This is a genomic window from Amycolatopsis acididurans (genome assembly GCF_012328925.1).
Lineage (GTDB): Bacteria > Actinomycetota > Actinomycetes > Mycobacteriales > Pseudonocardiaceae > Amycolatopsis_E > Amycolatopsis_E acididurans.
In genome coordinates this window covers 1-56,325 of record NZ_JAAXLS010000035.1, presented here as the reverse complement: position 1 = coordinate 56,325, position 56,325 = coordinate 1, and the positions used below count along the sequence as shown (strand labels likewise).

At 71.0% G+C, this 56,325-nt stretch carries 56 protein-coding genes and 1 other RNA gene (1 of these 57 only partly in view); 19 read left to right on the top strand and 38 right to left on the bottom strand.

All coding sequences use genetic code 11. From position 1 onward, the window contains the following. From HFP15_RS31475 to HFP15_RS31455, 5 genes are all read left to right on the top strand, one after another. A protein-coding gene (locus tag HFP15_RS31475; RefSeq protein ID WP_168520415.1) for a methylated-DNA--[protein]-cysteine S-methyltransferase crosses the window boundary here: on the top strand, positions 1–245 show its 3' portion. It extends 292 nt beyond the left edge of the window; only the last 245 of its 537 coding nucleotides appear in the window; its start codon lies beyond the left edge, outside the window; the stop codon is at positions 243–245. Between the two features lie 121 nt (positions 246–366). Continuing rightward, positions 367–1,632, top strand: a complete 1,266-nt coding sequence (locus HFP15_RS31470; protein WP_210718117.1) for a MurT ligase domain-containing protein — start codon at positions 367–369, stop codon at positions 1,630–1,632. Further along, a complete protein-coding gene (locus HFP15_RS31465; RefSeq protein ID WP_168520414.1) occupies positions 1,625–2,335 on the top strand; it encodes a type 1 glutamine amidotransferase in 711 nt (236 codons plus the stop codon). The genes HFP15_RS31470 and HFP15_RS31465 overlap by 8 nt, the downstream gene beginning before the upstream one ends. Next, complete coding sequence (locus tag HFP15_RS31460) at positions 2,332–3,690, top strand: sensor histidine kinase (protein WP_168520413.1); 1,359 nt, start codon at positions 2,332–2,334, stop codon at positions 3,688–3,690. Before HFP15_RS31465 ends, HFP15_RS31460 begins: the two co-directional genes overlap by 4 nt. 3 nt (positions 3,691–3,693) lie before the next feature. Then, positions 3,694–4,353 (top strand): response regulator transcription factor, encoded by a 660-nt coding sequence (locus HFP15_RS31455; protein WP_168520412.1) that lies wholly within the window; start codon positions 3,694–3,696, stop codon positions 4,351–4,353. Here HFP15_RS31455 and HFP15_RS44010 read toward each other — a convergent pair. The 6 genes from HFP15_RS44010 to lysX are packed head-to-tail and all read right to left on the bottom strand — an operon-like array spanning position 4,332 to position 11,922. After that, positions 4,332–5,531 (bottom strand): sensor histidine kinase, encoded by a 1,200-nt coding sequence (locus HFP15_RS44010; RefSeq protein ID WP_168520411.1) that lies wholly within the window; start codon positions 5,529–5,531, stop codon positions 4,332–4,334. The genes HFP15_RS31455 and HFP15_RS44010 overlap by 22 nt on opposite strands. Further along, entirely contained in the window at positions 5,528–6,202 is a 675-nt protein-coding gene (locus HFP15_RS31445) for a response regulator transcription factor (protein ID WP_312871844.1), read from the bottom strand. The genes HFP15_RS44010 and HFP15_RS31445 overlap by 4 nt, the downstream gene beginning before the upstream one ends. Continuing rightward, positions 6,199–6,888, bottom strand: coding sequence for an FAD:protein FMN transferase (locus HFP15_RS31440; protein WP_168520410.1), 690 nt, complete (start codon positions 6,886–6,888; stop codon positions 6,199–6,201). Before HFP15_RS31440 ends, HFP15_RS31445 begins: the two co-directional genes overlap by 4 nt. 3 nt (positions 6,889–6,891) lie before the next feature. Next, positions 6,892–7,317 (bottom strand): FMN-binding protein, encoded by a 426-nt coding sequence (locus HFP15_RS31435; protein WP_168520409.1) that lies wholly within the window; start codon positions 7,315–7,317, stop codon positions 6,892–6,894. An 11-nt stretch (positions 7,318–7,328) separates the two neighbouring features. Beyond that, the gene (locus tag HFP15_RS31430; RefSeq protein WP_312871843.1) at positions 7,329–8,600 is read right to left on the bottom strand and encodes a ferredoxin reductase family protein; all 1,272 of its coding nucleotides are present in this window, start codon (positions 8,598–8,600) and stop codon (positions 7,329–7,331) included. 46 nt (positions 8,601–8,646) lie between these two features. Next, positions 8,647–11,922, bottom strand: coding sequence for a bifunctional lysylphosphatidylglycerol synthetase/lysine--tRNA ligase LysX (gene lysX, locus HFP15_RS31425; RefSeq protein WP_168520408.1), 3,276 nt, complete (start codon positions 11,920–11,922; stop codon positions 8,647–8,649). A 124-nt stretch (positions 11,923–12,046) separates the two neighbouring features. On the opposite strand from lysX, the gene panB reads away from it, so the two are divergent. Continuing rightward, on the top strand, positions 12,047–12,907 hold the full coding sequence (gene panB / locus HFP15_RS31420) for a 3-methyl-2-oxobutanoate hydroxymethyltransferase (protein ID WP_168520407.1): 861 nt from the start codon (positions 12,047–12,049) through the stop codon (positions 12,905–12,907). Positions 12,908–12,918: 11 nt separating this feature from the next. Here panB and HFP15_RS31415 read toward each other — a convergent pair whose 3' ends face one another. Continuing rightward, positions 12,919–13,809, bottom strand: a complete 891-nt coding sequence (locus HFP15_RS31415) for a cytochrome c oxidase assembly protein (protein ID WP_168520406.1) — start codon at positions 13,807–13,809, stop codon at positions 12,919–12,921. Continuing rightward, on the bottom strand, positions 13,806–14,741 hold the full coding sequence (locus HFP15_RS31410; protein WP_168520405.1) for an undecaprenyl-diphosphate phosphatase: 936 nt from the start codon (positions 14,739–14,741) through the stop codon (positions 13,806–13,808). Before HFP15_RS31410 ends, HFP15_RS31415 begins: the two co-directional genes overlap by 4 nt. A gap of 97 nt (positions 14,742–14,838) precedes the next feature. Between HFP15_RS31410 and pip the strand changes: the two genes are divergently transcribed. Beyond that, on the top strand, positions 14,839–15,792 hold the full coding sequence (gene pip, locus HFP15_RS31405; RefSeq protein WP_168520404.1) for a prolyl aminopeptidase: 954 nt from the start codon (positions 14,839–14,841) through the stop codon (positions 15,790–15,792). Here the strand turns inward: pip and HFP15_RS31400 are convergent. The 3 genes from HFP15_RS31400 to HFP15_RS31390 are packed head-to-tail and all read right to left on the bottom strand — an operon-like array spanning position 15,763 to position 18,331. Further along, complete coding sequence (locus tag HFP15_RS31400) at positions 15,763–16,539, bottom strand: helical backbone metal receptor (protein WP_168520403.1); 777 nt, start codon at positions 16,537–16,539, stop codon at positions 15,763–15,765. The genes pip and HFP15_RS31400 overlap by 30 nt on opposite strands. Continuing rightward, a complete protein-coding gene (locus tag HFP15_RS31395) occupies positions 16,536–16,916 on the bottom strand; it encodes a DUF4326 domain-containing protein (protein ID WP_168520402.1) in 381 nt (126 codons plus the stop codon). Before HFP15_RS31395 ends, HFP15_RS31400 begins: the two co-directional genes overlap by 4 nt. After that, positions 16,913–18,331: an RNB domain-containing ribonuclease gene (locus HFP15_RS31390; RefSeq protein WP_376768910.1), complete on the bottom strand. Its 1,419-nt coding sequence runs from the start codon at positions 18,329–18,331 to the stop codon at positions 16,913–16,915. Before HFP15_RS31390 ends, HFP15_RS31395 begins: the two co-directional genes overlap by 4 nt. Positions 18,332–18,524: 193 nt before the next feature. Here HFP15_RS31390 and HFP15_RS31385 point away from each other — a divergent pair, with 193 nt between their 5' ends. Beyond that, complete coding sequence (locus tag HFP15_RS31385) at positions 18,525–19,487, top strand: ATP-binding protein (protein WP_168520401.1); 963 nt, start codon at positions 18,525–18,527, stop codon at positions 19,485–19,487. A 16-nt stretch (positions 19,488–19,503) separates the two neighbouring features. Beyond that, positions 19,504–19,896, top strand: coding sequence for an SCO5389 family protein (locus tag HFP15_RS31380; RefSeq protein WP_168520400.1), 393 nt, complete (start codon positions 19,504–19,506; stop codon positions 19,894–19,896). 91 nt (positions 19,897–19,987) lie between these two features. Here HFP15_RS31380 and HFP15_RS31375 read toward each other — a convergent pair whose 3' ends face one another. The 9 genes from HFP15_RS31375 to rnpB all read right to left on the bottom strand — a co-directional run bounded on the left by HFP15_RS31375 (position 19,988) and on the right by rnpB (position 30,243). Further along, entirely contained in the window at positions 19,988–21,145 is a 1,158-nt protein-coding gene (locus HFP15_RS31375; protein WP_168520399.1) for a hypothetical protein, read from the bottom strand. Between the two features lie 16 nt (positions 21,146–21,161). Beyond that, the gene (locus tag HFP15_RS31370) at positions 21,162–22,163 is read right to left on the bottom strand and encodes a C40 family peptidase (RefSeq protein WP_168520398.1); all 1,002 of its coding nucleotides are present in this window, start codon (positions 22,161–22,163) and stop codon (positions 21,162–21,164) included. A gap of 3 nt (positions 22,164–22,166) precedes the next feature. Further along, a complete protein-coding gene (locus HFP15_RS31365) occupies positions 22,167–22,763 on the bottom strand; it encodes a hypothetical protein (protein WP_168520397.1) in 597 nt (198 codons plus the stop codon). A gap of 8 nt (positions 22,764–22,771) precedes the next feature. Beyond that, positions 22,772–24,853, bottom strand: coding sequence for a magnesium transporter (locus HFP15_RS31360; RefSeq protein ID WP_168520396.1), 2,082 nt, complete (start codon positions 24,851–24,853; stop codon positions 22,772–22,774). 43 nt (positions 24,854–24,896) lie between these two features. Then, on the bottom strand, positions 24,897–27,683 hold the full coding sequence (locus HFP15_RS31355; protein ID WP_246272207.1) for an ATP-binding protein: 2,787 nt from the start codon (positions 27,681–27,683) through the stop codon (positions 24,897–24,899). A 108-nt stretch (positions 27,684–27,791) separates the two neighbouring features. Further along, on the bottom strand, positions 27,792–28,208 hold the full coding sequence (locus tag HFP15_RS31350) for a hypothetical protein (RefSeq protein ID WP_168520394.1): 417 nt from the start codon (positions 28,206–28,208) through the stop codon (positions 27,792–27,794). A gap of 10 nt (positions 28,209–28,218) precedes the next feature. Beyond that, positions 28,219–28,485 (bottom strand): hypothetical protein, encoded by a 267-nt coding sequence (locus tag HFP15_RS31345; RefSeq protein WP_168520393.1) that lies wholly within the window; start codon positions 28,483–28,485, stop codon positions 28,219–28,221. Between the two features lie 456 nt (positions 28,486–28,941). Continuing rightward, positions 28,942–29,811, bottom strand: coding sequence for an SCO6745 family protein (locus tag HFP15_RS31340; RefSeq protein ID WP_312871842.1), 870 nt, complete (start codon positions 29,809–29,811; stop codon positions 28,942–28,944). Between the two features lie 41 nt (positions 29,812–29,852). Continuing rightward, positions 29,853–30,243, bottom strand: an RNA gene (gene rnpB / locus HFP15_RS31335) — RNase P RNA component class A. A 116-nt stretch (positions 30,244–30,359) separates the two neighbouring features. Here rnpB and HFP15_RS31330 point away from each other — a divergent pair. After that, positions 30,360–31,412, top strand: coding sequence for an SLC13 family permease (locus HFP15_RS31330; RefSeq protein WP_168520392.1), 1,053 nt, complete (start codon positions 30,360–30,362; stop codon positions 31,410–31,412). Between the two features lie 4 nt (positions 31,413–31,416). Here HFP15_RS31330 and HFP15_RS31325 read toward each other — a convergent pair whose 3' ends face one another. Genes HFP15_RS31325 through HFP15_RS31315 form a run of 3 tightly spaced genes read right to left on the bottom strand, consistent with a single transcriptional unit; the run spans position 31,417 to position 34,051 of the window. Then, a complete protein-coding gene (locus tag HFP15_RS31325) occupies positions 31,417–32,496 on the bottom strand; it encodes a bifunctional RNase H/acid phosphatase (protein WP_168520428.1) in 1,080 nt (359 codons plus the stop codon). Positions 32,497–32,498: 2 nt separating this feature from the next. Continuing rightward, positions 32,499–33,236: a zinc ribbon domain-containing protein gene (locus HFP15_RS31320; RefSeq protein WP_168520391.1), complete on the bottom strand. Its 738-nt coding sequence runs from the start codon at positions 33,234–33,236 to the stop codon at positions 32,499–32,501. Continuing rightward, complete coding sequence (locus HFP15_RS31315; protein ID WP_168520390.1) at positions 33,233–34,051, bottom strand: Nif3-like dinuclear metal center hexameric protein; 819 nt, start codon at positions 34,049–34,051, stop codon at positions 33,233–33,235. Before HFP15_RS31315 ends, HFP15_RS31320 begins: the two co-directional genes overlap by 4 nt. A 91-nt stretch (positions 34,052–34,142) precedes the next feature. On the opposite strand from HFP15_RS31315, the gene HFP15_RS31310 reads away from it, so the two are divergent. From HFP15_RS31310 to HFP15_RS31300, 3 genes are read left to right on the top strand one after another with little or no spacing between them, the layout of a single operon-like run. Beyond that, positions 34,143–34,625 (top strand): low molecular weight protein-tyrosine-phosphatase, encoded by a 483-nt coding sequence (locus HFP15_RS31310; protein ID WP_168520389.1) that lies wholly within the window; start codon positions 34,143–34,145, stop codon positions 34,623–34,625. Beyond that, on the top strand, positions 34,622–35,482 hold the full coding sequence (locus HFP15_RS31305) for a fructosamine kinase family protein (RefSeq protein ID WP_168520388.1): 861 nt from the start codon (positions 34,622–34,624) through the stop codon (positions 35,480–35,482). The genes HFP15_RS31310 and HFP15_RS31305 overlap by 4 nt, the downstream gene beginning before the upstream one ends. A gap of 23 nt (positions 35,483–35,505) precedes the next feature. Further along, complete coding sequence (locus HFP15_RS31300; protein ID WP_168520387.1) at positions 35,506–36,387, top strand: SURF1 family cytochrome oxidase biogenesis protein; 882 nt, start codon at positions 35,506–35,508, stop codon at positions 36,385–36,387. Here HFP15_RS31300 and HFP15_RS31295 read toward each other — a convergent pair. Then, on the bottom strand, positions 36,338–37,189 hold the full coding sequence (locus tag HFP15_RS31295) for a cobalamin biosynthesis protein CobD/CbiB (protein ID WP_168520386.1): 852 nt from the start codon (positions 37,187–37,189) through the stop codon (positions 36,338–36,340). The two genes, HFP15_RS31300 and HFP15_RS31295, sit on opposite strands and share 50 nt — an antisense overlap. A 98-nt stretch (positions 37,190–37,287) precedes the next feature. Beyond that, positions 37,288–37,980 (bottom strand): FadR/GntR family transcriptional regulator, encoded by a 693-nt coding sequence (locus tag HFP15_RS31290; RefSeq protein ID WP_168520385.1) that lies wholly within the window; start codon positions 37,978–37,980, stop codon positions 37,288–37,290. Between the two features lie 106 nt (positions 37,981–38,086). Between HFP15_RS31290 and HFP15_RS31285 the strand changes: the two genes are divergently transcribed. Further along, on the top strand, positions 38,087–38,584 hold the full coding sequence (locus tag HFP15_RS31285; RefSeq protein ID WP_168520384.1) for a gluconokinase: 498 nt from the start codon (positions 38,087–38,089) through the stop codon (positions 38,582–38,584). Next, entirely contained in the window at positions 38,581–39,951 is a 1,371-nt protein-coding gene (locus tag HFP15_RS31280; protein WP_312871841.1) for a GntT/GntP/DsdX family permease, read from the top strand. The genes HFP15_RS31285 and HFP15_RS31280 overlap by 4 nt, the downstream gene beginning before the upstream one ends. Positions 39,952–39,999: 48 nt before the next feature. On the opposite strand, the gene HFP15_RS31275 is transcribed toward HFP15_RS31280, so the two are convergent. From HFP15_RS31275 to HFP15_RS31255, 5 genes are all read right to left on the bottom strand, one after another. Further along, entirely contained in the window at positions 40,000–40,170 is a 171-nt protein-coding gene (locus HFP15_RS31275) for a hypothetical protein (protein ID WP_168520382.1), read from the bottom strand. A 39-nt stretch (positions 40,171–40,209) separates the two neighbouring features. Continuing rightward, the gene (locus HFP15_RS31270; protein WP_168520381.1) at positions 40,210–40,575 is read right to left on the bottom strand and encodes a YrdB family protein; all 366 of its coding nucleotides are present in this window, start codon (positions 40,573–40,575) and stop codon (positions 40,210–40,212) included. 1 nt (position 40,576) lies between these two features. Further along, positions 40,577–41,638, bottom strand: coding sequence for an NAD(+) diphosphatase (nudC, locus tag HFP15_RS31265; RefSeq protein ID WP_168520380.1), 1,062 nt, complete (start codon positions 41,636–41,638; stop codon positions 40,577–40,579). Beyond that, positions 41,635–43,020 carry a M16 family metallopeptidase gene (locus tag HFP15_RS31260; protein ID WP_168520379.1) on the bottom strand — a complete coding sequence of 462 codons (1,386 nt, stop codon included), beginning with the start codon at positions 43,018–43,020 and terminating at the stop codon, positions 41,635–41,637. The genes nudC and HFP15_RS31260 overlap by 4 nt, the downstream gene beginning before the upstream one ends. 88 nt (positions 43,021–43,108) lie before the next feature. Further along, positions 43,109–44,383: a M16 family metallopeptidase gene (locus HFP15_RS31255; protein WP_168520378.1), complete on the bottom strand. Its 1,275-nt coding sequence runs from the start codon at positions 44,381–44,383 to the stop codon at positions 43,109–43,111. A 103-nt stretch (positions 44,384–44,486) separates the two neighbouring features. Between HFP15_RS31255 and HFP15_RS31250 the strand changes: the two genes are divergently transcribed. After that, positions 44,487–45,269, top strand: coding sequence for an SDR family NAD(P)-dependent oxidoreductase (locus HFP15_RS31250; protein ID WP_168520377.1), 783 nt, complete (start codon positions 44,487–44,489; stop codon positions 45,267–45,269). Between the two features lie 142 nt (positions 45,270–45,411). Further along, the gene (locus HFP15_RS31245) at positions 45,412–46,470 is read left to right on the top strand and encodes a neutral zinc metallopeptidase (protein WP_168520376.1); all 1,059 of its coding nucleotides are present in this window, start codon (positions 45,412–45,414) and stop codon (positions 46,468–46,470) included. On the opposite strand, the gene HFP15_RS31240 is transcribed toward HFP15_RS31245, so the two are convergent. Beyond that, a complete protein-coding gene (locus HFP15_RS31240; protein WP_312871840.1) occupies positions 46,467–47,270 on the bottom strand; it encodes an RDD family protein in 804 nt (267 codons plus the stop codon). The genes HFP15_RS31245 and HFP15_RS31240 overlap by 4 nt on opposite strands. A 112-nt stretch (positions 47,271–47,382) precedes the next feature. Between HFP15_RS31240 and HFP15_RS31235 the strand changes: the two genes are divergently transcribed. Further along, positions 47,383–48,387, top strand: coding sequence for a stage II sporulation protein M (locus tag HFP15_RS31235; RefSeq protein WP_168520375.1), 1,005 nt, complete (start codon positions 47,383–47,385; stop codon positions 48,385–48,387). Here the strand turns inward: HFP15_RS31235 and HFP15_RS31230 are convergent. Genes HFP15_RS31230 through HFP15_RS31210 form a run of 5 tightly spaced genes read right to left on the bottom strand, consistent with a single transcriptional unit; the run spans position 48,384 to position 53,305 of the window. Next, positions 48,384–49,667 carry a DUF58 domain-containing protein gene (locus HFP15_RS31230; RefSeq protein WP_168520374.1) on the bottom strand — a complete coding sequence of 428 codons (1,284 nt, stop codon included), beginning with the start codon at positions 49,665–49,667 and terminating at the stop codon, positions 48,384–48,386. The two genes, HFP15_RS31235 and HFP15_RS31230, sit on opposite strands and share 4 nt — an antisense overlap. Continuing rightward, positions 49,667–50,620, bottom strand: coding sequence for an AAA family ATPase (locus HFP15_RS31225; protein ID WP_312871839.1), 954 nt, complete (start codon positions 50,618–50,620; stop codon positions 49,667–49,669). Before HFP15_RS31225 ends, HFP15_RS31230 begins: the two co-directional genes overlap by 1 nt. Further along, on the bottom strand, positions 50,617–51,726 hold the full coding sequence (locus HFP15_RS31220; RefSeq protein ID WP_168520373.1) for a DUF4350 domain-containing protein: 1,110 nt from the start codon (positions 51,724–51,726) through the stop codon (positions 50,617–50,619). The genes HFP15_RS31225 and HFP15_RS31220 overlap by 4 nt, the downstream gene beginning before the upstream one ends. Further along, on the bottom strand, positions 51,723–52,355 hold the full coding sequence (locus HFP15_RS31215; RefSeq protein WP_168520372.1) for a DUF4129 domain-containing protein: 633 nt from the start codon (positions 52,353–52,355) through the stop codon (positions 51,723–51,725). The genes HFP15_RS31220 and HFP15_RS31215 overlap by 4 nt, the downstream gene beginning before the upstream one ends. A 2-nt stretch (positions 52,356–52,357) precedes the next feature. Next, on the bottom strand, positions 52,358–53,305 hold the full coding sequence (locus HFP15_RS31210; RefSeq protein ID WP_168520371.1) for a DUF7847 domain-containing protein: 948 nt from the start codon (positions 53,303–53,305) through the stop codon (positions 52,358–52,360). A gap of 193 nt (positions 53,306–53,498) precedes the next feature. Here HFP15_RS31210 and HFP15_RS31205 point away from each other — a divergent pair, with 193 nt between their 5' ends. Then, on the top strand, positions 53,499–54,377 hold the full coding sequence (locus HFP15_RS31205) for a neutral zinc metallopeptidase (RefSeq protein ID WP_312871838.1): 879 nt from the start codon (positions 53,499–53,501) through the stop codon (positions 54,375–54,377). A 3-nt stretch (positions 54,378–54,380) separates the two neighbouring features. Here HFP15_RS31205 and HFP15_RS31200 read toward each other — a convergent pair whose 3' ends face one another. Then, complete coding sequence (locus HFP15_RS31200) at positions 54,381–54,866, bottom strand: hypothetical protein (protein ID WP_312871837.1); 486 nt, start codon at positions 54,864–54,866, stop codon at positions 54,381–54,383. Positions 54,867–54,932: 66 nt separating this feature from the next. Beyond that, entirely contained in the window at positions 54,933–55,934 is a 1,002-nt protein-coding gene (locus HFP15_RS31195; protein ID WP_168520424.1) for a potassium channel family protein, read from the bottom strand. Positions 55,935–56,325: the final 391 nt, after the last annotated feature.

Here is a 56,325-nt window from a genome sequence, read left to right as displayed (position 1 = left end):
GCACGATCCCACCGGGCAAGACGCTCACCTACGGCGAGGTCGCGGCGCGGCTGGGCGTGCCGGGGTCCGCGCAGGCCGTCGGCCAGGCGCTCGGTCGCAACCCGTTCCCCATCGTGGTGCCGTGCCACCGCGTGCTGGGCGCGGGCGGCAGGATGGTCGGTTTCTCCGCACCGGGTGGGGTGGAAACCAAGCGCCGGATGCTCGTCATCGAGGGCGCCCGATCGGAGGAACCCACCCTTTTCTGACGTGTGTTTGTGACCGAAGTCTCAGTGGGTATTGCTATCGTCGGAGTTCACAGGCTTCTCAGGGTCCTCACAGCATCCGCGACGCAATGTGTGCGCGACCCCGAAGGAGAGCACTTCGACCATGGTGAGCCAGCTCGCGCCCGCTCAGCGGGCGCGCTCAACCGCCGGCCTCCCGCTGCGGACCAAGGCGGCCATCGCCGCGGGGCGCTTCGCGGCGGCCGCCTCGCGGTGGACCCGACGCGGCGGTGGCGGCGTCATCGGCGGCAGGACCGCGCAGCGACTCGACCCGCGCGCACTGCGCCGCCTCGGCGAGCACCGCACGGTCGTCCTCGTCACCGGCACCAACGGCAAGACCACGACGTCGCTCATGCTCAACCGCGTCCTGCAGACGCTCGGTGAGGTCGCCGCCAACGACGACGGCGCCAACATGCCCGACGGCATCCTCGGCGCCCTGATCTCCCAGCCGCACGCGCCCTACGCCGTCCTGGAGGTGGACGAGAACTACGTGCCCTCCGTCGCCGAAGCGCTCCAGCCCGCCTACCTCGTGCTGCTCAACCTCAGCCGCGACCAGCTGGACCGCGTCGGCGAGGTACGGGCCACCGAACGTGACCTGCGCGCCGCGATCGCCCACCTGTCCGGCACGACGGTCGTCGCCAACTGCGACGACCCGCTGGTCGCCTCGGCCGGGCTCGCCGCAGCGCATCCGCTGTGGGTCAGCGCGGGCCAGAACTGGCGCGACGACGCCGGCGCCTGCGCCCGCTGCGGCCAGGCGATCGAGCACCAGGGTGTGGAATGGCACTGCGCGTGCGGGCTCGCGCGCCCGACGCCGATGTGGACGCTGGACGGGGACACGCTCAACGGCAGCGACGGCACCAGCACCCGGCTCGAACTGCGCCTGCCCGGCCGTGCGAACGCCGCCAACGCGGCCGTCGCCGTCGCGACCGCTTCCGGCCTCGGGGTGCCGCCGAAGCTCGCCGCCGGACGCCTGCGGGAGATCGCCGACGTCGCGGGCCGCTATCGCCGGGTGCCGCTCGACGGCCGTGCCGTGCGGGTGCTGCTCGCGAAGAACCCGGCGGGCTGGCAGGAGACCCTCCCGATGCTGGAGACGGACTCCCCGGTGGTCATCGCCGTGAACAGCCGGGAAGCCGACGGCCGCGACACCTCGTGGCTGTGGGACGTGCCGTTCGAGGACCTGCGCGGCCGTCAGGTCATCGCGTCGGGCGAGCGGGCCAGCGACGTCGCGGTCCGGCTCGCCTACGCCGAGGTCGAGCACACCATCGAGCGCGATCCGGTCGCCGCGGTGCGCGAGTGCGCGCCCGGCGCGGTGGACCTTGTCGCCAACTACACGGCTTTCCGCGACGTGAGCTCGAGGCTGCGCGATGCGTGATTCGGTCGTCCAGATCGGGCTGGTGCTGCCCGACGTGCTCGGTACCTACAGCGACGCCGGCAACGCGACCGTGCTGCGCAAACGCCTGGAGTGGCGTGGCATCGACGCGGAGACCGTGCCGATCGGGCTGCGCGACCCGATGCCCTCCTCGCTCGATCTCTACCTGCTCGGCGGCGGCGAGGACGAGGCGCAAGCGCTTGCGGCGGCGCGGCTGCGCGAGACGAACGGCATCCAGCAGGCCGCGGAGCGGGGCGCCGTCGTGCTCGGCGTCTGCGCCGGGCTGCAGGTGCTCGGCGGCAGCTTCACCACCAGCCACGGCGTGCGGCACGCGGGTCTGGGACTGCTCGACACCGACACGCGGCCGGGTGATCGCCGCGCCGTCGGCGAGGTGGCGGCCCGCTCGGAGGTGCTCGACGAGCCGCTGACCGGATTCGAGAACCACCAGGGCGTCACGACCGTCGGCGAGGGCAGCAAACCGCTCGGCACCGTCGTCAAGGGCACCGGGAACGGGGACGGCACCGAGGGTGCGGTCACCGGGCACGTACTGGCGACCTACCTGCACGGGCCGGTGCTCGCCCGCAATCCGGCGCTCGCGGATCTGCTCCTGAGCTGGGCGCTGGATACCGAACTGTCGCCTTTGGACCTTCCAGAGGTCACCGAGCTGCGCCGGGAGCGGTTGAGGCTTCTACGCTGCAAGGCATGAGACCCGGCCTGCGGACGCGCACCACGGTGGTCGCGGTCGCGGTGCTCGCACTGGCCTTCGTGGCCGCCGGCGTCGTCGTGGTGGTCCTGCTCGGCTGGTCGCTGGACAAGGCGTCCACGGAGAACGCGCGCAGCGCAGGCAAACAGGTCATCAACGAGATCCGCAAGGCCGGCGCGCGCGACCTGACCTCCAGCGACGTCGCGAGCACCGGCGACACCGCCTCGGTCATCCAGGTACTGGGCAGCACCGGCCAGCCGATCGCGAGCGACCCCTCGATCAGCGGACAGGCCCCGCTCACCTCGGCACGTCCGGTGCCGGGGCAGGAAGCCGTCGAAACGGCCACTCTCTCGATCAACGGCAGTTCCGAGGACTACCGGGTGGTCTCCACCGGCGTCGCCGGGCCGGGCGGGCCGTACACGGTCATCTCCGCGCGGTCGCTCGATCCGGTCGACGAGGCCTCGACGCGGCTGTCGCTGCTGCTGGGGATCGCTGCGGTACCGTTGCTGACCGTGTCGGCGCTGGCGGTCTACGGCGCGGTCGGTTCGGCCTTGCGGCCGGTCGAGTACATGCGGCGCACCGTCGCGGAGATCTCGACTCGGGACCTCAACCGCCGGGTCCCGCTTCCGCCCGGCAACGACGAGTTGCACCGGCTGGCCACCACGCTCAACGAGATGCTGGCCCGGCTGTCCTCGACGCACGAGGCGCAGCGGCGGTTCGTCGCCGACGCGAGCCATGAGCTGCGGTCACCGCTGAACACCCTCACGACGGCGCTGGAGGTCTCCCAGCACCATCCGGAGGCCATGAGCACGGGTGAACTGGTCGAGGTGGTGTCGCTGGAAACGGCCCGGCTGCGCGAGCTGGTCGACGACCTGCTGCTGCTCGCCCGCACTGACGACACGACCGACAATCCGGTGCGCACCGAAGTGGATCTCGACGATCTCGCCCGCACCGAGGCCGAACGCGCCCGCGTCGACCTCGAGGTGGAAATCCGTGCGACACCGGCGAAAGTCCGCGGCAACGCGCCACAGCTGCGCCGCGCGATCCGCAATCTCGTGGACAATGCGCGCGAGCACGCGAAGTCACGGGTCCGGGTCGAGACGCGGACCGAGGGCACAATGGCGGTGATCGAGGTAGGTGACGACGGGCCGGGGGTGCCCGAGCAAGACCGAGAACGGATCTTCGAGCGGTTCGTGCGGCGCGACGACGCCCGGCAGCATCGCGCGGGCGGGTCGACCGGCCTCGGGCTGGCGATCGTCGCCGGGATCGCGGCCCGGCACGGCGGCAGCGCGCGGTACGTGCCCGGGCACGACGGCGCCTGTTTCCGGCTCGAACTGCCGTTGCTGGAGGATGCCTGACTGATGCGCGTACTGGTGGTCGAGGACGAGCAGGCGTTCGCGGAGACGCTGCGCAAGGGGCTCGTCGCCGAGGGATTCAGCGTCGACGTGGTGCACACCGGCCCGGACGGGCTGTGGCGGGCGACCGAGCATCCCTACGACGTCATCGTGCTGGACATCATGCTGCCGGGGATGTCCGGGTACGAGGTGCTCAAGGGCCTGCGTGCCGCGGAGAACTGGACGCCGGTGCTCATGCTGACCGCCAAGGACGGCGAGTACGACGAGGCCGACGCGTTCGATCTCGGCGCCGACGACTACCTGACCAAACCGTTCTCCTACGTGGTGCTGGTGGCGCGGCTGCGTGCGCTGCTGCGCCGCGGCGCCCCGGAACGACCCGCGGTGCTGGCCGTCGGCGACCTGCGTCTCGACCCCGCCGCCCGGACCGTCTACAAAGGACAGGAACAGCTCGAACTGACCGCGCGGGAGTTCGGCCTGCTGGAGTTCCTGCTGCGCAGGCGCGGTGAGGCGCTGAGCAAACACGAGATCCTCACCCACGTCTGGGACGCGCACTACGACGGCGACGAGAACGTGGTCGAGGTCTACATCGGCTATCTACGGCGCAAGATCGGCGCCGAGCGGATCACGACGCTGCGCGGGGTCGGCTACCGGCTGGTCGCGGACTGAACGGGCAACGACAGCGACAGTGCCGCGCCGCCGGAGTCCGGGTTGGTCGCCGACACCGAACCGCCGTGCCGCGCGGCGATCTCGCTCACCAGCGACAACCCGAGCCCGTAGCGCCGCCGCTCCCCCGGCGCCCCGTCGCCCGGCGCGGAGGCGAACCGCGTGAACAAGGTCGGCAGGATCGCGGTGTCGATGCCCGGTCCGTCGTCGGCGACCTCGATGCGCGCCCTACGGCCCTCGCGTGCCACGGTGACCCGCACGAGCGAGCGGGCATGGCGGATTCCGTTGTCCAGCAACGCGTTCACGGCACGGCGCAGCCCGGCCTCGTAACCGAGGACGAGGATCGAATCGCCCTCGACCTCCAGCCGCACCGAGCGTTCCGACGCCGCGGGTTCCGCCGCGCCGACCGCCTGCCGCACGAGCGCGCCGAGGTCGACCGCGCTACGCGGGGCGTCCTCGCGGGGATCGGCGGCCAGCAGCAGATCCTCCAGAATCGCGGTGAGCTGGCGCGCGTCCTCGACCAGTCCGTCCACATCGGACTCCCATGGCGAGTTCCGCACACGCCGCTGCAGCAGCTGGGCCCTGGTGCTCAGCAAGGTCAACGGCGTGCGCAGTTCGTGTCCGGCGTCGGCGACGAACCTTCGTTGCAGCGCCAGCGCCGAGACCAGCGGCATCACCGAGCGCCGGCCGACCCACGCCCCGGTGAGCGCGGCCAGCAGCAGCCCGGCCGCACCGGCGATCAGCAGGCCCTGCAACAGCCTGCCGCGTTCCTCGTGTGCGCTGCGCAGGTCCAGGACCGCCTGGATGACGATGTCGCCGCGGGGTTCGGTACGGACCCGGTACTCCCGCTCGTGCACGCGATAGTCCTCGGTGCCCGCGATGCCCTGGTTCAGTGCCGTCATATCGGGCAGTCCCTTGGGCAGGCCGGGGCTGGCCACGATCACCCCGTCGCGCTGCGCGATGAGCCACGTGCCCGCGGGCGGATCGGACACGTCGTCCGCACGCTGGATCGCCGTGTCGAGCAGGGAGTTCTGCTGCTCCTTCTGGCTGTTGAGCACGACGAGGGTCGCGACCGCGCACAGCAGCGCGACGGTGACCGCGACGGCCAGCGCGGACTGCAGCGCGATCCGCAGCATGGTGCGGCGGATCAGGCGCGAATCCGGCGAGTCAGTGCGCCTCACCTGGCCCGCCCCAGCTGGTAGCCACGCCCGCGCACGGTGTCGACGATCTTGCGGCCGAGCTTGCGCCGCAGATAGTGCACGTAGGTGTCCACGACGACCTCGCTTTCCGCCGCGTCGAAGACGAGACCGAGCAACTGGGTGCGCGTGAACACCTGACCGGGCCGGGCGGCGAGGGTGCCCAGCAGATCGCATTCCCGTTCGGACAGCCGGACGGCTTCGGCGCCGTCCCTGCTCACGTACCGGGTGTCCAGTTCGAGGCGGCCGCCGGGCACGGGCAGGGAACGCGCGGCGTCGAGGTGGCGGCGGCGCAGCGCCCGCAGCCGCGCCAGCAGCTCGTCGACGTCGAAGGGCTTGGACAGGTAGTCCTCGGCGCCGGCGTCGAGCCCGGCCACCCGGTCGGCGGGATTGCCCAGCGCGGACAGCACCAGCACCGGTGTGACGATGCCGCGCACGCGCAGCCGGGTCAGCAGGTCGAGCCCGTCGATCGCGGGCAGGCCCCGGTCCAGCAGCACGACGTCGTAGTCGCGGGTGAGGCCGAGATGCAGCCCGCGCTGCCCGTCGGCGGCCGTGTCGACCTGGTACCCCTCCTCGGTCAGCAGGACTTCCAGCATCGTCAGCAGCTGCGGGTCGTCCTCGACCAGCAGCAGCCGCGGGTTGGCGGGCGCGTTCACTCCGACATTCTCGCCAGGGCTTCGGACTTGCGCACCCGGCGGTGCGCGTCGACGGCGAACACGAGGCAGCCGGGCTGCGCGGCCGCCCACGCGATGCCCTCCTCGCCCATCGCGAACGCGGCCGTGGACACCGCGTCGGCGGTGGTCAGGTCGTCCGCGATCACGCTCAGGCTGAGCAGATCGCGCACCGGCTCGCCGGTCCGTCCGTCGACGATGTGCTCGCCGCGCTCGTAGGTACCGGAGGTGGCGATGGCCTGGTCGCGCAGGTCGAACACGGCGCACACCTGGTCGGCGTGCTCGGGGTGGCGGATGCCGATCGACCAGGTCCGGCCCGCGGCGACGATGTCCCCGCCCGCGTTGAGGCAGAACTCGGACACACCGGCCTCCCGCAGCAGTCCCGCCGCGCGCTCGACCGCCCAGCCCTTGACCACCCCGCACGGGTCGAACGGCCGTCCCGGCAGCCGCGCACGGAACGCGCCGCCGCTGCGCCGCTCGTACTCCTCGCACAGCGCGAGGATCTCCGTCATCTCCGGACTCGACGTGCCAAGGCACACCTCACTGTCCGGACGGAACGGGCTGAAGCGCCGGTCCACCTCGCGCAACCAGTCGAACGCGGCCTTCGCGGGTTCCGCCGAGGGGATTTCCAGCGAGATCGGCAGCCCCATGATGTGTTCGACGAGCCGCATCGCTTACTTGCCCTTCGCGTCGAGCGCCGCCTGCAGCGACTGCGCGTACGCCTCGCTGGTGATCGTCGCGCCGGACACCGAGTCTATGTTGGCATTCTGCGCCTGCAACGCCTCCTGGCGCAGCGTCGGCGCGGCGCCCTTGGCGATGCGCTGGCTGTGCCGGTCACCGGGTTCGGTGATGATCTGCACGTCGCTGATCTTGCTGCCGGCGAACGTGACCCGCACCTGGTACGGGCCGAACTCGGTGTCCACAGTGGACCCGTCGATCTGGGTCGCGCCGGTGCCGCCGCCCGCCGGGGACGAGGGCGCGCTCGGCGGCGGCGCGGTCGCGATCGCGGACGTGGCCGGGGTCGCCACGCCGGGCTGGTAGCGCAGCAGCGGCAGCAGCCCGGCGATGGCGAACATCGCGAAGAAGATGATGCGTCGCAACGGTCTGCTCCTCATGCGGCGAAGGCGAAACGCTCGAAGTGGCACTGCGATTCGGGCACGCCCAGCTGGTCCAGCGTCTGGCGCACCGCCTGGGTCAGGCCGGGCGGACCGCACACGTACACGTCGCGCCGCCGCACGTCGCGCACCAGTGCCGAGATCATGCCCTGCGCGTCGGCGGGACCGGTGACGACGTGCAGGCGCGCCCCGCACCAGCGGGCGATCGCGTCCATCTCACGTGCCAGCACGGGCTCGCGCGCACGGTAGATCACCACGATGTCGTCGCGCCGCTGGGCGAACTCCTCCAGCAGTGCGCGGATCGGGGTGACGCCGACCCCGCCCGCGACCAGCAGCACGTGCCTGCGCGTGCGCCGCTCGGCGGTGAAGGCCCCGTACGGTCCTTCGGCGAACACGCGCGTACCGGGCCGGATCCGCTGCAGCCAGGCGCTGCCGTCACCGAGGGCCTTCACGGTGATGCGCAGGTGCTGCCCCTGCGGCATGGCCGACAGCGAGTACGGATGCGCCTCCCACCAGCGCGTGGCGAACCGCCACAGGAAGAACTGGCCCGCCCGTGCGGGCAGCTTGTGCAGGTCGCGGCCGCCGATCCAGATGGTCACGACGTCCGCGCTCTCCCGCACCACGGCTTCCACCCGCAGCTGGTGACGGAGGTTACGCAGCAGCGGCACGCCGATCCGGCTGAGTGCCACCGCGCCGAGGGCGAGCCCGTACAGGGTCCACCAGTACGCCCTGCCGACCGCCGTGGTGACGAAGTCGTGGCCGATCGTGACCTGGTGCAGGAAGCCGAGCACGATCGCGAGATAGGCGAGCAGGTGCACGACGTGCCAGGTCTCGTAGCGCATCCGGCGCCGGGCCAGCCGGGCCGAGGTGATGCCGACCGCGATCAGCAGCGCCATCGCGAGCGTCGCGATCAGCACGTCCTCGGTATCGAACACGAGCGTGCCGATCTCGGAGACCAGCGGCGAGCCGTCCTGCCGCGCGTAGCCGAGGGTGATGAACACGACATGCGCGATGAGCAGCCACAACACCCAGAACCCGCTCCAGCGATGCCACGCGGTGAGCCGGTCCATGCCGAGCCGGACCTCCACCCAGGGCAGGCGCGCGATCAGCACCAGTTGCACGACCAGCGCGAGCGCACCGTAGATCCCGGTGAGCCTGCCCAGCCCCATCAGGAGGCCGCCGTCGAACCCGTGCCCGAGCACGAACAGGTCGGTCGCCCACAACACGTTGAGCACGAGCAGCGCCGAAAGCCAATGGACCGTTTTCACGCCTATGAGTCTTCGGCGGTTTTCTGGGGGAAATCTTGGAGCGGGGTCAGCTCCTCGGCCGCACGAACGGGAACAGCACCGTCTGCCGGATCGAGGCACCGGAGAGCATCATCAGCAACCGGTCGATGCCGAGCCCGAGCCCGCCGGTCGGCGGCATCCCGTGTTCCAGCGCGAGCAGGAAGTCCTCGTCCAGTTCCATCGCCTCGACGTCACCGCTGGCCGCCCGCAGCGACTGGGCCTCCAGCCTGCGCCGCTGCTCCAGCGGATCGGTCAGCTCGGTGTAGGCCGTGCCGATCTCCGCGCCGAACGCGATCAGGTCCCAGCGTTCGGCCAGCCGCGGATCCTGCCGGTGCTGCCGGGTCAGTGGCGAGACCTCGGTCGGATAGTCGGTGTAGAACGTCGGCTCGACGGTGTTCGGCTCGACGAGGTGCTCGAACGCCTTCTGCACCAGTGCACCCGCACCGGCCTCGTCGTCGGCGGGCACGCCCGCGCGGCGGCACAGCTCGCGCAGTTCGCCGGCGGCGGTGCCCGCGTCCACATGCGTGCCCAGCGCCTTCGACACGGCCTCGTGCACCGTCACGACCGGCCATTCGCCCGAGATGTCGACAACGCCGAGATCGGGCCGGTGCACGACCGGCGCGCCGTGCGCGGCGATCGCGGCCTGCTGCACGAGTTCCCTGGTCAGGGTGCGCATGGAGTCGTAGTCGGCGTAGGCCTGGTAGGCCTCCAGCATGGTGAACTCGGGGTTGTGGGTGGCGTCCACACCCTCGTTGCGGAAGTTCCGGTTCAGCTCGAAGACCCGCTCGACCCCGGCCACACACAGCCGCTTGAGGTAGAGCTCGGGCGCGATCCGCAGGTACATCCGCATGTCGTAGGCGTTGATGTGGGTGACGAACGGGCGGGCGTTCGCGCCGCCGTGCACCGTCTGCAGCATCGGCGTCTCGACCTCGAGGAAGTCGTCCGCGTGCAGGCGTTCCCGCACCGCGCGCACCACCGTGCTGCGCAGCCGCAGGATCTCGGGCAGATCGGGATCGAGGTAGCGCCGCCGCACCCGGGTCTCCGGATCGGCCAGGCCCTTTCGCTTGTCCGGCAGGGGATGCAGGCATTTCGCGGTGACCGTCCAGTGCTCGACGCGCACGGACAGCTCGCCGCGTTGGGACGTCACCACCTCGCCGTGCACGCCGACCTGATCGCCCAGGTCGACGCCGTCGCGCCACAGGCGGTCCTTGGTGAGCATCAGCTGCAGCTCCCCGGTGAAGTCCCGCAGCCGCACGAAGGTCAGCCCGCCGAGATCGCGGATCGCCACGACCCGCCCGGACACGCTGACCATCTCGCCGGTGTGGGTGTCCGGCGGCAGCGAGCCGAACTCCCCCACCACGTCGGCCAGCACGCGATCGCGCTCGAACCCGGGTGGGTACGGGTCGATTCCGTTCTGCCGCAACCGATCCAGCTTCGCGATGCGGACCCGGACCTGCTCGGGACGGCGCAGCGGCCTCGGTTCGGCCTGCATCGCGTACGCGTCGATCTCGGCGACCTTGGCGAGGAACTCGGGGCTCACGCCCCGCTGGGTGAAGCCGCGGCGGCCGGGGCGCAGGCTGGTGGGCACGAACCCTTCCAGCGCCCCCGCGACCAGGCCGACCTTCGGCAGCCGCCGCGCGGAGGTGTAGCAGAGGAAGCGTGGTTCCCATTCCGGCCCGTACTTCGCGTTGGACCGGTACAGCGATTCGAGCTGGAAGAACCGGGACGCGAGGCTGAGGATCCCGCGCCAGGCCCGCAGCACCGGGCCCGCGCCGATGCGCTCACCGGCGGCGAACACCGCGCGGAACATCGCGAAGTTCAGCGAGATCCGCTGTGCACCGAACTCGCCGGCGTGGGCCACCAGCTGCGCGATCATGTACTCGTTGAGCCCGTTTTCGGCGTAGCGGTCGCGGCGCATCAGATCCAGCGACAGCCCGCGACGGCCCCACGGCACGAACGACAACAGCCCGCGCAGCACGCCGTTGGCGTCGTAGGCCTGGACCATCACGCAGCGCCCGTCCGAGGGATCACCGAGCCGGGACAGCGCCATCGAGAAACCGCGTTCGGTCTCGTCGCCGCGCCAGTGCTGCGCCCAGCCGAGCATCTCGTCCATTTCGGACGGTGTGATGTCCGCGTGCCGCCGCACCCGCGTCGTGTAGCCCGCGCGTTCGATCCGGCTCACCGCCTGCCGGACCGAACGCCGCTCGGGTCCGGTCAGGCTGAAGTCACGCACGTCGAGCACGGCCTCGTCGCCCAGTTCCAGCGCCTTGAGCCCGGCTCGCGTGTAGACCTTCGCGCCGCGTTCGCTCGCGCCGAGCACGCCCGGCGCCCAGCCGTAGGTGTGCGCCTCGGCAAGCCACGCCTCGACGGCCTGCGGCCAGGACTCCGGATCGCCGATCGGGTCGGCGCTGGCGACGGTCGTGCCGGACAGCACGCGGTAGGTCACCGCGGCCCGGCCGTTGGGCGCGAACACGACGCTCTTGTCACGGCGGGTGGCGAAGTAGCCGAGCGAGTCGTCCTCGCCGTAGCGCGCGAGCAGTTCGCGCAACTTCAGCTCTTCGGAGTCGCTGTGGTGCCTGCGGCCGCCGACACTGCGGAAGAACGCGTACAGCGCCGCCACCGCGACCAGGGTGGCCCCGAGGTCGATCACCAGGTCCACCCACGTCGGGCCCTCGCGCACCCCGAGCCGCCGTAACTGCACCAGCTCACCGGTGGCGTGGTTGGCGGCCCACAGGAACTCGTCCACCGGACCCGTCAGCGTGCCGGGGAACAGCATCGTCAGCGCCCAGCCGCCGAGGATGACCACGGCGAGCCCGCCCCCACCGACGACCAGCGCCCGCCGCCACGCACCCGGCGCGAGCCGCGCCGGAAACGCCGGACGCAGCGCGAGCAGCAGCACGATCATCCCGATCGCGACCAGTTCGGCGCCGGTGAGCGCCCACAGCGCCATCGGAATGTGCTTGGCTTCGTGCCGTTCCAGCGGGAACACGGTGGGTGCCCACAGCAGGGTCGCCTGGTAGCCCATCGTCATCAGCAGGCCGCCGACCTGGAACAGGAGCAGCGTGTTGAGGGCGGCCCGCTTGCGCCGCCGCAACGCCGCACCCAGCACGAACAGCACCAGCGCGATCAGGATGTTGGAGTCCGCCGGGATGTTGAGCAGGTTGAACACGCCCGTCGTCCACCGGTAGAAGGCGTGATGCCCGCCCCAGATCAGCAGGATCACCGACGTCAAGGCACCGAGTTGCACCAGGGTGGCCAGCACGCCACCGGCCTTGCGCCGCCACCGCGGCACCTGTTCAGCCATGTTCACCGCCCCGTGTGAAGCTCATCGCAGCCACTTGGGCCGGTCGCGCCGCGATGTCACGCTGGTGTTTCCAGATCCACGACCCGGGGACCCGACGAGGGCCTCGAGGGAAGGTTGGTCGACGATGTCTAACCCCTCTGGCGAGACGGCGGCGCCGTACGGCGGCGGAGCGCAGTCCGGCGCACCGGTCAAGAAGGTCCGCATCCCGCATCTCCAGCAGCTCAAGGACCGCGGTGAGCCGTGGCCGATGCTCACCGCGTACGACATGTATACCGCCGAACTGTTCGACGAAGCGGGCATTCCGGTCCTGCTGGTCGGCGACTCGGCCGCGAACAACGTGTTCGGCTACGACACCTCGCTGCCGGTCACCGTGGACGAGCTGCTGCCGCTCGTCCGCGCCGTGACCAGGGCGGCCAAGCGGGCGCTCGTGGTCGCCGACCTGCCGTTCGGCTCGTACCAGCTCTCGCCCCAGCAGGCGCTGGAAACCTCCGTACGGTTCATGAAGGAAGGCCGCGCGCACGCCGTCAAGCTTGAGGGCGGGCACCGCTTCGCGCCGCACGTCGAGGCACTGACCTCGGCGGGCGTGCCCGTGATGGGGCACATCGGCTTCACCCCGCAGAGCGAGCACAACCTCGGCGGCTACCGGGTGCAGGGCCGCGGCGAGGCCGGTGAGGCGCTGGTCGCCGACGCGCTGGCCCTGCAGGAGGCCGGCGCGTTCGCGGTCGTGATGGAGATGGTGCCCGCCGAGGTGGCGAAGCGGATCACGCACGAGCTGCGGATTCCGACGGTCGGCATCGGCGCCGGGCCGGACTGCGACGCGCAGGTGCTCGTGTGGCAGGACATGGCGGGCCTGCGGCGGGGCAAGACGCCGCGGTTCGTCAAGCGCTACGCCAACCTGGCGGGTGAGCTGTCCAATGCCGCGTCGGCGTTCGCGGACGAGGTACGCCGCGGCGAATTCCCGGCCCCGGAGCACGCCTTCCACTGAGGCCGTGCGGCTCACCGGCGCTCCCGCCGGAAGCGTTTGGCCAGCTCCGGGTCGTTCTCCCACCACAGCCCGCTCGGCTCCTCCTCGTCGAGTTCGCGATCGGTCTTGACCGCCTGCCGTTCGTCGTCGCGCATCCAGCGGTGGAACAGCGCGCCGACGAACGGCAGCCCGGCCAGGTCGCCGCCGATCCACAGGATCCCGGCGCCGATGATCTGGTCCGTGCGCAGGTCGGGTCCCCAGGCGCGGCCGAGTGCGTGGTAGTAGTCCGCGGCGCGCAGCGGGCCCAGCCACAGCACCAGGCCCAGTGCCGCGTCGACGATCACCTCGGTGGTGCTGATGCCGAACGAGACGAGGTGATGGTCCTCGCGCGGGGTCGGGTCGACCCGCAGTCGCGTCCAGAAGTAGCCGAAACCGCAGCCCAGCAGCATCAGCCGGACGATTTCGTCCACCGCCCCGTTGCGCAGGGTCAGCTCGTACAGCGGCGTGAGGTAGAGCGCGAACGGCGGCACGATCAGCAGCACCGTGATGACCAGCGGAAAGGTGAGCGTCTTCGCGACCCGCCCACGGCCGATCCGGCGCAGGCGGTCGGCGTGCCGGGACGTGGCCAGCACGAGGGTCAGCGGGGCACCCAGCGCGAGCAGCAGCGGCGCGACCATGAGCAGCACCACGACCTGCACGGCCCGTGCCCAGAACAACACGTCGTCGTAGGCACCGAGAAACGAGCAGGTCAGGTACGCGATCGTGGCCAGCCCGGCGAGAAACGCCACGGTGCGCGAGCGCGGCCAGTCCACCCGGCGGGCGGCGGTGAGATATGCCCCACCCGCCAGCAAGACGAAAACTATCGCCGGAATATCGGGTGTCCACGTGGTGAACACCCTTTCCAGCGTCAGCGGTGCGGTCATACGGCGAAATAGATCAAGCTACCGATCCCGGCGATCACGCAGTAAATCGCGAACGGGTTCAGTGTACGTGTTTCGAAATACGAGGTCAGAAAGCGGACGGCGATGTAGGCCGCGACTCCGGCGACGATGCTGCCTGCCAGCGCGGGGCCGAGGGAAGCCCGGTTCTCCGCGGTGAACAACGACGGCATCTTGAGCACGCCCGCGGCCAAGATCACCGGCGTGGCAAGCAGAAACGCGAACCGCGCGGCGTCTTCGTGGGACAGGCCGCGGCGCAGGCCCGCCACCATCGTGATGCCCGACCGGCTGATTCCCGGCAGCAGCGCCAGAATCTGCGCCGCGCCGATCAGCACGGCCTCGCCGACGCCCAGCTTGGCCAGCCGCCGGTCGGAGGCCTCCTCGAGGCTGACCGCCCGCATCGGCATGGTCTCCTCGGCGGAGAAGTCGATGGTCGTCTCGGCCGCGACGGGCACCGGCTCGCGGGTGCGCCCGAACCGCTCGACGGCGAGCAGCACCGCACCGTTGAGCGTGAGAAAGATCGCTGTGGGCACGGGTTTTCCGAGGAAGTCGCGCAGGGCGCTCTCCAGCAGCAGGCCGGCGAGGCCGACCGGGATCGTGGCCAGTACGAGCAGCCACGCGAGCCGCTGGTCGGGATCGGCGACCTCGCGGTCGCGGATCGAGGTCCACAGCCCGCGCAGGATGCGCACCCAGTCGTGCCGGAAGAACACGACGAGCGCGATCGCCGTGGCCACGTGCATCGCGACCAGAACGGCCAGATACGGCGAACCCTTGCCGATGCTGAGGTCATCCGCCCACGAACCGCCGACCCAGGCCGGCAGCAGAATACTGTGCCCGAGGCTGGACACCGGGAACAATTCCGACACACCCTGCAAAGCACCGACAACGATTGCCTCGAAATATGTCACAGTGGACATTGAGGACCTTTCTGGGAACGTGGGTCCGCCGATTCCTCCCGAAAGTACCTGACGCGTTTCGGGACCTGACCCTGGCCAGGTACGGCACGATGGGCGAATGGACGATTTGTACCCGCCCATCCAGCCGCACGAGTCGGGGCTGCTCGATGTCGGCGACGGGAACAAGATCTACTGGGAGGTTTCCGGCAATCCGGGCGGCAAGCCCGCGGTGGTCGTGCACGGCGGTCCCGGCACCGGCATCGTGCCGATGTCGCGGAGTCACTTCGACCCCGACGCGTACCGCATCGTGCTGTTCGACCAACGCGGCGCCGGCCGGAGTGTGCCGCACATCAACTCGCCGGACGCCGATCTGTCGGTCAACACGACGTGGCATCTGGTCGCCGACATGGAACGGCTGAGAGCGCACCTGGGGATCGAGCGCTGGCTGGTGTTCGGCGGGTCGTGGGGCGCGACGCTCGCGCTGGCCTACGCCGAAGCCCACCCCGGCCGGGTCAGCGAACTCGTCCTGCGTGGCGTGTTCACCGCCCGGCGCGGTGAACTGGACTGGATCTACAACGGCGGCGCTGCGCAACTGTTCCCGGAACACTGGGAGGACTACCTCGCACCGGTTGCGCCGGACCGGCGCGACGATCCGCTCGCCGCGTACATCGACCTGATCGAGCATCCCGACCGCCAGGTGCGGGAACGTGCGGCGATCGCGTGGAGCGGCTGGGAGGGCGCCATCGTGTCGCTGATGCTGCAGCCGAAGTTCCACGAGGACTACACCGAGCCCGAGTTCGCCCTGACCTTCGCACGGCTGGCACTGCACTATTTCCGGCACCAGGCCTGGCTGGAGGAAGGACAGCTGATCCGTGACGCCGGGAAACTGGCGGGCATCCCCGGCCGCATCGTGCAGGGACGCTACGACGCCGTCTGTCCCCCGTCGACGGCGTACGAGTTGCACCGCGCCTGGCCTGGTTCGCACCTGACGCTGGTCAACGGCGCCGGGCACGCCGTGGCCGACCCTGGGATGATGGGGCAGCTACGCGAGGCGACCGACGAGTTCCGCTAGCGACCGCCTTCCCGCCACCAAGGACGGCCCGTACCAGGTCAGGTACCGGCCCGACACCAGCACGTACCGCACCCCGGGGAAGGCCTCCGGGCCGTCGTCGTCGGTGAACAGATACGGCTCGTCGGGCAGCACGAGCAGGTCCGCGGCACCGTCGGCGAACCACGACCGCAGCTCGTCCAGCGACGGCCGCGGATAGCGCTCCTCGTACGAGGAGTACACAATGGACACCCCGAGCCGCCGGAGCACGTCACCGCCGAAGGTGTCGCGCCCGAGGATCACCCAGGGCTTGCGCCACACCGGGACCACGGCACGCGCGTGCACCGGCGGGGTCTCCCGCCAGAGCTCCTCGGCCTCGACGAGCCAGTCCGGCTCGGGTGCGTCGAGTGCCTGGGTGAGGATCCGCCGCAACGAGGCCAGCGCATGCGGCACCGTGGCGGGCGCCTCCATCACCCACACCGGAAAACCGTTGGCGCGCAGGCGTTCCACGTCCTCGGGGCGGTTCTCCTCGGAGTTGGCCAGCACCAGGTCCGGTTCGAGCTCCAGCACGCGGTCCAGTTTCGGGTACTTCGAACCACCGACCCGAGCAACGTCCAAATCGGACGGATGGGTGCAGTAGTCGGTCGCGCCCACGATCGCGCCGGGCACGGTCGCCTCGACCGCCTCGGTCAGGCAGGGCACGAGCGACACCACACGCCGCGGCGCGCGCCGCAGCGATACGTCCTCGCCGAGGTCGTCGAACAGAGTCATTCCGTTCCTTCAACGTAGTCCAGCAGCACGTCACCGTGACACGGCAACGGTGCGCACCAGCAGCCGAGCGCACGCCCGGACAGTTCCCCGTCCCGCAGCCGCCGCACCAGATCGGGCCTGCCTTCGAGGTACTCGCGATAGTGCCGCACCATCGTCTTCCGATCGAGCTTGGCGTCCTTGACGAACGGGTTCGCGAAGTCCGACTCGGGCCAGGAATGCCGGTTGCCCCGGTGCCCGATGTAGGTGATCAACCCGCGGTCGGCCAGCCAGGGCACGACGTGCTTGTGCGGCCCCGACTTCCGCACGTTGACCAGTACGGCGCGGCCTTCCTCGGCCCGCCGCGCCAGCTCCAGCTCCGCTTCGGTCCAGTTCGTCACGCCCGCTCGAACGACACCTTCCGCTTCTCGACGTCCACCGCGGTCAGCCGCACGGTGATCCGCTCCCCTTCCGGCAGGTTCGCGCCCGCGCACTTGGCCATCACCGGCGGATCCTCCACCAGGATCTCGGCCCTGGCCTCCTCCGCGCGCAGCACCACCGCCTCGAACGTACCGCCGATCCGCTCGGCCAGCATCCACGCCTCGACCTGCCCGATGCAGCCACGTTCGACGCGCGCGGCGAGCGTGTCCGACGCGCTCATCAGCACCGGAAGCTCCGGCAACGCCGCCCGCACCCAGTCCGGCACCGGCTTGTCCGCGCTCACCGCGAGGCACACCTCGGTGGCGAACCGGTCCACCAGCCTGCGGATCGGCGCCGTGACGTGCGCGTACGGCGCACCGAGCCCGGCATGCGTGGTCGAGGGCGGCAGCCCGCCCTCGAAGGCGGTGTAGCCGGCGCCGCGCAGCAGCCGGGTCGAGCACGTGTACAGGGCCATCGACTCGGGCAGTGCGGGGTCGAGCCCGGCCAGCAGCTCGGCGACGCTGATCCGTTCCGGCCAGTCGATACCGAGCGCCTGCGCGGACCGGCGCAGCCACAGCACCGAATCGTCGTCGGCGTCGGGCAGCGTGCGCAGCACACCGACCTCGGCGTCGATCATCATCCGCGCCGCGACCATGCCGGTGAGCAGCGACATCTCCGCGTTCCACGCTTCGACGTCGTGCCGGGGCCGCATGCCGAGCACCCAGCCGTCGCCCGCGTCACCGCCGACGGTCTGCTCCGGCAGCTGCAGTTCGAGCGCGCCGCGGTGCACGGCCAGCTCGCGGCGGAGCCTGCCCAGCGCCGGCAGCGCGGCGATCGACGGATGTGGATTCCCCTGTTCGATCGCGGTCTGCACGCCGTCGTAGTCGAACTGCTCGGTCGAGCGAACCAGCGCGCGGCGGACCCGGGTGGCCACGGGCTCGCCGCCGGAATCGATGTCGATGGTCCACAGCACCGCGCAGCGCACCTCGCCGGGCAGCAGGCTCGCCGCGCCCTCGGAGAGCACCGGCGGATGCAGCGGCACGTTGCCGTCCGGCAGGTAGAGCGTCTGGCCGCGGCGCCGGGCCTCGCGGTCCAGCGGGCCGTCCGGTGCGACGAAGGCGCCGACATCGGCGATGGCGTAGTGCAGCCGGTACCCCTCGCCGCGGCTCTCGATCACCATGGCCTGGTCGAGGTCCTTGGCCCCGGGCGGGTCGATGGTCACCAGCGGCAGGCCGGTGGCGTCCTCGCGGCCGGCGGCGGGTTCGGGCGGGTCCATCGCGACGCGTTCGGCCTCGGCGAGCACGTCGGCACTGAAGGACTCCGGCAGCTCGAACTCGGCGCGCAGGCGAGCGAAGTCGCCCTCCGCCGGATGCGAGCCGACCACGAGACGAGCCACCCCACGACCCTAACCCGGAAAAGCCGTGGTGATCCGCATTCTTTTCCCGGCAGTTCCCAGGCAGGCGGCCGTCAGCGGGCCCGCGACAGCCACCCCTCCTACCCGATCGTGGAGCGGCCACCCGGGTGTATCTTGCGTTGACAACAATGAAAATCGATGTCGTTTTCGTTTTAATCGAGAGGTGTGGTCGGTTGTGAAGGTCGCCTTCGTCGGCAAGGGTGGCAGCGGGAAGACGACGCTGACCTCCCTTTTCGCCGCGTACCTCGCCGGTTCCGGGCGCCCGGTGCTGGCGGTGGACGCGGACATCAACCAGCACCTGGCCGTCGCGCTGGGCGCGTCCGAGGAGGAGGCGGCCGCGCTGCCCACGCTCGGCGAGCACCTGCCCTTGATCAAGGACTACCTGCGCGGTGACAACCCCCGCATCCCGAGCGCCGACGCCATGATCAAGACGACCCCGCCGGGCCGCGGTTCGCGTCTCGTCCGGCCGTTCGAGGACAATCCGGTCTTCGACGCGTGCTTCCGCGAGGTCGCCGGTGTCCGGCTGGGCGTCACCGGCCGGTTCACCGAAGACGACCTCGGTGTCGCGTGCTACCACTCCAAGGTCGGCGCGGCGGAGCTGCTGCTCAATCACCTGATCGACGACACCGGCGAGTACGCGCTGCTCGACATGACCGCGGGCGCCGACGCGTTCGCGTCCGGACTGTTCACCCGCTTCGACGTGACGTTCCTGGTGTGCGAGCCGACCGTGCGCAGCGTGGGCGTCTACCGGCAGTACGCGGAGTACGCGAGCGACTGGGGTGTGCGGCTCGCGGTCGTCGGCAACAAGGTCACCGACGACGAGGACGTCGAGTTCCTGCGCGAGCAGCTCGGCCCGGATCTGCTGTGCTGGCTGACCGGCTCGGGCCACGTGCGCGCCGCCGAACGCGGCCGTGCCCGGCCCATCACCGCACTGGAAACGCACAACATGGACGCGCTCGCGACCATGGTGTCCACTGTGGACAACACGACGCGCGACTGGGACCGCTTCCACCGTCAGGCCGTCGAGTTCCACCTGCGCAACGCGCGTTCGTGGGGCAATGACCGCACGGGGCTGGATCTGGCCGGCCAGATCGACCCCGAGTTCGTACCCGGACCGGCCGCACTGGCCGGGTCGTAACCGCAAGGAGATTCAGTTGTCCCTCGATGTACCCGCCGCCCTGCTGGAGCGCGCCGAATCCGGTGCCGTCACCGACGATGAGTTCGTCGCGTGCGTTCGCGAGTCCCTGCCCTACGCGTGGCAGGTGATCAGTGAGGTAGCCGCGGAGCTGGGCACCGGCACGGCCGAGTTCGCCGATCACGCGACCCCGCCGCCGTCCGAGACCGAGCGCGGCCAGTTGCTGCGAGCGCTGGCGTCGGACGCGATCCGGGGCGGGCTGGAGCGGCACTTCGGCATGAAGCTGGCGTTCCAGAACTGCCACCGCGTGGCCGGTTTCCGCCCCGCCGCCGTCGACGGCGAGGTCTACCGGGAGTTCATCTCACCGGCGGGCCAGCTGCGCAACCAGAGCCCGGAACTGCGGGACTGCTGACATCCGCCACGAAAAGAGGGGGTGAGCCTGGCCGGGCTCACCCCCTTCTCGCGGTCCGCTGTTTCACTCGGCGGCCGGCTGCCGCGTTGTGTCACGGTCGGTAGCGGTAAGGCAGCTCCGTCGGGTCACCCGTGGGGCCGAAGTCGGCCGGCTCGTCGGAGGACGCCTCGCCGGGCAGCGGGTCGAACCAGCCGCGGTCCAGCCGGAGGCCGCGCGGCGGGGTGTCCTCGTCGGAGGCGGGCCGGGGCTCCTGCGCCTTCGGGGGAGCCACCTGAGCCCAGCCCACCGGAGGCTGCGGCGCTTCGGGAGCCGGTGCGGGCGGCTCTTGCGGGGGCGGCTGAGATGGGGGTGTCTCAGCGGGAACCGGCGTCTGCGCCGACGGAGGCTGCGGTGGCGCCCACTGGGCCTGCGGCGATTCACCCTCCTGCGCGGGCTGCTCGGCCTGCGGCGACTCGGCCGGTGCCTGCGCGGGCAGCGGCTGCGACGACGGCCCGCCCAGTGGCTGCGCGGGCAGCGGCTGCGACGACGGCCCTGCCGGGGCCTGCCCCCACCCCGCCGGAGCGCTCGGTGCCTGTCCCGCCGCGCCCTGTGGGTCCTCCGGCGCGGACTGCGCGGGCACCCCCGCGGCGGGCGTGCCCGTCTTGTTGGGCGTCTCCGGCAGCGGCGGCACCGACGGCGAAGGGCTGGTCGGGGTGTTCCGCCACACCGGGGCCGGCGGGATGATCATCGGCGCGGCGCGGGGACGGTCGGGCTCGGCCTGTGCGGCTTCGGCGGCCCGGGCCGAACCGCGCGGCGGAATCGGGTCCAGGCACGACACCAGCACCGTCGTGTTCGCCGGGTCCTCGACCTTGCGGCCGCTGCGCTCCCGGTACACGAGCTCACCATCGGTGTCGATCTCGACGATGTACCCGGCCTCGGCGAGCTGCTCCTCGTCCAGATCGACCAGATTCTCGTGCCGAGAGGGCACCACGCGGTAGACCGGCCAGTCCAGGCCGCGGTGCGTCTGGTGGAACTGCGCCAGCATCGCCGACATCTGCTGCTGCCACGGCAACGACATCGCCTCCGCGAGCGAGCGCGGCAGCACGACGTAGCCCTCGCTCACCCCCGGCCAGTTCGCCGAGAGGTAGTCGGCCAGCGGGGTGCTCGACGCGGGACGCGCGGCGGCGGGGCGGGGCGGCGGAGGCGCACCGAACAGGTCGCGCGGCTCGCCTGCCCCGGACTTGCGTCGCTTCCCGTACTTCTTAGCCACAATTGATCCTTAGCACTCACACACCCGGCCGCACGGCCTGCGGCACGAGCTCGGCCTCGTTGAACGAAACCGACCGCGTGTGCACCGGCACACCGGTCTGCTGGGCCTCCACGATTTTCCCGTTGCCAAGGTACATCGCGACGTGGTGAATCGTGTTGGGATTGGACGGATCGTAGGCCCAGAACAGCAGATCACCGGGCTGCGCGTCCCGCACCCGCAGCATCGCCCCGTCGTGGTACTGGTCGGCCGAGACCCGGTCGAGGGTGATCCCGGCGGCCTGGTAGGCCCGCAGCATCAGCCCGGAGCAGTCGTAGGAGTCCGGCCCGGTGGCGCCCCACACGTAGGGCTTTCCCTGCTCTCCCAAGGCGAACGCGATCGCCTTGGCCGCCGCCTGGTTCGCGGGCAGCGCCAGCCCGACGCTCTGGCCGCAGGTGCTCACGTTGGTCACCTGGCCGACGTTCTGCACCAGGTAGGCGGCCATCGGCTCCCATTTGTGGTAGCGATCCGGGAACGCCGAACGCTCGACGTCCTGCGCCGAGGAGCCCGGCCGCTGCGTGTCCCAGCCCGGCACGGACAGCAGCACGTCGTAGAACTTGTTGATCTGATAGGAAATGTCCTGCAACTGCTGAACCGTGCCCCACCCCATCGACGGCCGCATCTGGAAGATGCCGAGCGAGTCGCGGTCACCGTAGCTGAGGTTGCGCAGCCCCGATTCCGTCATGCCCGCCTGGATCGCGACCTGCCAGGCGCGCGGGGAAAGGTTCCGCTGCTTGCCGATCTGCACGATCATCTGCACGATCTGCTTCGACTCGGGAGCGAGGTTCGCGGCCTGCCCCTGCGCGGTCTGCTGCTGGCCCGGCGTGGTCGGGCCGACCGCGGCGTCACAGCTGACGTTGCTGTACCCCTGCGCCTGCGCGGCCTGCTGCTGATCGGTGACGACCTTGACGACGACCGTCGTGGTCGCGATCGCCGCGAAAAGCGCGGTCACCACGACCCCGATCAGCAATCCCAGCCGCATGCGTCAGCTCGCCTGGTCGTATCCGGACACACGCCATCCGGCGGATGTCTGCGACACGGTGATGGTGAGCTTGGGGCCGTCGGTGGGTACGAGCGCCTGCACGGAACTGGTGTAGGACGCGGTGGCCACCGGTTCGCCGGTGAGCCGCGTCGCGGGGATGTTCGCAGGGTCCACAGTGGACATCTGTGGCAGGAATTCCTCGGTGGTGTAGGGCCGCAGCCCGTTCAGCCACTGCGCGTTGGTCATCCCGGCCGGGTGGGTGACCCAGGCCTGCGCCCAGGCCTTGGCGGTGTTGAGCGCGTCGGGGTTGGGCGCCGCCGAGGTCGGCTGCAGCAGCGGCGCGGTGAGCCGGGTGGACATCGGCGCGGGCGAGGGCGCGCTGCTGGACTGCCGCGTCGCGGCCGGGTCCCGGATCTGCACCGGCGAGGGACCCTGGCTGGTTCCCTTGTTGCCGAGGAAATGCGGCACCACGATGCCGATCGCGGTGATCAGCACTGCGACCACGATCCCGGTCGCCACGAGATGGCGCGGGGACCGCAACGGGAATCCCCACAGCCTGCGATAGACCGCGGCGCGCCCGCGGTTGGTCCTGATCGGCATCTCTCACCTCACCGCACGACGGAATCCGTGTCGCGCGGTTCGTCGCGCACCTCGATCCCCCGGGACGGCCGGTACAGCACGTGCACCGGCCTGCCGCCGATCAGTTCCCGCTCCGCGCGCCTCGGCTGCGGCCTGCTCTGCGCCCTGGCAGGCATCCGCGCCGACGGCATCCTGGACGGCACCACGACCGGTTCGTGCTGCTCCCAGTCGCGGTCGTACACCGGCGAGGTGTCGACGCGACGGCTCTGCGGCTGCGGCGGAAGCCACGACGCGTCCGCGCGACGGGTCGTTCCCGGCGGGGCCGAGTACACGTAGTCGCCGTCCGGGTCCCCGCTGGAGGGCAGATATTCCGGCATGATCCCCGGGCCGCCACCGGCGGGCAGCCCACGGCGGCGGGATCCGCTGCCGGGCAGGGCCGCGCCGCCACCGGGCCACGGCGCGCCGGACCACGCGGCCGCCGGGCGCGCGGCCATCGAACCGGCGCCGTCGAGCCGCTGCGCGTTCGCGAAGATCGTCGCCTCCGGGCGGTACCGGCCGCCACCGGCGGTGGCACCGATCGGGCCGCGCGTCTCCAGATCGCTGTCGTCGCCGTCGCGCACGTTCTGCCAGAACTCGTCCTGCGGCGTCGGGCCGGTCTCCGTGCGGCGGAACCGGGAGAAGATGCCGCCGCTCGGGGCCGGGATCGAGGTGCCGACCATGCCGACCGACATCTCGACCATCTGCCACAGTCGCCGCACCGGCCGCCCGACGAGGAACAGCAGGACCGTCACCAGACCCGCCATCACCATCTGCGTCAGCATCGACAACGAGTTGCCCGCCGCGAAGATCGCCTGCAGCAGCAACGCGTGCACACCCGCGAGCACCGCGAGGACCATCAGGTTGAACGCCACGCCGCCGAGCACCTTCGCCACCCTGCGCAGGATGTCGTGATGCACCAGCGCGACCAGGCCGATGAGCGGCGCGGTGAGCGCGAACAGCCGGATCAGCACCTGCGCCAGCAGCACCGATGCCTTGGCCAGCAACTGGAACAGCGCGTAGACCAGGCTCTGCAGGAAGGCCAGGAATCCGGCACCGGTCCGGCTGCCGTCCTCACCGGTGAAGTAGCCGGTCGCGGGCCCGAGCTGCGTGGCGATCTGCTTGTAGGACGCCTTCTTCCCGTCCACGACGGCCTGGTTGGCGTCGTCGCCGTTGCGTTGCTGTTCCCAGGTGAACGCCTGCGCGTCCAGCAGCGGGCGCCCGTACTGCTGCGCCTGGGACGAATCCGGTGACCCGAACTCGCCGCGCAGCCAGCTCCGGTACACGACCTGGTTGTGCAGATCGGTCGGCAGGATGTGCCGCACCACGCGATCCTGGGTGTCCTCGACGAATCCGGCCTGGATGTTCGTCGTGGTCTGCACGATCGCGTTGTCTATCGGATCCAGGTAGCGCAGCATCGCCAGCGAGGACGCGGCGAGCCAGACCGCCGCGAGGGCGTACAGGCCGCGTTTGCTCACGGCGGCGAGATCGCCACGCCAGATGTTGCGGAACATCAGGATCGCCAGCAGCAGGGCCGCGAGGCCGAACAGCTGGGCGTAGATGTTGTTGTAGACCTTCTCCGCGCCGCTCTTGACCGCGTTGTAGATCGGGTTGAGCAGCCCGCCCTGCATGACGGTGTAGTGCAGCGAGTTCGTCGCGCCCACGATGTTCTTGGCCACGTTGAACAGCTCGTTGCCCGCCCAGGTGTCGATCGTCGTGTTCGGGTTCGACACGGCGGACAGCGGGCTGCAGTCGGTCTGGTAGACGTCCCAGACCATGCCGGCGTAGCCGTAGTTCATGTACGGGCTGCCGACCTCGCCCTGCCCCTGTGCCGGGTCGATCGCGCCGACCATGCCCGCACCGGGCTGCTCCGGGTTCGGCGCGTCACCGCAGGCGGCCGCGGACGCTGCCGGGGCGGTGATCGCGGTCTGGAGTGCCAGCAGCAGCGCGACCATGGTCATCGTCGCGGCGCGGCCCGGCCTCTTGTTCTTGAACCCCCCGTTGCGCACGAACCGTTTCAGGCCGTGCCACACGGCGGCGCAGGCGAACACGCAGAGCAGAGTCACGACGGTCATGCCCCGGCCTCCACGAGCGCGCCGGGCTGTGAGTGATCCGGGGTCATGCCGCGTCCCGGCCGTGACCGCCGCGTTTGCCCGCCGTCGCGGGCTCTCCCGTCGCGTGCTCGCCGTCCCCGGCGAGCAGCTGCTCCTCGGTCAAGCCCATCTCCCGCTCGGCCGCCAGGTCCAGGTCCTGTTGCAGCTCGTCGTCCTCCGGAGGTGGCTCGGGCACGTACTGCTTGTCGCTCTCCGTGGCTTCCCGCGCGGCACGGTTGTCGGCGGGCAGCGCGTCCTTCGAACCCGGCGTGGTGTCCATCGCCGCGCGCAGGTGCTCCAGGTGCGGACCGGAGAAGTCCACGCGGATCCGTTCGACGCCACCGGCACCGTCACCGAAGACGAACTGGCGCGGCTCGCGGTCGCGCTCCGCGTCGCGATGCGCCCCCGGCCTGCGCCCGAGCGCGGCGATGACCTGCTCGTAGCCGACACCCACCGGCACCTTCAGCAGCCGCAGCGCGTCGGCCTGCGCCTCGTCGTCGTCGAGCCGTCCGACGAACACCGAGTCGAGCAGCGCGACGAAACCCTGGATCTTCAAGAAGTCCGCCGGGATCTGGGACGACAGCAGCACCCGGACGTTCCACTTACGCGAGTCACGCGCGAACCGGTTCATCAGCACGCGACCGGTCGGCACCTCGGACAGGAAGAACGCCTCGTCGATCCAGACGCCCTTGCGCAGGTCCTTCGGCTTCTCGTACACCGAGCGCTGGGTCAGCCACGCCGCCAGGTTCAGCATCTCGACACCGAGCGCCTCGGCGTCGGTCCAGTGCTCGCGGCCGACGCCGTCCTTCGGCAGCGTCAGCCCGGCCATGGTCAGCACGGTGAGGCGGTCGTCGCGGGTCTCCGAGTACGGGTCGGCGTCGGTCTCCGGGATGAGCAGCGACATGCGCTCGCGCATCTCGTCGAGGAAGTCCGCGACGACGATCGCGTGCTCGTGGTGCTCGGAGGCGTCCCGGCGCAGCGCGTCGATCACCTGCCCGGGATCGGCGTCGTAGCGGCCACCGACGGCGCGGACGGCGCGCAGCAGCACGATCCGGCTCTGCGGCATCCGCGCGACCTCGTAGGGCAGGATCCCGGTCAGCACGTCGAGCACGAGACGGCGTCGGGTGGCCCCGGCCAGCGCCCGCTCGCGGCGCCACGCCCGCTCCGGGTTCTCCTCGTCCATGAAGTGCTCGAGCAGCGGCTCGGCGACCACGCGGTACGGATTCAAGATGCCCGGCTGGGCGTTGAGCAGGTTGATCGGCCGCGCGTACGGCTTGATCTCCGGCAGTTCGCACAGCCGCGACAGCGGGCCCGACGGGTCGAGCAGCGTCCAGTGCGCCCCGGACCGCAGCGTCTTGTAGACGATGCCGCCGCCGAGGAACGACTTGCCGCCACCCAGTCCGGCGACCATCGCGGTCAGACCGGATCCGTCGCGGATCTCCTGCGCCATCCACGGGTCCCACGCGACGGGCCGCCGGGTGGCGGTGACCGTCTCGCCGAGCAGGATGCCGCGCCGGTCGCCGACCTCCGCGGTCGCGGTGGGCACGGCCGCCGCGGCCCAGACCACCGAGCCGCGGCGCATGTACGCCGAGGAGGCCAGCGGCTCGCCGGGGATGAACTCGCGCGCCATCGCGTACTGCGCCTCGGGATGCTCGATGGCGACCTTCGGCTTGTACAGGTCCAGCAGCTGCTGGGCCAGGCGCAGCGCGTCGCGCTCGTTGGGGCCGGACACGGCCAGCCGCCACCACGAACGGACCCGCGTGGCCAGAGCGGTGAAGCCCGAGGTCATCTCGTCGTCGATCTCGAGCACCCGCGACGCCTGCCGCGCAAGCGATTGCGGCGGCTCCAGCTCGTGCTCGTCGGTGTAGTGCTTGACCTGGGAGCGCACCTTGTTCATCTGGCGCTGCAGCTCTCCGGCGACCTCCTCCGGCCGCCGCACGTAGATCCGCGCGGACCATTCCACGGAGGCCGGCAGCCGGTCGGCGTGCTGCACCCACGGGTCGTCGACCTCGGGGATCTGCAGTCCGTGCATCTGGCCGACGGTGAGCACCGCGACGTGCCGCCGCACACCGGCGTTGGACCCGGTCCGGCCGCGCACGCTGAGCGTGGGCGCGTACGGCTCGGCGTGGAAGTCCGCGGCGTCGGTGAAGCTCGCCAGGTCCTCGGGCTCCCATTCCGAGCCGGGCACGGCGGGCATGTTGCGCGGCGCGGGCAGGCCGAGCGAGCAGGAACGGTGCATCAGCCAGGACATCTCGTCGGCGTGCACCGGGCGGCCCTCCAGCCCGGACGAGCCGATCACCTGGTCGAGGTGCTCGACCTCGGAGTCCAGCGCGGTCAGCTCCGCGTCCACGGCCTCGGGCAGGATCTTGCGCAGCAGCGGTGCGGCGCTTTCCACCGCACGGTCGACCATCCGGCGGGTCTGCACCTGGACCCCGATGTAGACCTCCTTCTCGGCCATCGAGCGGCCCATGAGCTGCTGCTGCTCACCGATCAGGTAGTCGTCGAAGGACAGCGCGCCCGCGGTGTCCGGCGGGCGGCCGACCGCGTTGTGCACATGCGCCTCGGCCCACATCCGGATGGGATACGGGCGCGTGGTGACCCGCAGGTGCAGCCAGCGGCCCTGCAGTTCGGCGTACTGGCCCGCGATCGCGGCGATCAGATCGCGCCGCTGGGAGTCCGACCGGAACGACCAGCGCTGCGGGGCGAGCCGGTACCACGCGTAGACCTCGTGACTGGTGCGCAGCAGGTGGCCGTCGATGCTGCGGGCGGCGATGGACGGGGTGTAGGACGGGATGGCCTGCTCCCCCGGCAACCGCCGGTTGCCCTGTTTCGGCTTCGCCTGGGCACGACCGTTACGCGACTGCCACTCGGTGGCATCGCGCGCGTCCTGCTCTTGGTCCTTCCGGCGACCGAACAACGGCTACCTCCTCGCCGGGGCCGGGGGCCGGCTCCGGCGTGCTCGTTTGTTCCTTGGCAAGGGCCGCTCCGAGCGGACCCGGAGCTTGGTGGCGCTGACCGCACCGCCGCTACCTCGGCTGTCCTCCCGCGGCGCGTGCAGTTCACGCAACCACATCGTGAATACCGCACCGAGCGGGCGCTCGTGGCTGATCTTTCGAGTGATCAACCGGGTGATCAGGATCGTGGCGACGAAAGCCCACGCCGTCGAGAAGAACCCGAAGCCGACGCCGAGCTGCCGCTCCACGGTGAGCACGATCAGGAAGACCGCGATGCCCACGCCCCATGCGACATACCTGGCACGCCAGGGAAAGGTCGCCTTGGGCGGGCCGAGCCAGACCGCATCGACCCGGTAGACCTCGTCATCGGTACGAATGCGCACGAGGTTTCACTTATCCGGTGAACAGGCCGGCGATCCATTCGCCGACGTTGACGCCCAGGCCGGACACGGCGAGGCCGATGATCGCCAGCGCGATCACGACGCCCGCGAGGCGGCGCATGACGCCGGCGTTGTCGCCCTTGCCGCCGCCCAGCCAGAGCAGCAGCAACGCGACGGCCAGCAGTACCAGCGGGATGATGTTGTCGAGCATCCACTGCTGGACGCCTCGGGTCTTGATCTCGCCCTGCGCCAGGTGGCTCACAAGCGTCATCATGGTCATCGCGTACTCCCGGGTGCGAGGAGTGTGGTCGGGGTGGGTCACGCCGGTCGGGCCCACGGGGCTGGAGCTTTGTCCGGTCTGGCTAGTTCATTGTGTCACTAGGTGTGACAACTGAGCTGCTCTCCGTCGAAAGTAACTCATCTTCACCAGGCACGGTACGGCCACTCTCCCTGAACTCGTCGCCCTCCATCATCGTTGCAAGGCCGCTCAGGATTAACCCCGTCCACCCGTATTTCGTAGTTTGAGCGCGAACTCACGCCCCAGCCAGCGATTCGCTCACGCTGGGTTGGTAGTACCACCGCTCTGTACCGGCCGGGATAGTGTGGCATGACCCGTTCGGGGGCAAGCGTTCTACCCGCCTGTGACAGGTGGGACTTCGATGTCGATCACCTGACCGAGCAGTTTTGGTCACACCCCGCATGAAGCCATCCCCAAAGCGAACACTTTGGGTGACATTCATGCTCTCGGTGAGGCGAAGACGCCGTCCGGATACGCGCCCGCGGCGACTACTGTCCGGCTCAGCTCACGGCCGAGATCGCGGAGCCGGTTCGCTTTCTCGGCGCCGAGCCGCCGCCACGGCCCGGCCGCCGCGGTATTGGTCTGGCCCTCCACCCGGTCGCGCAGCCGCTGCCCGTCCTCGGTCAGCCCGCCGTCGGCGTCGAGGATGCCCGCGTCGCGCAGCTCGGCCGTCTCGGCGTCCCACTCCTCGTCCGACCAGCCTCGCGTGGCCTTGGCCGAGGCGGGCAGGAAGCCCTTGCCGGTGGCGGTGTGCGTGATCAGCGCGGCCAGCCCGCCGACACCGTTCGCGACGAGCGCGCCGATGTGCCCGTCGCCCCGGAACTCGCGCAGCAGCGTGATGGCGTGCCACAGCACGAGGTGCGGCTCCTTCGGCCACTCCAGCTCGGCGTGCCCGGCGTAGAGCGGACGGCCCTCGGCCGTGCAGCCCTCGGTCGCCTCGCGTGCCAGTTCGGCGGCCTCGGCCACCGCGGGCGAGGACGCGGCGTCGCCGAGCAGGCGGCGGAGCACGACGTCGGCGAGCGCGAAGCGGGCGTCGATGATCTGCTCCGGCTCGGCCAGCGTCCACGCGCGCGGGATGTGCTTGGCGACCAGCGCCGGGTTGAAGTTGTAGAACGTCGCGGCGACGGTGCCCGCGCCCGGTTTGCCCATCGGCGCCGAGCGGCTGGCGAAGTAGGTCATCCGGCCCGGCCGCAGTCCGGCGGCGGCGTAGCGCTCGTCGGCCTCGGGAGCGAAGTACAGCGTCGAGTGCAGCGGGTCGAGTGCCCGATGGCACCGGAGGGCGATCGTGCGGGCGTCGTCGTCATACACGCCCGTCACTTTTCCACACGATTCCGGTGGATTGAAGGGGGCGGACGAGCTGGCCTGTAAGCCGGATCCTGTGCCCTGGCGCCTCGCGGCGCGGCGGGCGGCGGCCATCCATCTAGGCCTGCCGTTGCCGGCAGGCTCGAGCGGCCTACCCGCAGGCTCGGGCGGGCAGCCCTCGAACGCCTGCGCAGACGCCCGGGGGCGTCCTCTTGACCTTGCTCCGGGTGGGGTTTACCGAGCCGTCCCGGTCACCCGGGACGCTGGTGGTCTCTTACACCACCGTTTCACCCTTACCCCGGCTCGTGACCGGGGCGGTCTGTTTTCTGTGGCACTTTCCCGCGGGTCACCCCGGGTTGCGGTTAGCAACCACCCTGCCCTGTGGAGTCCGGACTTTCCTCGAAGGGGCCAGCCCCTCGCGGCCGCCCGGCCACCTCGTCCGCGCACCTAGCGTAGCCGTCCTCACGGCGTGCACGGCGTCGCCCCTCCACGTGCGGCGCGGCGCCGTCACACCCGTGGGAAGCCGGGCCTGACCAGCGCCTTAGCCTTACGGCGTGCACGAGGTACCGCCGACACTGGGGTTTCTCGCGGCGGTACTCGTGGTGGCACACCTGGCCGGCGTGTACGGGGTGTTCACGTGGCTGGGCGCCAAGCTCGCGGCCGCGTGCCACGGCAGGCCGCGGCGGCTGCTGGTGCTGACCTTCGCGGCCGCGGCGGGCACCACCGCGGTGCTCAGCCTCGACGCGACGGTCGTGCTGCTGACGCCGGTGGTTCACGCGACGGCGCGGCGCCTGAAACTCACGCCGCGGCCCCATGTCTTCGCGTGCGCGCATCTGGCCAACTCGGCGTCGACGCTGCTGCCGGTGTCGAACCTGACCAATCTGCTGGCGTTCTCCGCCTCGGGACTGACCTTCGGGGCGTTCACGAAGCTGATGGCCCTGCCGTGGCTGGTCACGATCGCCCTCGAGTTGGGCGTGTTCGTGCGCTTCTTCGCGGAGGATCTCGAGGGGCACGGCGAGGAGGAGGCCGATGTCGAGCCCGCGCCGGTGTTCGCACTCGTCGTGGTCGCGCTGACGCTGGCAGGCTTCGGGGTCGCGCCGCTGCTGCGGCTCGCGCCGGCGTGGGTCGCCGCGGCGGCCGCCGTCGTGCTCGCCGCACCGGCGCTGGCGCGGCGGCTGGTGCGCGTGCGGGACCTGGTGCTCGCGGCGAATCCGGTGCTGTGCCTGGCGGTGTTCGTGCTGGCGTGGCTGGTGGAACTGGTGCCGCCGAACCTGCTGGGCGCGATGCTTCCGGAGGGCACCGGGCTCGCGGAGTTGCTGCTGACGGCGGTGATCGCGGCGGTGCTGGCGAACGTGGTGAACAACCTGCCCGCGACCCTGTTGCTGCTCGCCGCACTCGGCCCGCACCCCGCGGCCGGTCTGGTGCTGGCGGTGTTGCTGGGCGTGAACCTCGGCCCGAACGCCACCTACCACGGCTCGCTGGCGACGCTGCTGTGGCGCCGCACGCTGCCGACCCGGCCCAGCGCGCGGGATTTCTTCCGGCTGGGGATGCTCACCACGCCGCTGACGTTGGGGGCGGCGACGGCGGCGCTGTGGCTGTCGCTGTAGCGGGCTACGTCAGGTGGCAGGTGTCGTTCGCCAGTCTCACCGAGGCGTTGCCGTCGGGGTAGAACTCGGCCAGCGACAGCGACGCCAGGTCCAGGTGCAGGCGGAACAGCAGCGACGGACCGGCGTCCAGTGCCAGGCGCAGGATGGACTTGATCGGCGTGACGTGGCTGACCACGACGACCGTCTCGCCCGCATGGTGTTCGAGCATCTCGTCCCGGAACGCCGTCACGCGCCGGTGCACGGACTCGAAGCTTTCCCCGCCCGGCGGCGCCACCGTCGTGTCCCGGATCCAGCTGCCGTGCAACTCCGGATCGCGTTCGGCGGCTTCGGCGAACGTCAGGCCTTCCCACTCACCGAAGTCCGTCTCCAGCAAGCCCTGGTGCGTCTCCACGCGCCCGCCGACCGCGTCGGCCACCGCCTGCGCCGTCTGCTTCGCCCGCATGAGCGGCGACGCGATGATCCGCACCGCCTCCCCGGCTTTGACCACCTCGGGCATCCCGGCGAGCCGCTTCGCCGCGGCCGCCGCCTGCTGACGTCCGTGCTCGGTCAGCACCACGTCGCCCCGGCCCGAGTACCGGCGGTCGATCGACATCTCGGTCTGTCCGTGCCGCAACAACAGCAGGCGCGTCGGCTTCCCGCGCGCGCCCGTCCACCGCGCGGGCGAACTCGTCGGCGCCGGTGCGATCCCGGCCTGGGTGTCCATGGCCTCGTTCGCGAGCCGGTCGGCATGCGAGTTCTCGGCACGCGGGATCCATTCGAACCCGACCCGCTCGAACCGCGCGACCAGACCCCGCGCCTGCTCGGCCAGCGCCCGCAACGCGTCGTGCTTGACTTTCCAGCGCCCGGACATCTGCTCGACGACCAGCTTCGAGTCCATCCGGACGTCCACAGTGGACGCGCCGAGCTCCGCCGCGGCCGCCAGCCCGGCGATCAGCCCCGTGTACTCCGCGACGTTGTTGGTCGCCACGCCCAGCCCGGCCTGCCGCTCGGTCAGCACGGCGCCGCTGTCGGCGTCCCGCACCACCGCGCCGTAACCGGCCGGACCGGGATTGCCCCGCGAACCGCCGTCGGCCTCGACGATCACCCTCACAGGCCGGACTCCAGCGTGCGCACCAGGATCGCGCCACAGTTGTCGCAGCGCACGACCTCGTCGTCGGCCGCGCTTTTGATCTCCGAGATCGAGCTGCGGTCCAGTTCCAGCTGGCACGCACCGCACCGGCGCGCCCGCAGCAGCGCGGCGCCGATGCCCTTTTGCTCCCGCACCCGCTCGTACAGCGCCAGCAGGTTCTCCGGGAACCGTGGCGTGAGCTTGCCCCGGTCCTCCTCACGGCGAGCCTGTGTGGTGTCGAGGTCCTTGACGTTCTCGTCGCGCCGGCGGGTGGCGTCGGCGAGATCCTGCTCGGCCTTGTCCACCTCGGCCCCGGTGCGCTGGCCGTCCATCTCCAGCGCCTCGCGCCGCTCCATCAGCTCCAGCAGATCGTCCTCCAACGCGGACTGCCGCCGGGCGAGCGTCTCCAGTTCGTGCTGCACGTCGTTCATCTGCTTGGCCGACACGGTGCCGGAATCGAGCAGCTTGCGGTCGCGCTCCTCGCGCGCCCGCACCGACTCGATCTCCTTCTCCTGCCGCGCGATCTCCCGGTCGAGGTCGGAGATCGCGGTCTGCGACGACACCAGCGTGTCCCGGTGCTTGCGCACGGTCTTCTCGGCCTCGTCGATCTCGGCGAGCTCGGGCATGGTCCGACGGCGATGCGCGACGCGGGAGAGTTCGGCGTCCACCTTGGCGAGGTCGAGCAGCTGACGCTGGACGGCGGGGTCTGCCTTCACTGGATGTGCTCCCTCGAAGCTCGGATCGTCCACGGGTCCGTCCGGCGCGTGGACACGTGAGTGTCGACGTTACCCGCAAAGGCGTCCCGGACAATCCCCGAGGCTTGCTCGCACCACGGCCACTCACTGGCCCAGTGAGTCAGCCCGACCAGCGCAGGCCCACCCCCTTCGAGATGCTCGCCCGCCGGGTGGTGGCGCAGGTCGGCGGTGACGTACGCGTCGACCCCGGCCTCGGCCGCCGTCGCGAGGTAACTGTCGCCCGCACCGCCCGAGACCGCGACCGTCCTAATGAGACGGTCCGGGTCGCCGCCGCCGAACACGCCGGGCTCGGTGTGCGGCAGCGCGTCGGCGACCCGCTGCACGAAGACGGAAAACGGCTCGGGCTCGGCCAGCTCACCGATCCGGCCGATGCCGGTCACGCCGTCGGCGTTCGGGTTGAGCGGGCGCAGCACGCGCAGGCCGATGGCCGCGGCGAGCGCGTCGGAGACGCCGGGACTGGCGGAGTCGGCGTTGGTGTGCGCGCAGTACAGCGCGATTCCGCTGCGGATCATGCGGTGCACGAGCCCGCCCTTGGTGGTGTCGGCAGGCACCCCGTGCACACCCCGCAGCAGCAACGGATGGTGCGCCACGATCAGCTGCGCGCCGAGTTCGTCCGCCTCGGCCACGGTCGCCTCGACCGGGTCGACGCACACCAGCACCCGGCGCACCTCCTCGATCGGATCGCCGCAGACCAGCCCGACCGCGTCCCAGCTCTCGGCGAGCGAGGGCGGATAGGCGTCCTGGAGTACGGCGATGATCTCCGAAAGCGCGGCCATACCCGGGATCTTCGCATTCGATCTGGTCACAGGCGCACCCGACCGCGCCCTGCCAGGTGACGGGCGAACGTGAAACGGCACACTGTCACGCGTGACTCAGCCACAGCTGCACGTCTGTTTCGTCTGTTCCGGCAACATCTGCCGGTCACCGATGGCGGCGCTGGTGTTCTCCGAGCACCTTCGCCGCGAGGGACTGGCCGATCTGGTGCGCGTCACGAGCGCGGGTACCGGGCCGTGGCACGTCGGCGAGCCCGCCGACCCGCGCGCCAGGCAGACCCTGACCGCGCACGGCTACGGCGGCGAGCACATCGCCGCGCAGGTCGACGAGGAGCATCTCGCCGCGGACCTGATCCTCGCCGCCGACGCGGGCCACCTCAGCACCCTGCAGCGCAAGACCGGCGACCGCGTCCGGCTGCTGCGCGAGTTCGACCCCTCCGCCCCGCCCGGCGCCGAGGTGCCCGATCCCTACTACGGCGGCGACGACGGGTTCGCCGAAGTCATCGCGATGATCGAACGAACAGTTCCCGGTCTGCTCGATTGGGCGCGGGCCGAACTGGGAAAACAACCCGGATGAACGCACGGGAGGCCGTCACCCGGCTGTGCGGTACCCAGGTCACCGGAGTGCGCCGGGGCGGCGGCTCGATCTTCCTCGTCACGCTGGACGGCGGCAGGGTCGTGGTGGCCAAACAGGGTGTCGGGCCCGGCGCGACCGAGGCGGAGGCCGCCGGCCTTCGCTGGCTCGGCGAGTACGCCGACGTGCCCGTGCCCGAGGTTCTCGGATACGACGACGAATGGCTGGTGATGCAGTACGTCCCGCCCGCGTCTCCGACGACCGGGAGCGCGGAAGTCTTCGGCCGGGCGCTGGCCACACTGCACCTGCGTGGCGCGGAGGCGTTCGGCTGTCCGCCGCCGGGCGGACCGAAGGACGCGTGGATGGGCGTCGCGCCGATGCGCAACGAGCCGCACGAGGACTGGCCGACGTTCTACGCCCGGCACCGGATCGAACCGTATGTCCGGATGTGCGTGGATCAGCACCTGTTCTCCGCGCACGAGGTGAAGGTCTTCGACGAACTGTGCACGCGGCTGCCGGAGGCGGCAGGCCCGCCGGAGCCACCCGCCCGGCTGCACGGCGACGCCTGGAGCGGCAACGTGCACTGGTCGTCCGACGGCGTGTGGCTGATCGACCCGGCCGCACACGGCGGGCACCGCGAGGGCGATCTCGCGATGCTGCAGCTGTTCGGTACCTCACTTCTCGATCACATTCTGGGTGCCTACGCCGAAGGCGCCCAGGACGAGGGCGCCCCGCTCGCGCCGGACTGGCGTGAGCGCGTCCCGCTGCACCAGCTGTTTCCGCTGCTCATGCACGCGGCCGTGTTCGGCGGCGGCTACGCCAGGCAGGCGCTGTCCGCGGCCCGGTCATCCCTGTCCTGACCATGGCGGGCTACCGTGGAAGCGTGCGGTGGAAGTTCTTGCTGCGGCCCAGCTGGCTCGCCCTGGTGGCGGGTGTCCTGGTGTTCGCCTTCGCGTGCTTCTGGCTGCTCTCGCCTTGGCAGTTCAGCCGCAACTCCGAACGTGAGACGCAGAACTCCGCCATCGAGCGGTCGCTGACCATGGCTCCGCAGCCGCTGAACAGCGTGCTTGCGCCGGGTACGACCCCGAACCCGCAGAACGAGTGGACGAGGGTCAGCGTCTCCGGCACCTACCTGCCGGACAAGGAAGTGGTGGCGCGCCTGCGCACCGTGCAGGGCCAGCCCGCGTTCGAGGTGCTCACGCCGTTCCGCACCACCGACGGCCAGTACATCCTCGTCGACCGCGGCTACCTGCTGGTGGGCGGGCATGATTCGGTGCCCTCCTACGCCGCGCCGCCCCCCGGCACCGTCCAGCTCGTCGCACGCGTCCGGCAGGACGAGACCGACGCGAAGAACCGGGACGCCTTCGCCGACGCGTCCACCGGCGGCAAGCTGCAGAGCTACGTGGTGGATTCGCGGACGGTCGCGCGCTCGTCCGGACTGCCGATCCGCGCGGGCTACTTCCAGCTCGACGACAAGCAGCCCGGCGGGCTCAACACGCTGCCCCTGCCGCAGCTGGACTCGGGTCCGTTCTTCTCCTATGCGCTGCAGTGGATCGCGTTCGGCGTGATGGCGCTGGCCGGACTCACGTACTTCACGGTCCGCGAGATGAAGCCCGGCGGCGTGCTGGCCGAGATGGGCGATCGCGCGAAGGAGAAGAAGGCACGCAAACGCAAGTCGGTCGCGCAGATCCTCGCCGAGGACGAGCAGGAAGCGGCTAACTCCGCCGGCGGCGACCGAACAGAAGAGCGAGCAGGGCGGAACTGACCGCCGAGAGCCACCCCACCACGCGGGACAGTTCCACGGCGCGCGTCACGTGCCCGGCGTCGGGATTGCGGCCGTCGCCGAGCACCGGCAGTTCCTCCACCCCGTGCGGATAGACGGTGCGCCCACCGAGCCGGATCTCCAGCGCTCCCGCGAACGCGGCCTCGACGCGACCATCGTTCGGGCTGGGGTGGGCGGCGGTGTCGCGGCGCCACGCCCGCCACGCCCCACCCGCCGAACCGCCGACCACGGGAGCGCTGGTCACGGTGAGCGCGGCAGCGTAGCGGGTCGGCACCAGATTGATCACGTCGGCGGGCCGCGCGGCCCGGCCGAGGCCGCGCAGGACGGCCACCGCCCGGGCGCCCACCAGGCCGGGCACCCCCGCGACGGCACCCCAGAACAGCGGGCCGACGACGGCGTCGTTCGTCTGCTGGGCGACCGATTCGACCGAGGCGCGGGACAGGCCGATCACGTCGAGGCTTTCGGTGCAGCGCCGGTCCAGTCCGGCGAGCGTGCCGCGCGCCGCGTCGAGTTCGCCCTCTTCCAGATCGCGGGCCAGTGCCGTGCCGTCGGAGGCGAGGTTCGCCGCGCCGAGCACCGCCCAGGTCGCGACCGCGGTGCTGAGTGCCTGCGCGAGCGGCCTGTGCCTGGTCACACGCTCGGCGATCAATCCGGCGACGGCGAGCCCGCCCGCCAGGCCGGCACCGTACCTGCCGCCCAGCACGGTGGCCGGACGTACCGGCTGGTTGATCACTCCGTCCGCGGCCGCCCCCAGCAGCAGTCCGATTGCCCGCGCCGCACTCACGCCTGCCCCCTGTGTCCTACGGAGAACCCGCACCCGGCCGGTCCTCCTCGCGACCGCCGCGTGTGGTCCTCGAAGGTCCGATCGCCTCGCGGGGCAGGCTACTCGAACTGCTCGGCGACCTCGTCGCGTGCCTGCACCATGATGTCGCGCATCGCGCCCTCGGCCCGGTCGGCGTCACCCTCCGCGATCGCGGTGGCGACCCGCACGTGCAGCGCGACCGCCTCGGGCTGCGGTTCCGGCGGCATCAGCCCGTGCGACGTGCGCCCGGTCAGCACCTCCGCGACGACCCCGGACAGCTGGCAGAACATCGGGTTGCGCGAGGCGGCGAGCACGACGTGGTGGAAGGCGATGTCGTGGTCGAGGAACGTGGTCAGGTCACGCGCCTTCGCCGTGGTCCGCAGCCTGGTCGCCAGGGCACCGAGCCTGCCCCGCTCCTCCGGGGTGGCACGCAGCGCGGCGAAGCGGGCCGCACTCGGCTCGACGGCCCAGCGCAGTTCCATCAAGTTCCGCAGGGCGCTCTCGCGGTGCTCGCCGTCGAGCTGCCAGCGGATCAGCTGCGGGTCGTAGTGGTTCCACTCGGCCGGATCACGGACAGTCACCCCCACCCGGCGCTTGCTGCTGGTCAGCCGCATGACCTCCAGCGAGCGCACGACCTCGCGGGCGACCGTGCGGGAGGCGCCGTACTGCTCCTGCACCTCTTCCAGCCGCAGCACCGTGCCGGGCGGGATTCGCCCGCACGCGATCGCAGTACCCAGTTGATCAAGGAGCCGGGCGTGTATTCCGTCCACCACGACTGTGAAGCTATACCTCTGTTTCGATTAAGTAGTACTTGTGGGTTGATTAAGTAGTACCTTTGCGGTGCACTGTTCGCGTTGAGACAACGGGGTCGGAGGAAAGATGACCGTCATCGTGGTGATGGGCGTGGCCGGATCGGGCAAGACGACGGTCGGCACGGCACTCGCCGAGCGGCTGGGCGTGTCCTACGCCGAGGCCGACACGTTCCACCCGAAGGCGAACATCGAGAAGATGTCCTCCGGCCATCCGCTCACCGACGAGGACCGCCGGCCCTGGCTGCACGCCATCGCCGGCTGGATCCGCGAGCATCAGCAGACCGGCGGGGTCGTCTCCTCCTCCGCACTCAAGCGCAGGTACCGGGACGTGCTCCGTACCGGTGGCGATGTGTGGTTCCTGCACCTCGACGGACCACGCGACCTGCTCGCCCAGCGCATGAAGAGCCGATCCGGGCACTTCATGCCGGTGTCCCTTTTGGACTCCCAGCTCGCGGATCTCGAACCACTGGAAAGAGATGAGCACGGCCTGATCGTCGACATCGCCGACTCCCCGGGCGATATCGTGACCGCCGCTCTCACATGGTTGGCAAAGGAGCCGATGTGATCACCCTTGCCGCAGCGTGGACCGGGCACGACACCCGGTTGATCGCCGCGACCCTCATCGCGATCGCCGTGATCGTGGTACTGATCAGCGCGTTCAAACTGCACGCCTTCCTGGCCCTGATACTGGGCTCCGGCGTGCTCGGCCTCATCGCCGGGATGCCCGTCGACAAGCTGTTGAGCAGTTTCGAAAGCGGGGTCGGCTCGACGGTCGCCTCCGTCGGTGTATTGATCGCACTCGGCGCGATGCTCGGCAAACTGCTCGCCGATTCCGGCGGCGCCGAACAGATCGTCGACACGATCATCTCCCGCGCCGGCAAACGCACGCTGCCGTGGGCGATGGCGCTCGTCGCGGCCCTGATCGGGCTGCCGATGTTCTTCGAGATCGGCCTCGTGCTGCTGATCCCGATCGTGCTGCTGGTCGTCAAACGCAGCAGGCAACCGCTCATGCTCATCGGAATTCCCGCACTGGCAGGGCTTTCCGTGCTGCACGGCCTTGTGCCACCGCACCCCGGCCCACTGGCCGCGGCGGGCGCGCTGAACGCCAACGTCGGTATCGTGCTCGCCTTCGGCCTGCTGGTCGCGATCCCGTCGGTGATCATCGCCGGGCCGCTGTTCGGCAAGCTCGCCGCGCGCTGGGTGCCCGACGCCGTCGCGCCCGAACACCTCGTGCCGGAACGGTCCGATGAGGACAATGCGCGCCGCCCGAGCTTCGGCGCGACACTGATCACCGTGCTGCTGCCGGTCGTGCTGATGCTCGGGAAAGCGCTTTCGGACATCCTCGCGGCCAAGAGCAGCGAGGTCCGCCGGGTGTTCGACTTCATCGGTGACCCGCTGGTGGCGCTGCTCGCGGCGGTCATCGTCGGCATGTTCACGCTCGGCAGGGCCGCCGGTTTCTCCCGCGGCAAGCTGACCTCGACCGTGGCGTCCTCGCTCGGCCCGATCGCCGGGATCCTGCTGATCGTCGCCGCCGGCGGCGGTTTCAAGCAGACGCTCGTCGACGCCGGGGTGGGCAAGGTGATCACGCAGCTCGCGACTGGTGCGTCGTTCCCGGCGCTGCTGCTGGGCTGGCTGGTCGCGGTGGCGATCCGGCTTGCGACCGGTTCCGCGACCGTGGCCACGGTGTCCGCGGCGGGCATCGTCGGGCCGCTCGCGGCGACGATGAGCTCGACCCACGCGGCGTTGCTGGTGCTCGCGATCGGGGCCGGCTCGCTGTTCTTCTCGCACGTCAACGACGCCGGATTCTGGCTGGTGAAGGAGTACTTCGGGCTCTCGGTCGGCGAGACGATCAAGAGCTGGTCGATCATGGAGACGATCATCTCCGTGGTGGCGATCGCGATCATCCTGCCGCTCGGCGCCCTGATCACCTGAGCGGAGCCGTGAGGGACCCCTCGTGGTCGTGGGGTCCCTCACGGCATTTCAGCCTTCCAGGAGTTTCCGCACTCCGCTCAGCAGGTCGCGGCGCTCGCGCAGTTGCCGCCGGAAGACCGGGTTGTCGGTGGCTTCGATCTCGGCGGACATGTCGCCGAGGCGAGCCGCCAGCAGCTCGCTCAGCGCGGTGACCTCATCGTCGCTCAGCTCCAGGTTCATCGTCGTCTCCCGCGTGGTGTCGGTGGCCTTCGCCCACTCTCACTCGGCGGAGCCGTCGTCTCGATGGTCGAAGGTCCCGAATGAGCGGACCTTCTTACCCCGGTAGTACTGCAGGATCGCGGTGTTGACCACGACGAGCACGCCGAAGACGATGCCGGGCACGAGCGCTCCGACGGCGATCAGCGCCGCGACCGCGGAGCCGAACACCAGCACCTTGACCAGCAGCACACCCACGACCGGCAACGTGAACGTCGCCCGCGGCGCGGCGAACAGTCCCCACAGCACCGCGGCGAGCGCGGGCGCACCGATGCCGGCCCACGCGACCTCCGCCAGACCCCAGTACGCCAGCGCGGCCAAGGCGAGCAGCTCCAGCAGGAACGCGAGCCCCTCGTTGGCCATGCGCATGTCAGGCGCCCGACTCGGCGTAGGCCCAGGCCTCCAGCATCACGCGGGCGATGGACGAGTTGCCCGGCAACATGATCGTCGAGCCGGTACCGGTGAGCGGCACCGGACGGCCCTCGCTCTCGAACGCCGCACGCACGTCCGCGCGCGAGACCCACAGCGCCTCTTCGATCTCGCCGTCCGCGGGCCGCAGCGGGGGCGCCTTGTCGGCGCGGGCGGCGAACCCGAGCATGATCGAACGCGGGAACGGCCACGGCTGGCTGCCCAGGTACCGCACGTCCCGGACCTGCGCGCCGACCTCCTCCCGGATCTCGCGCACCACGCAGCCTTCCAGCGACTCCCCGGCCTCCACGAACCCGGCGAGCACCGAGTACCGGCCCTCCGGCCACACCGGCTGGCGCGCGAGCAGCACGTGCTCCCCGTTCACCCCGACCTCGTCGTGCACGAGGCAGATGACCGCCGGGTCCGTGCGCGGGTACTCCTCGCGGCCGCAGTTCTCGCACCGGGTCGCCCAGCCGAACTGGACCCGCCGCACCTGGCCACCGCATTTCGCGCAGAACCGGGCCTGCCGGTGCCAGATCCGCAGCGCCTGCGCGGTGGTGAACAGCCCCGCCGACGTGTCGTCCAGCCGGTCCCCGTAGGCCCGCAGATCGACCCACAGCTCGCCGTCGACCCTGGGGATCTCCTCGATCATCCCCCAGCTGCCCGGAATCCGGACGACCTCGGGCTCGCCGGACGGGCTGCCCGGCAGCGTCCAGTAGTCCGCGCCCTGCCACTCGCCGAGGAACACCGCGTCCTCCGGCGGGGTGTCGCCGAACTGCAGTGCCTTGCGCGTGGCCAGCGCCGACTCGCCCGCCCGGCGCTCGCCACCACCCTCACCGGAGACGCCGCGCGTCGCGTTCTCGTCCTCGCGCACGGGTGTGCGCGCCTTGTCGTCCAGCAGCAGGACGTGCGCCTCCGGCCATCGCGCGACGAGCCGGTCGGCGTTGGTGCGCAATGTCTCTTGGCGGTCCACAGTGGACCTGGACAGGGTGGGGAGCTTGCCGAGCTCGAACGGGGAAGTCATGCTTTGCCAGGCTCTCCCACGCTGAATCCGCCCAGCGCGGCCAGTCTCGGCGCGAGCGAGTCCGCGTCGCCGACGACCACGCCGGTGAACCGGGCAGGGGCGAAGAAGTCCAGCGCCGCCTGCGCCACCTCGTCCACGGTCACCGCGGACAGCCTGCCCGGATGCCCGGCCAGCCACTCCACGCCGAGCCCGTTTCCGGCGAGCGCGGCGAGCTGGCTGGCCAGGCCCGCCTGGGACGCGGTGGAGGTGACGAGCGAACCGACCGCGTACTGCCGCACCGACTCGACCTCGTCCTCGGTCGGCGGGACCAGCGCGATCTTGCCCAGTTCGTAGAAGGTCTCCAGCACCGCCGCGGCGGTCACCTCGTTCGCGGTGTCGGCGTCCACCCCGACCGTCGCCGTCGAACCGCTGAACTCGAAGCCGGAGTGTGCGCTGTAGGTGTATCCCTTGTCCTCGCGGATGTTCTCGACGAGCCGGGAGGAGAAGTATCCGCCGAAGGCCAGGTTCGCGAGCTGCAGCGCGGCGTAACGCTCGTCGGTGCGCGGCAGCGCCTGCCCGATGAGCCTGATCTGCGACTGCACGGCACCGGCCCTCGGCACGAGCAGCACGTCGCCGCCGCTCAACGTCGGCAGCTGCGGCAGTACGGCCGCCGAAGCGTCGGACTGCCAGCCCTGCAAGGCCTTCTCCACGTCGCCGATCACGCCGTGCGGGTCGAAGTCGCCGACGAGCACCAGCACCGAACCGCGCGGCAGCACGGCGCGGGAGTGCAGCGCGCGCACCCGCTCCGCGGTCACCTTCGCGACATCCTCGGCCTGCGGTATCTCCCGCGTCACCGGGTGGTCGCCGTAGCAGTGCTTGAGCAGGGCCTCGCGCGCGATCACCCGCGGCTGCGTACGCGACACCGCCAGCCGCTCGACGAGACGCGCCGACTCGCGGGCCACCTCTTCGTCCACATAGGACGCCGAGGTGAGCGCGTCGGCGAGCACGTCGAACAGCGTCGGCAGCCCGCTCGCGAGCGCGTTTCCGTTGATGGCAAGGCGTTCCGGATCAACGGTGACGCTCAGCTCGCCGCCGATCAGCGCCAGCTCGGTGTCGATCTCGACCCGGTCCCGGCGCTCGGTGCCGGTCAGCATCGTCTCCGCGAGCACCTCGGCCGTGGCCGCGTGCATCGCATCCTCACCCGCGAACGGGATCCGCAACCTGGCCTCGACGAGCGGCACGTTCGCCTTGCGCACGCTCAGCACGCGCAGCCCGTTGGCCAGCGTGGTGTCCACATGCGACAGATCGGCGGCGGCTTTCTGCGCGCCGAGCGCCGGGACGGGCCTCGGTCCGCCCGCGGTGCGGCCGATCTCCTCCGCGGTGCGATGGGTAGCTGTGCTCACTTGCTCTCCTCGGTATCGTGCGGGAGGCCCGCACCCGGTCGGCCCTCGCGCGCGAGCGCCCCGTGGCCGGGCTCGCTCCGTGTGGTCCTCAGGACTTCGGCTCCACCAGCAGGACCGCCCGCGAATCCGGGCGCAGCGCCTTCGCGGCGGCCGCGACGTCCTCCGCGGTGACGGCCGCCATGCGGTCGGCCAGCCGGTACATCAGTGACGGGTCGCCGTAGAGCAGCTCGAACGAGCCGAGCCCCAGCGTGCGCGACACCAGCCGGTCGTGCTCCGAGTGCAGGCTCGCGCTCCAGCGCGCGGTGACCTTGGCCAGCTCCTGCGCGTCCGGAGGCGTGGCCGCCAGCTTCTCCAGTTCCTCGTCCAGCGCGCCCAGCACCCGCTCCGGCGAGACGTCCGGCGTGTGGATCGCGGTGACCGAGAAGGTGTCGGGATCCCGCGCCTCGAACGGGCCGAAGAGCCCGGCGCCGGCGCCGATGTCGGTGACCAGCGGCTCGCGGTGCACCAGCCGCTGCTGCAACCGCGAACCGTCGCCGTCGGTGAGCACCCCGGCCAGCACCAGGTTGGCGAGGTAGCCGTCCAGATCGTTGATGGGGTCGGGCATCCGGTAGCCGACCGCGAGCGCGGGCATCGGCGCGTGCGGATCGACGTGGTTGCCGCGAACCTCGCCCTGCGGCGGCGGTTCGGCGAAGGACCGCTTGGGCGGCGCCGGCCGGGAGGGCACGTCGCCGAAGTGCTTCTCGATCAGCTCGCGCGTGGCGTCGGACTCGAAGTCGCCCGCGACGGTGAGCACGGCATTGGCCGGCGCGTAGTAGGTGTCGAAGAAGGCCGCGCAGTCCTCCAGCGTGGCCTGCTCGAGATCGGTGAAGTCGCCGTAACCGTTGTGCGCGTTGGGAAAGGTCTGGTACAGCACCGGCGGCAGCAGGATCCACGGGAAGCCGCCGTAGGGCCGGTTCAGCACGTTGAGCCGGATCTCCTCCTTGACCACGTCGATCTGGTTGGCGAGGTTCTCCTGCGTCAGCTTCGGCGCGCGCATCCGGTCGGCCTCGAGGAACAGCGCACGCTCCAGCGCGGCCGAGGGCAGCACCTCGAAGTAGTCGGTGTAGTCGGGATGGGTCGACCCGTTGAAGGTGCCGCCGCTGGACTGCACGATCTTGAAGTGCGCCAGCTTCTCCAGGCTCTCACTGCCCTGGAACATCAGGTGCTCGAAAAGGTGCGCGAAACCGGTGCGTCCCTCCGGCTCGGAGCGGAAGCCCACGTCGTAGTGCACGGACACGCCGACGACCGGCGCGGTCGGATCCGGCGCGAGGACCACGCGTAAGCCGTTGTCCAGGGTGAAGCGCAAGTTCTCGGGTGCGGCCATAGGCCCCACCATACGGCCATCGGGCGAGCCCCGGACGGGGTACGACCGCGAAAAAGGGCGTCGTCCTTCTCCTCGACGGCGGTGCGCGACTAGCGTCGGCGGCATGATCCTCATTACCGGAGCGACCGACGGGCTGGGCCGGTACGTCGCGGGCGAGCTGGTGAAGTCGGGCGAGCGGGTCATCGCGCACGGTCGGAACGAGGCACGGCTGGCGGAACTGGCCGAACTGGGCGCGGAGACGGTGCGGGCGGACCTCGCCGAGCTGCGTCAGGTGGACCGGCTGGCCGACGAGATCCTGGCGCGCCACGACCGGCTCGATGTGCTGGTGAACAACGCGGGCATCGGCACGGGTTCGGATTTCTCGCGACGAGAGGAGAGCCCCGACGGCGTCGAGCTGCGGTTCGCGGTGAACTACCTGGCGGGCCACCACCTGACCCGGCGCCTGCTGCCGCTGCTGCGGGCGTCCGCCCCGGCGAAGGTCGTCAACGTGGCTTCGGTCGGCCAGTCCCCCATCGACTTCGCGGACCCGATGCTGACCAGGTCCTACGACGGCATGCGGGCGTACAGCCAGAGCAAACTCGCGCAGATCATGTTCACCATCGACCTGGCCGAAGAGCTGGCCGGGACGGGCGTGACGGTGAACGCCCTGCACCCGGCGACGATGATGCCCACCACGATGGTCCGCGAATCGGGCGCCGGCTCGATGAGCACCATCGAAGAGGGCGGGGCCGCCGTCCTGCGCCTGATCCGCGCCTCGGACGACGTGACCGGCGCGTACTTCAACGGCACCACGCGGTCTCGGCCCAACGCCCAGGCCGCCGACCCCGAGGCCAGGCGCAACCTCCGCGCCCTGAGCGAGCGGCTGGTGGCGGCGGCACTCGGCTGACCCTGCCCAGCGCCTCACTGAGGCGTTGACCTGCGAATTCGCGAAGATCTTCGCCTCCGCGCCGGGCCGCCCTCTATGCTGACCGACGCATGCCGAACCTCCGCCGGTGTGCTCGGAAGCCGTATGGGAGAAGCAGCCGGCGATGTCCCAGCCACCACCTTGGCCGCCACGGCCGCAACAGCCGTGGCAGTCACCGAACCAGTGGCCGCCCCAGCAGCAGTGGCCGCCCCCGCCGCCCAAGAAGAGCCACACCGGGCTGATCGTCGCGCTGAGCCTGTCCGCCGTCGTGCTGATCGGCCTCGTGGTCACGGTCGCCGTCGTGGCCACGCCCTCGAGGCCCACGAGCAACGCGGCCACCTACGGCACGCTGACGACGACGCAAAGCCCCAGTTCGACGCGCTGGTCGCCGTCGAGCACCTCCCGCACGACGTCGTCGTCGCCGAGCAGTTCGTCATCGACACAGCCGACCTACGGCGGACCGCACAAGATCCTCGCGCTGGCCGACCACCCGCTGATGGCGGACCCCACCATGGGCCTGTCCAACGCCCCGTGCGCCGTGCCCGGCTGGCCGAGCGACCCGGCCGCGTCGGAGGCGTTCTTCACGGCCGCCGCGGACTGCCTCAACGCACGGTGGAGCGACCTGCTGTCCGAGCTCGGCCTGCCGTTCCACCCGCCGCAGCTGGAGTTCCCGACGGGCAGCAGCTTCACCACCGACTGCGGCACGATCAACGTCGGCGTCGCCACCGCGGCCTACTACTGCAAGGACCATCTGTACGTGCCGTGGCGCGGCCTGCAGACCGACCAGTACGGCAACAAGCCCGGCGTCTACCTCGCCCTGTTCGCGCACGAGTACGGCCATCACGTGCAGGACCTGGTCGGCATCATGGACGCGGCGTGGAACGTGATCTACCAGCAGGGCGAGGACAGCCCGGGCGGGCAGGAGATGTCCCGCCGCAAGGAGCTGCAGGCGCAGTGCTTCTCCGGGATGTTCATGGGCGCCACCGCCAACCGCGGCGGGACGATCACGCAGAAGGTGTTCGACACGGCCTGGAGCGACCAGGACACCCGCGGCGACAACACCTCCGGCAGCCACGACCACGGCACCAACGCCCACTACGCGGCCTGGTGGCGGAAAGGCGCGCAGAGCGACCGGCTCGCGCAGTGCAACACCTTCTCCGCGCCCGGTTCCGACGTCAGCTAACCCGGCGGGGCGAACGGCCCGCCCTGCCCCGGCGGGTATGGCTGCCCACTCGTCGTGCCGGCCAACCGGTTGCGGCGTTCGGCGAGGACGGCCATGAGGTACATCCAGGGCGGCACCTCCGGCGGGGGCGGTGTCCCGATCCACGACGCGACTTCGTGTGTCAGGCGGTAGCCCAGGGCATCCCTGGCGTCGGGGCGCAGCGCCGAATAGCGGCCCAGGTACTGCCGCGCCGCGAGCGCCAGATCGTCGGGCAGGCCGGACAACTCCAGCCCCTGCGCCCACGTCATGAGCATCGGCGGCATGCTGATCATCGGGGCGGGCGTTTCGGGCGCACGCTCCTGCACCACCACGGTGCCCGCGAGGAAGTCGCCGACCCGCTTCGATTTCGACGAGCACAGCGACACCACCAGCGCCACGATGCTCCAGACCGGCACCGGCCCGAAGTCCACGATGGCGCCGGCCAGCCCGCGCGTCAGCGCCTGCCGGAACCGGATCGGTCCGCCGTCGTCGCGCACCACGCGCAGGCCGAACGCCATTTTCCCGAGGGTGCGCCCGCCGGTGAGCGTCTCGAACAGCACGGGATACCCGACTCGCACCAGCACCAGCACGCTCAACAGCACCGCGGCCCGCAACGCCCCGTCGTCCGGGCCCGCGAGCACCACGACGAGCACGAGCGCCACCAGCAGCACGGCCTGAACCAACACGTCGAGCGCGAACGCGAGCCCCCGGCTGGCCAGCCGCGCGAGCCGAAGCTCGAGCACGACCGCATCGCCGGTCACGAGATCGGGTTCGGGACTCACCGGCCCACTGTACGTGCCGTTCGGGACCGATCCGGCCGCAGTCACGGCCGTCCGGCTTGCGTGGCAACGGTTACCTGCTGCTCGGGGCCGGTCGGATCAGTAAGCTGACCGCGTGGATGTGGACCTGTTCGTCGCGGCCCATCGCGCCGAATGGGACCGGCTCGCCCAGCTCCTCAAGCGCCGCAGGCTGCACGGAGCCGAGGCGGACGAGCTGATCAGCCTGTACCAGCGCAGCGCCACGCACCTGTCGATGGTCCGCACCGCCGCACCCGATCCCGCGCTCCTGTCCTGGCTGTCGGCGCTGGTCGCGCGCGCCCGCGCCGCCGTGACCGGCACGCACACCCCGGCGTGGCGCGAAATCGGCCTGTTCTTCTCCCAGCGTTTCCCCGCCGCCGTCTACCGCACCTCACGCTGGTGGCTGACCACAGCCGTCGTGAGCATCGCGGTGGGCGCCCTGCTCGGCGCGTGGGTCGCGGCCGATCCGGCCGTGCAGGCGAGCATCGCCGCACCGGACCAGATCCGCAACCTCACCGAACCGGGCGGCAGCTTCGAGACCTACTACTCCAGCCATCCGGCGGGCTCGTTCGCCGCGCAGGTGTGGACGAACAACGCGTGGGTGGCCGCGACCTGCCTGTTCTTCGGTGTCCTCGCCGGCATTCCGGTGCTGCTCGCACTGTGGGCCAACGCCGCGAACGTCGGCGTCAGCGCGGGTCTGATGTCCGCGGCCGGGCGGCTGGACATCTTCTTCGGCCTGATCACCCCGCACGGCCTGCTGGAACTGACCGCGGTCTTCGTCGCCGCGGGCACGGGCATGCGGCTCGGCTGGACGGTGATCAATCCCGGGCCGCACACCCGCGCGGTCGCCCTCGCCCGCGAAGGACGCGCCGCCGCGGCGATGGCGCTCGGGCTCGCGTGCGTGCTGCTGATTTCCGGCGTGATCGAAGCGTTCGTCACTCCGTCGGGGCTGCCGACGTGGGGCCGGATCGGTATCGGCGTACTGGCCGAAAGCGCTTTCCTGATCTACGTCTTCGTGTTCGGCCGCCGGGCGGCGCGGGCCGGTGTCACCGGCGACGTCGACGCCCGCTACGGCGGCGACGTGCTGCCCCAGTCCGGCTAGAGCCGCCCGGCGGCCTTGAGCATGAGGTAGCGGTCCGCCAGCGCCGGCGGCAGATCGTCGGGCAGCGCGTCGACCACCTCGACTCCCGCGCGGGCGAGCAAGGCCGTGACGTGCCGGCGTTCGGCAAGCGTGCGTTCCGCGGCGGCGGCCTCGTAGACGGCCTCCGCGTTTTGCCTTCCCTGCGCCATTTCCGCGACCCGCGGATCGGCGACGGCTGCCACGAGCAGGCGGTGCCGTGTCGTCAGCGACGGCAGCACGGGCAGCAGCCCCGCTTCGAGCGGAGCCGCGTCCAGGCCGGTGAACAACACGACCAGCGAACGCTGACGTGCCCGCTTCAGCACCTGCGCGACCATCCCGCGCGCGTCGGTCTCCACCAGGCTCGGCTCCAGCGGGGCCATCGCGTTGACGAGCGAGGTGACGTTCGCCGAGGGCACGTGGGCGCGCAAAGCGCGGTCGTAGGCAAGGAAATCGACCCGGTCACCGGCCCGGGAAGCCAGGGTGGCCAGCAACAACGCGGCCTCCATCGACGCGTCGAGCCGGGGCGCGTCCCCGACCCGGCCCGCCGATGTGCGCCCGGTGTCGAGCACGAGCAGCAGGCGCCGGTCTCGTTCCGGCCGCCACGTCCGCACCATCACCTCCGACGCCCGCGCGGTCGCACGCCAGTCGATCGAGCGCACGTCGTCACCGGCGACGTATTCGCGCAGCGAATCGAACTCCGTGCCCTCACCGCGCACCAGCGCGGCCTGACGGCCGTCGAGCTGCTGCAAGCGCGCCAGGCGGGACGGCAGATGCTTACGGCTGTGGAACGGCGGCAGCACGCGCACCGAACCCGGCACCCGGTGCGAACCCTGCCGCGCGGCGAGCCCGAGCGGCCCCACCGACCGCACCGTCACACGATGGGCCTGCCGCTCACCTCGGCGAACCGGGCGCATCGCGACGGTGATCGTGCGCCGCTCCCCCGCCGGGATCTCGACGCGATGCCGGTCCTGGACGACGCCCGCGCTCGGCGGCCACGCGTCGCGCACGCGAGCGCGGACGGTGCGGGAGCCGGGGTTCGAAATGGACAGTCGTGTTTCGGCCGGTTCGCCGAGCCGTGCCGAACCCGTGCCCTCGCGCGTGAAGGTCAGCCCGCGCACGCCGCCCGCGAGAGCGACATCCACGAGCGCCAGAACGGCGATCCCGGCCAGTACGACCAGTACCCCGGTCCAGGACGGCAGCGCGAAAGCCACCACGAGGACGCCGATGAGCGCGAGCACGCCGACTCTCGCGGTGATGGCCATCAGCGTGGCACGGGGACCGAGGCGAGCACGCGATCGAGCACGCCGTCCGCGGTCGCGCCCTCCAGCTCGGCCTCCGGCCGCAGATCGAGCCGGTGCCGCAAAGCCGGGCGCGCCAAGGACTTCACGTCGTCCGGGGTGGCGTAGTCACGCCCCGCGAGCCACGCCCACGCCCGCGTCGCCGCGAGCAGCGCGGTCGCCCCGCGCGGCGAGACACCGAGCCGGATCGCGGGCAGGGAACGCGTCGCGCGGCACAAATCGACGATATAGCCCAGAACTTCCGGATTCACCGCGACGCCGGCGACCGCTTCCCGCGCCTGTTCCAGCTGTTCGCGGCCCGCCACCGGGCGTAACCCGGCCGCGCGCAGATCGCGCGGGTCGAAGCCCTGCGCGTGCCGGGTGAGCACGCCGATCTCGTCCTCGCGGGACGGGGCCGGGATGGTGAGCTTGAGCAGGAATCGGTCGAGTTGCGCCTCGGGCAGCGCGTAGGTGCCCTCGTACTCGACCGGGTTCTGGGTCGCCACGACGATGAACGGATCGGGCAGCCGCCGCGCCGCGCCGTCCACCGAGACCTGCCGCTCCTCCATGGCCTCCAGCAACGCGGACTGCGTCTTCGGCGGGGTCCGGTTGATCTCGTCGGCGAGCAGCAGGTTGGTGAACACCGGGCCCTCGCGGAAGGAGAACTCGCTGGAGCGGCCGTCGTAGACGATGGAACCGGTGACGTCGCCCGGCATCAGGTCCGGGGTGAACTGGATCCGTTTGGTGTCCAGGTCCAGCGCCGTGGCCAGCGCCCGCACCAGCAGCGTTTTCGCCACCCCCGGTACGCCCTCGACCAGCACGTGGCCGCGGCACAGCAACGCGATGATCAGCCCGGTCACAGCGGCGTCGTTGCCGACCACCGCCTTGCCGACCTCGGCTCGCAGCGCGAGAAGTGCGTCTCGAGCGGCAGTCGTCACGATTCCCGTACCTCTCTCGTCAGCCGGTCGAGCTCGTTCGCGAGCCGGACCAGCGACGCGTCGTCCTCCGGAGCCGGACCGTACAGCAGCGGGGCCGCGTCCCGGCCGCACCGGGCCGTGACGGCGTTGAGCACGGCGGCGGGTTCGGCGCCCGCGCCGAGGCCGAGCACCGGAAGCAGCCGGGCGATCGTGGCCTCACGCAGGGCCTGCGCGGCGTAGGCGGGCGAGCCGGAACGGCGGTACAGCCGCGCGCGCCCCTCGACGGTTTCCGCGGCCCGCACGACCACGGGCAGCGGTTCGGACACGACCGGCCCGAGGCGGCGCAGGCGCCACAGCGCGAACAGCACCGCGGCGACGGCGAGCTGGATCGCACCGAACAACCACGGCTTGGGCAGCAGGTCGAGCAGCGAGCGCGGCGGCACACCGGAACCGGGGTCCGACGGCGAAGGCAGGTACCACACGAGCGTGGTGTGCCGCCCGAGCAGCCGCATCGCGAGCGCCGCGTCGCCCTGCTGGTCGAGCGCACTGTTGGTCAGCGGGGTGTTCGCGCCCAGCAGCGTGGTCGTGCCCGCCTGCAGGAGCGAACCGCCGTAACACGACCGGTCGCGCCCGCGGGCCTCGTACTCGGTGCCGCCGAGCATCACGTCACCCGCCGCGACGGCCGCGGCCACCGTGCAGCCGGGAGAACGCACGCCGGGATCGGTCTGGCCGGTCACGACCGCGCCGGGCAGCAGCAGATCGAGGGTCTCCGCGGACGGGGCGACGAGCACCGTTTCGGCGGCGCGGCCGCGCACCTCGGCCAGCGTCGCGGGCTCGACGAGGCCGGGATCGGTGACCAGCAGGCTGGACCGCGGATCGGCGGCCAGCGCCCGCCGGGTCTCCTCGACGGTGCGCGTCGTGGTGATCCGGACGCCCCGCTGCTGAAGCAGGGTGGCCAGGGCCCGCGAACCGTTCGGATCCGCCGACGCGGGATCGAGCTCGCCGTGCTGGCCGCCGCCCTTGGCGAAGACCGCCACGACCGTCGCGAACAGGATCACCAGCGCGATCAGCACCGGTGCCCGCGCGGCCCGCCAGATCCGCCGCGCGTCAGGAGAAACGCTTGTCACTTAAGGACTCCCGGCCGTTCCCTGGTGACCCGGCCGTCGAGCGCCGCCAGCCGCCGGGCATCGTCGGCGGACGCCGGCCTGCCGCCGTAGTGCACGGCGTCGAACAGCGCCGCCGCCGCGGCCAGCTCGTCCCTGGCCCCGGGCAGCCGCGCCCCGGCTTCGCGGGCGGCCTCGTCGGCGGTGCGGCCGGACTGCTCGTCCAGCACGCCCCGCTCCTCCAGCACGCGCACGATCGCGCGGAACCGCTCCCGCACCGCGCCCGTGAAGTCACCGGCGGCCAGAGCCTGGTCGGCGGCCGTGCGGTAGTCCGCGGCGGAGCGCGAGGAGTCCTCGAACACCTCGCGAGAGGCGCGCACCTCGCGGGCGAGCCTGCCGACCCGCAGCCGCACGACGACGATCACCAGCACCGCCACGGCCAGCAGCACGAGCAGTCCCAGCGGCCCGCCGGGCACGACGCCGGACGCGGCGGCGAACAGGTCCGCCAGCCGCTGCCCCAGCCAGCGCAGCACGCGTTCGACCCAGCCGGGCTGTGCGGCCTGGTAGGCGGCTTTGCTCAGCTCAGCCTCGGCCGCGCGCCGCGCGTCGTCCCGGTCGATGACGATCGGGACGTCGGTCAGCAGGGTGTACATCCCTACTCGGCGGCGGCGCGGGCGAGCTGGATGTCCATGCCTTCCTTGCGCATCCGCTGGTCGATGTAGAGCAGCACGGTGGCGCCGGCGACGAACGGCGTCACGACCGTGTCCGCGATGACCGTGCCCAGTGCGGACAGCAACTGCGTGCCGATCGACTGCCCGGCCAGTTCGGCGCCGCCGGAACCGATCCCGGTCTGCAGGTTGAACGGGATCTGGATGACGAAGCTGATGATCCCGCTCGCGATCGTGGTGAGCAGCATGACGCCGAACACGCGCCACCACATGCCCTGCACGAGCAGCCGGGAACGCCTGAGCGAGGTGCCGATACCGCCGCGCTCCAGCACCAGCGCCGGCGCGGCGAGCCCGAACAGCACATACAGCCAGATACCGGGAATGATGAAGAAGATCGAGGCGACCGCCACGATGATCGTGTAGACGATCGTGACGCCGAGCAGCGGCAGGAACCGCGGCCACAGTTCGCCGAGCGCCTCGCGGAGCGTGACGGGCCTGCCGAGCACGGCCTTACCGGCCACGACGGTCATGAAGCCGGTGAGAAACGTCTGCGTGATCACCAGGATCACCGCCGCGACACCGAGCGACGTGGACGTCTGCCGCAGCACGTCGGACAGGTAGTTCATGGCCTCCTGCTGGCTGGCCGCGGGCCCGGGCGGCTGCGGCAGCGGCGTATTGCGCAGGAACAGGTAGTTCGCGCCGAGGCTCAGCGCCGCGCTGATCACGGCGACGACCGCGGAAACCCCGAAGACCAGTGCCGGATGACGGCGCATCGTCGTCACCGAGCCGTCGAGGATCTCACCGACCGACAGCGGGCGCAGCGGGATCACGCCCGGTTTGCCGTGCCCGAAACGCGGGTCGGGACCCGGCGGCGGTGCCGGCGGCAGGTCACGTCGCGGTTGCTCGGGGTTGGTCCAACCGCTGTCGTCGGTCATCGGGTGTCTCCAGTCCTTTTTCTCCGTCGACGCCCACTCTCGCAGAGCCCGGCCCGGCCGACCACGCTGGACTCGCCAGACTTTTTTCACTCGTGATGTCGCCGCCGCGGGTGGCTATGCTGACGGCCTGATGACGCACTCGGCCCAGCGCCCGTCCCGGGGTTTCCACAGGTCCAGTCGCCGGCACGGGTCAGTGCGGCCGGCGACGGCTTTCGGTATCGGCACGTTGGTGGTGCTGCTGGCGGTGGCGGTGGTGTTCTTCTCCGTACGCTGGGCCAGCACCGGCGACGCCTCCACCTCCGGCACCGGCAGCAGCGGCAACGCCGCCCCCGCCGCGGGCGCCGCGCCCGGGCAGAAGGTCCTCAAACTCACCGATCACCCGATTCTGCAGGACCCGAACGCCGGGCTGCAGAACATCGTGTGCGTGCTGCCGGACTGGCACAGCGATCCGGCCACGGCCGAGACGTTCTTCACCGCCGCCGAGGCCTGTCTGAACGAGGCGTGGGGATCGCTGCTCAAGGCCTACGGCATGCCGTTCGCGCCGCCGACGCTGCACTTCCCGGACGGGGCGAGCTTCCAGACCGCGTGCGGCACGATCGCCGTCGGCGTCGCGACCGCCGCCTACTACTGCGACAACAACCTGTACGTGCCGTATAAGGGGCTGCAGATCGACCAGTACGGCGACAATCCCGGCGTGTACCTGGCGCTGCTCGCGCACGAGTACGGGCATCACGTGCAGGAGGTCACCGGGATCATGGACGCGGTGTGGCAGCGGATCTACGCCGACGGCCAGGCCAGCCCGGCCGGTCTCGACCTGTCGCGGCGCAAGGAGCTGCAGGCGCAGTGCTTCTCGGGCATGTTCCTGGGCGCGGTGGTGGACCGGGGCGGCTCGGTCACGCGTGAGATGTACGCCAAGGCGTGGCGGGACCAGGACACCCGCGGCGACAACACGTCCGGCAGCCACGACCACGGCAGCAACTCGCACTACGCGCAGTGGTGGCACACCGGGGCGCAGTACAACCGGATCGCCCAGTGCAACACCTTCGCCGCCCCCGCCTCGGAGGTTTCGTAGGCCTCAGACGGTGACGATCGCCGTCTCGGTCTTGCGGCGGCCGCGCGCCATCAGGAACGCGTACGCCGCGCCCGCGAAGCAGCTCAACGTCAGCAGGACGAGCCCGACCGGGCCGCGCAGCGCACCATGTCCGGCCACGACGTCGGCCAGGTGCACGTCCACCGGCCCGGTGCCCGCCAGCGTCGGCACGGTGATCTGCACCCGGTCGTTCTGGCCGTGTCCGCAGGCGTCGAGCGAGCCGGTGCGAGCCTGGCCGCCGAAGGAGAACTGGACCGTCTCCCTCGGGTTGGCGTCGGTGCACGGGGCCGCGGTGGTGACGGTGGCCTCCGTCACGGTGCCGCTCGGCGCGTCCACCGGCCCGAGGGCGCCGGGACCGGCCCACCAGACGGCGACCACGATGGCGATACCCGCCAGAACCGGGATGACCAGCGTGTTCCAGCGGAGCTGATGCACGGTCATCGGCACACCGGCCTGGGTCGCGTCGAGCACTGCACGCGCTCAATGGTTCCAGATACTTCCGGCGATTCACAGTGAGCCGAAGCGGACCGGCCCGGATCACTCGACCTGGTCTGCAGGCGTGACCTTGCGGACGTAGAGTAACCGGTCGCCCGGTTCGATGGCGTCGACCTGCGGCGAGTCGACGCGGTAGAGCACCCCGTCCCGCATCACGCCGAGCACGATGTCGGCGAGGTGACGCGGAGAACCGCCTTCCTCCGACGGCTCGACCGGCCGCTCCGCGATCGCCAGGCCTGACTCCGGGGTCAGCAGGTCCTCCACCATGTCCACCACGACCGGCGTGGACGTGGCCATGCCGAGCAGGCGGCCCGCGGTCTCGCTGGAGACCACGACCTGGTTCGCGCCGGACTGTTTTAGTAGGTGCACGTTCTCCGCTTCCCGCACGGACGCGACGATGTGCGCCTCCGGGGCGAGTTCACGCGCCGTGAGCGTGGTCAGGACCGAGGAGTCGTCACGGTTGGTGGCCACCACGACCGCGCGGGCCCGCTGCACGCCCGCGACGCGCAGCACGTCGGAGCGGGTGCCGCTGCCGTGCACGGTGACCAGGCCGAGCGCCGCCGCCGCGTCGAGGGGCTGCTGTTCGGTGTCGACGACGACGATCCGGTTCGGCTCGACGTTCTCGTCGCCGAGCAACGTCTTGACCGCCGACCGGCCCTTCGTGCCGAACCCGACGACCACCACGTGGTCCCGCACCTTGGACCTCCACTTCTGGATCCGGAAAGCCTGTCGTGATCGTTCGGTGAGCACTTCCAGTGTGGTACCGACCAGCACGATCAGGAACAGCACCCGCAGCGGTGTGATCACCAGTACGTTGATCAGCCGTGCGCTCTCGGTCACCGGCGTGATGTCGCCGTAGCCGGTCGTGGACAGCGAAACCGTCGCATAGTAGAAACTGTCCAAAAGGGACAGGCCGTCACCGTTGCTGTCCCGGTACCCGTCGCGGCCGATGTACACGATCAGCACCGTCGCGATCAGGGCGAGCAGGGCGTAGAGAACTCGCCGGATGATCGAGCGCATGGGGCTGACCGAGGGCTCGGGCATCCTGATGACGCCGACGAGCTTGTGGTCCGGCGCGTCGCGGTCTGGCACGCCGCGGATCGTAAAGGATCACCCTGGTCGCTGCTAGCCCCAACCCGCCGGCCATCGTCCGCTCAGCGACATGTTCGGCCGTAGCTCGCGTGTGCGGAAGCCCAACTCGACCACGCTCAACCCCAAGTCGATTGCGCCCAACGCCCGACTCGGGCACACGCAAAGCCCATCTCGCCCACCCAGAAAGCCCGACACGGCCGCACGTAACCCCCAACTCTGCCGCACGCCACGCCCAACTCGAGCGTCCGGAAAGCCCGACTCGGGCTCACGCAACACCCGACTCGGGCGCACGCAACCCCCGACTCGGGCGCTTGGAAAGCTGGACTCGCGGGGTGGGGTCAGG

Excerpts from the sequence above, each read along its gene's own strand:
- HFP15_RS31370 (WP_168520398.1), bottom strand. The coding sequence starts at position 22,163 with ATGCGGCTGGGATTGCTGATCGGGGTCGTGGTGACCGCGCTTTTCGCG.
- HFP15_RS31250 (WP_168520377.1), top strand. The coding sequence starts at position 44,487 with ATGATCCTCATTACCGGAGCGACCGACGGGCTGGGCCGGTACGTCGCG.
- HFP15_RS31245 (WP_168520376.1), top strand. The coding sequence starts at position 45,412 with ATGTCCCAGCCACCACCTTGGCCGCCACGGCCGCAACAGCCGTGGCAG.
- HFP15_RS31365 (WP_168520397.1), bottom strand. The coding sequence starts at position 22,763 with ATGCCGATCAGGACCAACCGCGGGCGCGCCGCGGTCTATCGCAGGCTG.
- lysX (WP_168520408.1), bottom strand. The coding sequence starts at position 11,922 with ATGGCTGAACAGGTGCCGCGGTGGCGGCGCAAGGCCGGTGGCGTGCTG.
- HFP15_RS31270 (WP_168520381.1), bottom strand. The coding sequence starts at position 40,575 with ATGCGCATGGCCAACGAGGGGCTCGCGTTCCTGCTGGAGCTGCTCGCC.
- HFP15_RS31215 (WP_168520372.1), bottom strand. The coding sequence starts at position 52,355 with ATGTACACCCTGCTGACCGACGTCCCGATCGTCATCGACCGGGACGAC.
- HFP15_RS31230 (WP_168520374.1), bottom strand. The coding sequence starts at position 49,667 with ATGGCCATCACCGCGAGAGTCGGCGTGCTCGCGCTCATCGGCGTCCTC.
- HFP15_RS31415 (WP_168520406.1), bottom strand. The coding sequence starts at position 13,809 with ATGACCGCACCGCTGACGCTGGAAAGGGTGTTCACCACGTGGACACCC.
- HFP15_RS31455 (WP_168520412.1), top strand. The coding sequence starts at position 3,694 with ATGCGCGTACTGGTGGTCGAGGACGAGCAGGCGTTCGCGGAGACGCTG.
- HFP15_RS31460 (WP_168520413.1), top strand. The coding sequence starts at position 2,332 with ATGAGACCCGGCCTGCGGACGCGCACCACGGTGGTCGCGGTCGCGGTG.
- nudC (WP_168520380.1), bottom strand. The coding sequence starts at position 41,638 with ATGACTTCCCCGTTCGAGCTCGGCAAGCTCCCCACCCTGTCCAGGTCC.
- HFP15_RS31285 (WP_168520384.1), top strand. The coding sequence starts at position 38,087 with ATGACCGTCATCGTGGTGATGGGCGTGGCCGGATCGGGCAAGACGACG.
- HFP15_RS31440 (WP_168520410.1), bottom strand. The coding sequence starts at position 6,888 with ATGCGGCTCGTCGAACACATCATGGGGCTGCCGATCTCGCTGGAAATC.
- HFP15_RS31255 (WP_168520378.1), bottom strand. The coding sequence starts at position 44,383 with ATGGCCGCACCCGAGAACTTGCGCTTCACCCTGGACAACGGCTTACGC.
- HFP15_RS31275 (WP_168520382.1), bottom strand. The coding sequence starts at position 40,170 with ATGAACCTGGAGCTGAGCGACGATGAGGTCACCGCGCTGAGCGAGCTG.
- HFP15_RS31305 (WP_168520388.1), top strand. The coding sequence starts at position 34,622 with ATGAACGCACGGGAGGCCGTCACCCGGCTGTGCGGTACCCAGGTCACC.
- panB (WP_168520407.1), top strand. The coding sequence starts at position 12,047 with ATGTCTAACCCCTCTGGCGAGACGGCGGCGCCGTACGGCGGCGGAGCG.
- HFP15_RS31315 (WP_168520390.1), bottom strand. The coding sequence starts at position 34,051 with ATGGCCGCGCTTTCGGAGATCATCGCCGTACTCCAGGACGCCTATCCG.
- HFP15_RS31465 (WP_168520414.1), top strand. The coding sequence starts at position 1,625 with ATGCGTGATTCGGTCGTCCAGATCGGGCTGGTGCTGCCCGACGTGCTC.
- HFP15_RS31400 (WP_168520403.1), bottom strand. The coding sequence starts at position 16,539 with ATGACTCTGTTCGACGACCTCGGCGAGGACGTATCGCTGCGGCGCGCG.
- HFP15_RS31410 (WP_168520405.1), bottom strand. The coding sequence starts at position 14,741 with ATGTCCACTGTGACATATTTCGAGGCAATCGTTGTCGGTGCTTTGCAG.
- HFP15_RS31345 (WP_168520393.1), bottom strand. The coding sequence starts at position 28,485 with ATGACCATGATGACGCTTGTGAGCCACCTGGCGCAGGGCGAGATCAAG.
- HFP15_RS31360 (WP_168520396.1), bottom strand. The coding sequence starts at position 24,853 with ATGACCGTCGTGACTCTGCTCTGCGTGTTCGCCTGCGCCGCCGTGTGG.
- HFP15_RS31210 (WP_168520371.1), bottom strand. The coding sequence starts at position 53,305 with ATGACCGACGACAGCGGTTGGACCAACCCCGAGCAACCGCGACGTGAC.
- pip (WP_168520404.1), top strand. The coding sequence starts at position 14,839 with ATGGACGATTTGTACCCGCCCATCCAGCCGCACGAGTCGGGGCTGCTC.
- HFP15_RS31470 (WP_210718117.1), top strand. The coding sequence starts at position 367 with ATGGTGAGCCAGCTCGCGCCCGCTCAGCGGGCGCGCTCAACCGCCGGC.
- HFP15_RS31195 (WP_168520424.1), bottom strand. The coding sequence starts at position 55,934 with ATGCCCGAGCCCTCGGTCAGCCCCATGCGCTCGATCATCCGGCGAGTT.